Origin of the sequence: Bradyrhizobium sp. CIAT3101 (assembly GCF_029714945.1) — a bacterium.
Classification (GTDB): domain Bacteria; phylum Pseudomonadota; class Alphaproteobacteria; order Rhizobiales; family Xanthobacteraceae; genus Bradyrhizobium.
This window is the reverse complement of sequence record NZ_CP121634.1, coordinates 573247-630917: the sequence shown is the minus strand read 5'-3', so window position 1 is coordinate 630917 and position 57671 is coordinate 573247. Positions and strand designations below refer to the sequence as shown.

General features: G+C 63.6%; 53 protein-coding genes (1 of these 53 running past the window's edge). 28 read left to right on the top strand and 25 right to left on the bottom strand.

The window, feature by feature from the left end; genetic code table 11:
* Positions 1-130 precede the first annotated feature (130 nt).
* The 3 genes from QA645_RS02850 to QA645_RS02840 are packed head-to-tail and all read right to left on the bottom strand — an operon-like array spanning position 131 to position 1811.
* Positions 131-994 carry a hypothetical protein gene (locus QA645_RS02850; RefSeq protein ID WP_283048061.1) on the bottom strand — a complete coding sequence of 288 codons (864 nt, stop codon included), beginning with the start codon at positions 992-994 and terminating at the stop codon, positions 131-133.
* The gene (locus QA645_RS02845; protein WP_283048059.1) at positions 958-1470 is read right to left on the bottom strand and encodes a hypothetical protein; all 513 of its coding nucleotides are present in this window, start codon (positions 1468-1470) and stop codon (positions 958-960) included. Before QA645_RS02845 ends, QA645_RS02850 begins: the two co-directional genes overlap by 37 nt.
* Positions 1467-1811, bottom strand: a complete 345-nt coding sequence (locus QA645_RS02840) for a hypothetical protein (protein ID WP_283048057.1) — start codon at positions 1809-1811, stop codon at positions 1467-1469. The genes QA645_RS02845 and QA645_RS02840 overlap by 4 nt, the downstream gene beginning before the upstream one ends.
* A 1056-nt stretch (positions 1812-2867) precedes the next feature.
* On the opposite strand from QA645_RS02840, the gene QA645_RS02835 reads away from it, so the two are divergent.
* The 5 genes from QA645_RS02835 (at position 2868) to QA645_RS02815 (ending at position 10704) form a co-directional block, all read left to right on the top strand.
* A complete protein-coding gene (locus QA645_RS02835; protein ID WP_283048055.1) occupies positions 2868-4010 on the top strand; it encodes a hypothetical protein in 1143 nt (380 codons plus the stop codon).
* Between the two features lie 74 nt (positions 4011-4084).
* Positions 4085-4444: a hypothetical protein gene (locus QA645_RS02830; RefSeq protein WP_283048053.1), complete on the top strand. Its 360-nt coding sequence runs from the start codon at positions 4085-4087 to the stop codon at positions 4442-4444.
* 77 nt (positions 4445-4521) lie between these two features.
* The gene (locus tag QA645_RS02825) at positions 4522-6555 is read left to right on the top strand and encodes a hypothetical protein (RefSeq protein WP_283048051.1); all 2034 of its coding nucleotides are present in this window, start codon (positions 4522-4524) and stop codon (positions 6553-6555) included.
* A 254-nt stretch (positions 6556-6809) separates the two neighbouring features.
* Entirely contained in the window at positions 6810-7637 is an 828-nt protein-coding gene (locus tag QA645_RS02820) for a hypothetical protein (RefSeq protein ID WP_283048050.1), read from the top strand.
* Positions 7638-7887: 250 nt separating this feature from the next.
* On the top strand, positions 7888-10704 hold the full coding sequence (locus tag QA645_RS02815; RefSeq protein ID WP_283048048.1) for a hypothetical protein: 2817 nt from the start codon (positions 7888-7890) through the stop codon (positions 10702-10704).
* Between the two features lie 313 nt (positions 10705-11017).
* Here QA645_RS02815 and QA645_RS02810 read toward each other — a convergent pair whose 3' ends face one another.
* Positions 11018-12160, bottom strand: a complete 1143-nt coding sequence (locus QA645_RS02810; protein ID WP_283048046.1) for a beta-propeller fold lactonase family protein — start codon at positions 12158-12160, stop codon at positions 11018-11020.
* Between the two features lie 123 nt (positions 12161-12283).
* Positions 12284-12421 carry a hypothetical protein gene (locus QA645_RS02805; protein ID WP_254191353.1) on the bottom strand — a complete coding sequence of 46 codons (138 nt, stop codon included), beginning with the start codon at positions 12419-12421 and terminating at the stop codon, positions 12284-12286.
* A 131-nt stretch (positions 12422-12552) separates the two neighbouring features.
* Here QA645_RS02805 and QA645_RS02800 point away from each other — a divergent pair, with 131 nt between their 5' ends.
* The 3 genes from QA645_RS02800 to QA645_RS02790 all read left to right on the top strand — a co-directional run bounded on the left by QA645_RS02800 (position 12553) and on the right by QA645_RS02790 (position 15252).
* Positions 12553-12744, top strand: a complete 192-nt coding sequence (locus tag QA645_RS02800) for a hypothetical protein (RefSeq protein ID WP_254127749.1) — start codon at positions 12553-12555, stop codon at positions 12742-12744.
* Between the two features lie 131 nt (positions 12745-12875).
* Entirely contained in the window at positions 12876-12998 is a 123-nt protein-coding gene (locus QA645_RS02795; RefSeq protein WP_283048043.1) for a hypothetical protein, read from the top strand.
* Between the two features lie 154 nt (positions 12999-13152).
* A complete protein-coding gene (locus QA645_RS02790; RefSeq protein WP_283048041.1) occupies positions 13153-15252 on the top strand; it encodes a methyl-accepting chemotaxis protein in 2100 nt (699 codons plus the stop codon).
* Between the two features lie 119 nt (positions 15253-15371).
* Here QA645_RS02790 and QA645_RS02785 read toward each other — a convergent pair whose 3' ends face one another.
* The 3 genes from QA645_RS02785 to QA645_RS02775 all read right to left on the bottom strand — a co-directional run bounded on the left by QA645_RS02785 (position 15372) and on the right by QA645_RS02775 (position 17806).
* Positions 15372-17069, bottom strand: coding sequence for a GMC oxidoreductase (locus QA645_RS02785; protein ID WP_283048038.1), 1698 nt, complete (start codon positions 17067-17069; stop codon positions 15372-15374).
* A gap of 98 nt (positions 17070-17167) precedes the next feature.
* Positions 17168-17428, bottom strand: coding sequence for a hypothetical protein (locus QA645_RS02780; RefSeq protein ID WP_254127746.1), 261 nt, complete (start codon positions 17426-17428; stop codon positions 17168-17170).
* A gap of 132 nt (positions 17429-17560) precedes the next feature.
* The gene (locus QA645_RS02775) at positions 17561-17806 is read right to left on the bottom strand and encodes a hypothetical protein (protein ID WP_254127745.1); all 246 of its coding nucleotides are present in this window, start codon (positions 17804-17806) and stop codon (positions 17561-17563) included.
* Between the two features lie 327 nt (positions 17807-18133).
* Here QA645_RS02775 and QA645_RS02770 point away from each other — a divergent pair, with 327 nt between their 5' ends.
* The 3 genes from QA645_RS02770 to QA645_RS02760 all read left to right on the top strand — a co-directional run bounded on the left by QA645_RS02770 (position 18134) and on the right by QA645_RS02760 (position 19681).
* Positions 18134-18319, top strand: a complete 186-nt coding sequence (locus tag QA645_RS02770; RefSeq protein ID WP_254127744.1) for a hypothetical protein — start codon at positions 18134-18136, stop codon at positions 18317-18319.
* A gap of 109 nt (positions 18320-18428) precedes the next feature.
* Positions 18429-18980, top strand: a complete 552-nt coding sequence (locus tag QA645_RS02765) for a hypothetical protein (RefSeq protein WP_283048034.1) — start codon at positions 18429-18431, stop codon at positions 18978-18980.
* Positions 18981-18994: 14 nt separating this feature from the next.
* The gene (locus tag QA645_RS02760; protein ID WP_283048032.1) at positions 18995-19681 is read left to right on the top strand and encodes an ATP-dependent Clp protease proteolytic subunit; all 687 of its coding nucleotides are present in this window, start codon (positions 18995-18997) and stop codon (positions 19679-19681) included.
* Positions 19682-19694: 13 nt separating this feature from the next.
* On the opposite strand, the gene QA645_RS02755 is transcribed toward QA645_RS02760, so the two are convergent.
* The gene (locus tag QA645_RS02755) at positions 19695-22358 is read right to left on the bottom strand and encodes an EAL domain-containing protein (protein WP_283048030.1); all 2664 of its coding nucleotides are present in this window, start codon (positions 22356-22358) and stop codon (positions 19695-19697) included.
* Between the two features lie 138 nt (positions 22359-22496).
* The gene (locus QA645_RS02750) at positions 22497-23189 is read right to left on the bottom strand and encodes a hypothetical protein (RefSeq protein WP_283048028.1); all 693 of its coding nucleotides are present in this window, start codon (positions 23187-23189) and stop codon (positions 22497-22499) included.
* A gap of 149 nt (positions 23190-23338) precedes the next feature.
* On the opposite strand from QA645_RS02750, the gene QA645_RS02745 reads away from it, so the two are divergent.
* The 3 genes from QA645_RS02745 to QA645_RS02735 all read left to right on the top strand — a co-directional run bounded on the left by QA645_RS02745 (position 23339) and on the right by QA645_RS02735 (position 27086).
* Positions 23339-24397 (top strand): LysM peptidoglycan-binding domain-containing protein, encoded by a 1059-nt coding sequence (locus tag QA645_RS02745; RefSeq protein WP_283048027.1) that lies wholly within the window; start codon positions 23339-23341, stop codon positions 24395-24397.
* A gap of 330 nt (positions 24398-24727) precedes the next feature.
* Complete coding sequence (locus tag QA645_RS02740; protein WP_283053641.1) at positions 24728-25999, top strand: Spy/CpxP family protein refolding chaperone; 1272 nt, start codon at positions 24728-24730, stop codon at positions 25997-25999.
* Between the two features lie 199 nt (positions 26000-26198).
* Positions 26199-27086, top strand: a complete 888-nt coding sequence (locus QA645_RS02735; RefSeq protein ID WP_254127738.1) for an HlyD family efflux transporter periplasmic adaptor subunit — start codon at positions 26199-26201, stop codon at positions 27084-27086.
* A gap of 170 nt (positions 27087-27256) precedes the next feature.
* On the opposite strand, the gene QA645_RS02730 is transcribed toward QA645_RS02735, so the two are convergent.
* Positions 27257-28105: a caspase family protein gene (locus QA645_RS02730; protein ID WP_283048025.1), complete on the bottom strand. Its 849-nt coding sequence runs from the start codon at positions 28103-28105 to the stop codon at positions 27257-27259.
* Between the two features lie 412 nt (positions 28106-28517).
* Between QA645_RS02730 and QA645_RS02725 the strand changes: the two genes are divergently transcribed.
* The 4 genes from QA645_RS02725 (at position 28518) to QA645_RS02710 (ending at position 35034) form a co-directional block, all read left to right on the top strand.
* Positions 28518-30245 carry a hypothetical protein gene (locus QA645_RS02725; protein ID WP_283048023.1) on the top strand — a complete coding sequence of 576 codons (1728 nt, stop codon included), beginning with the start codon at positions 28518-28520 and terminating at the stop codon, positions 30243-30245.
* A gap of 327 nt (positions 30246-30572) precedes the next feature.
* A complete protein-coding gene (locus tag QA645_RS02720) occupies positions 30573-31298 on the top strand; it encodes a thermonuclease family protein (RefSeq protein WP_283048022.1) in 726 nt (241 codons plus the stop codon).
* Positions 31299-31459: 161 nt separating this feature from the next.
* Complete coding sequence (locus QA645_RS02715; RefSeq protein ID WP_254127734.1) at positions 31460-32647, top strand: aminotransferase class V-fold PLP-dependent enzyme; 1188 nt, start codon at positions 31460-31462, stop codon at positions 32645-32647.
* 278 nt (positions 32648-32925) lie between these two features.
* A complete protein-coding gene (locus QA645_RS02710; RefSeq protein WP_283048020.1) occupies positions 32926-35034 on the top strand; it encodes a S9 family peptidase in 2109 nt (702 codons plus the stop codon).
* 80 nt (positions 35035-35114) lie between these two features.
* Here QA645_RS02710 and QA645_RS02705 read toward each other — a convergent pair whose 3' ends face one another.
* The 6 genes from QA645_RS02705 to QA645_RS02680 all read right to left on the bottom strand — a co-directional run bounded on the left by QA645_RS02705 (position 35115) and on the right by QA645_RS02680 (position 41404).
* The gene (locus tag QA645_RS02705) at positions 35115-36206 is read right to left on the bottom strand and encodes an SMP-30/gluconolactonase/LRE family protein (RefSeq protein ID WP_283048018.1); all 1092 of its coding nucleotides are present in this window, start codon (positions 36204-36206) and stop codon (positions 35115-35117) included.
* A 78-nt stretch (positions 36207-36284) separates the two neighbouring features.
* On the bottom strand, positions 36285-37004 hold the full coding sequence (locus QA645_RS02700; RefSeq protein WP_283048016.1) for a ribonuclease activity regulator RraA: 720 nt from the start codon (positions 37002-37004) through the stop codon (positions 36285-36287).
* Positions 37005-37014: 10 nt separating this feature from the next.
* The gene (gene araD, locus QA645_RS02695) at positions 37015-38751 is read right to left on the bottom strand and encodes an L-arabinonate dehydratase (RefSeq protein WP_283048014.1); all 1737 of its coding nucleotides are present in this window, start codon (positions 38749-38751) and stop codon (positions 37015-37017) included.
* Complete coding sequence (locus tag QA645_RS02690) at positions 38748-39611, bottom strand: ABC transporter permease (protein ID WP_283048012.1); 864 nt, start codon at positions 39609-39611, stop codon at positions 38748-38750. The genes araD and QA645_RS02690 overlap by 4 nt, the downstream gene beginning before the upstream one ends.
* 12 nt (positions 39612-39623) lie before the next feature.
* On the bottom strand, positions 39624-40385 hold the full coding sequence (locus QA645_RS02685) for an ABC transporter ATP-binding protein (protein ID WP_283048009.1): 762 nt from the start codon (positions 40383-40385) through the stop codon (positions 39624-39626).
* Entirely contained in the window at positions 40385-41404 is a 1020-nt protein-coding gene (locus QA645_RS02680) for an ABC transporter substrate-binding protein (protein WP_283048007.1), read from the bottom strand. The genes QA645_RS02685 and QA645_RS02680 overlap by 1 nt, the downstream gene beginning before the upstream one ends.
* Before the next feature lie 96 nt (positions 41405-41500).
* Between QA645_RS02680 and QA645_RS02675 the strand changes: the two genes are divergently transcribed.
* From QA645_RS02675 to QA645_RS02665, 3 genes are all read left to right on the top strand, one after another.
* Positions 41501-42205: a GntR family transcriptional regulator gene (locus QA645_RS02675; RefSeq protein WP_283048005.1), complete on the top strand. Its 705-nt coding sequence runs from the start codon at positions 41501-41503 to the stop codon at positions 42203-42205.
* Between the two features lie 188 nt (positions 42206-42393).
* On the top strand, positions 42394-42819 hold the full coding sequence (locus tag QA645_RS02670) for a response regulator (RefSeq protein WP_283048004.1): 426 nt from the start codon (positions 42394-42396) through the stop codon (positions 42817-42819).
* Between the two features lie 61 nt (positions 42820-42880).
* Positions 42881-46381, top strand: a complete 3501-nt coding sequence (locus QA645_RS02665) for a PAS domain S-box protein (RefSeq protein WP_283048003.1) — start codon at positions 42881-42883, stop codon at positions 46379-46381.
* A 160-nt stretch (positions 46382-46541) separates the two neighbouring features.
* Here the strand turns inward: QA645_RS02665 and QA645_RS02660 are convergent, their stop codons facing one another.
* The gene (locus tag QA645_RS02660; RefSeq protein ID WP_254127723.1) at positions 46542-47177 is read right to left on the bottom strand and encodes a response regulator; all 636 of its coding nucleotides are present in this window, start codon (positions 47175-47177) and stop codon (positions 46542-46544) included.
* A 163-nt stretch (positions 47178-47340) separates the two neighbouring features.
* Between QA645_RS02660 and QA645_RS02655 the strand changes: the two genes are divergently transcribed.
* Complete coding sequence (locus QA645_RS02655) at positions 47341-47631, top strand: hypothetical protein (protein WP_283048002.1); 291 nt, start codon at positions 47341-47343, stop codon at positions 47629-47631.
* Between the two features lie 55 nt (positions 47632-47686).
* Here the strand turns inward: QA645_RS02655 and QA645_RS02650 are convergent, their stop codons facing one another.
* From QA645_RS02650 to QA645_RS02625, 6 genes are all read right to left on the bottom strand, one after another.
* On the bottom strand, positions 47687-48190 hold the full coding sequence (locus tag QA645_RS02650; RefSeq protein WP_254127721.1) for a response regulator: 504 nt from the start codon (positions 48188-48190) through the stop codon (positions 47687-47689).
* 142 nt (positions 48191-48332) lie between these two features.
* The gene (locus QA645_RS02645) at positions 48333-48647 is read right to left on the bottom strand and encodes a PilZ domain-containing protein (RefSeq protein ID WP_254127720.1); all 315 of its coding nucleotides are present in this window, start codon (positions 48645-48647) and stop codon (positions 48333-48335) included.
* Positions 48648-48649: 2 nt separating this feature from the next.
* Positions 48650-49522, bottom strand: coding sequence for a protein-glutamate O-methyltransferase CheR (locus QA645_RS02640; protein ID WP_254127719.1), 873 nt, complete (start codon positions 49520-49522; stop codon positions 48650-48652).
* Positions 49523-49556: 34 nt separating this feature from the next.
* Positions 49557-49946: a response regulator gene (locus QA645_RS02635; protein ID WP_188106496.1), complete on the bottom strand. Its 390-nt coding sequence runs from the start codon at positions 49944-49946 to the stop codon at positions 49557-49559.
* Between the two features lie 35 nt (positions 49947-49981).
* Positions 49982-50455 (bottom strand): chemotaxis protein CheW, encoded by a 474-nt coding sequence (locus QA645_RS02630; RefSeq protein WP_254191337.1) that lies wholly within the window; start codon positions 50453-50455, stop codon positions 49982-49984.
* A gap of 24 nt (positions 50456-50479) precedes the next feature.
* A complete protein-coding gene (locus tag QA645_RS02625) occupies positions 50480-53263 on the bottom strand; it encodes a hybrid sensor histidine kinase/response regulator (protein WP_283047997.1) in 2784 nt (927 codons plus the stop codon).
* 395 nt (positions 53264-53658) lie between these two features.
* Between QA645_RS02625 and QA645_RS02620 the strand changes: the two genes are divergently transcribed.
* The 5 genes from QA645_RS02620 to QA645_RS02600 all read left to right on the top strand — a co-directional run bounded on the left by QA645_RS02620 (position 53659) and on the right by QA645_RS02600 (position 56666).
* The gene (locus tag QA645_RS02620; protein WP_283047995.1) at positions 53659-53997 is read left to right on the top strand and encodes a hypothetical protein; all 339 of its coding nucleotides are present in this window, start codon (positions 53659-53661) and stop codon (positions 53995-53997) included.
* A gap of 190 nt (positions 53998-54187) precedes the next feature.
* Positions 54188-54898, top strand: a complete 711-nt coding sequence (locus QA645_RS02615; RefSeq protein WP_283047993.1) for a Crp/Fnr family transcriptional regulator — start codon at positions 54188-54190, stop codon at positions 54896-54898.
* Positions 54899-55095: 197 nt separating this feature from the next.
* The gene (locus tag QA645_RS02610; protein ID WP_254127715.1) at positions 55096-55791 is read left to right on the top strand and encodes a Crp/Fnr family transcriptional regulator; all 696 of its coding nucleotides are present in this window, start codon (positions 55096-55098) and stop codon (positions 55789-55791) included.
* A gap of 137 nt (positions 55792-55928) precedes the next feature.
* Positions 55929-56324, top strand: a complete 396-nt coding sequence (locus QA645_RS02605) for an Hpt domain-containing protein (RefSeq protein ID WP_283047991.1) — start codon at positions 55929-55931, stop codon at positions 56322-56324.
* Positions 56325-56417: 93 nt separating this feature from the next.
* Positions 56418-56666, top strand: a complete 249-nt coding sequence (locus tag QA645_RS02600; RefSeq protein WP_200471243.1) for a hypothetical protein — start codon at positions 56418-56420, stop codon at positions 56664-56666.
* Between the two features lie 42 nt (positions 56667-56708).
* Here QA645_RS02600 and QA645_RS02595 read toward each other — a convergent pair whose 3' ends face one another.
* On the bottom strand, positions 56709-57329 hold the full coding sequence (locus QA645_RS02595) for a helix-turn-helix transcriptional regulator (protein WP_254127713.1): 621 nt from the start codon (positions 57327-57329) through the stop codon (positions 56709-56711).
* 340 nt (positions 57330-57669) lie between these two features.
* Between QA645_RS02595 and QA645_RS02590 the strand changes: the two genes are divergently transcribed.
* A protein-coding gene (locus tag QA645_RS02590; RefSeq protein WP_283047987.1) for a hypothetical protein crosses the window boundary here: on the top strand, positions 57670-57671 show a 2-nt sliver of it. It continues 1162 nt past the right edge of the window; just 2 of its 1164 coding nucleotides fall inside the window; its start codon straddles the right edge of the window (only 2 of its three bases are visible, at positions 57670-57671); the stop codon falls past the right edge of the window.

Here is a 57671-nt window from a genome sequence, read left to right as displayed (position 1 = left end):
CGATCCGGCGGCGACAATGTTGTTGCGATCTAAATTTTGAGCAGACAAATGGTTCCTATCGAAACCCGTATCTGTAAGATATCTACTTGCCTACCACATACCGGCGACGACAGATCAATGCGATCCTTAACTATCCCAAGCCCACTGTCATTCTAATGATACGGCTAAGCAGAAGGACTGACGGATAAGCGGCAAAAAATGCCCATACAAAGGTGTTCAACCCCATAAAGTAGGCATTGCTGACGTGGAATAGAGCGAAGCCGAAAAGCACGACGAGCAAAAGGGACGTCGGTAGAAGAAGGGAAAAGGGGAACAGCGTCTCACCTAAAATTACCGACCAGCAGAACGTCCTCGCAAAGGAAGAGCTGCTCTTTGACACTCGAGCGGCCAGATCATGGCCATAGTTATGAGTGTCCATGACTCCCGGTAGAGCGAAGCCACTTCTCCACGTAGAGGATAGTGCCTTCGAAAATCCAGCGATGAAGTATGATAATGTCAACTGGCTTGCAATGAGTAGTACGCCGGCCAACGTCACTGCGTGATTTTGAAGAAGCATGCCGGCGCCCATGAGTAGCGCACCGACCGAAGCGATATATCCCATTTGATCTGAACCGTCGCCTCCCAAGCCTGTCCGTACACTCAGAAACCACGAGGATAGGGCCACAACGACCAAGCAAGACGTCGCAACGAGGGTGTTCGGAAACAGAAGACCGAATCCGGCTAAGAGTCGGATCATCAGCATGCCAGCGGTGGCGCGATCGGAAAAAAGAAGAGCCGACCAACGGCTTTGGTACAGCATTCCTGGTCGAAGGCTCATAACTCGCCAGGAGAGTATATGTTCGCTCTTCAACAGCTCAAAATTGAATATCCATTCGAGCGTGGAAATGACGGTCCAAACTGCCAGCAATCCGCACGTTACATAAAACGCGCTGCCGCCCTGAGTGTCGATTGTTGCCGCTAGACTGTATGAAGATCCGAGAGATAGCTGAGCCATAGCTTGCGATCCGATCTGCTCGAAGTCTCGACAAAACCGAACTGGCGGGCGACTGTCGAGGGGGGCAACGGGTGATGTTTCATGCAGTAGTGCAGTATTATCAAGTAAGGCAGAGAGTGTTGGACCGCTTGGGTGTTTACGTTTCGATTGAGCAGCTTTATCGATTGAGCAGCATCACTCAGAATTTTTCTTCGACGTTTTGCCGGATGCCAAATGACGTCAAGCTGTCGACGTCGCTCGACAATTGCGACCTCCGCCCAATCCGTCAGATTTCCGTCCGATAGCTTGTCTCGAACGACCAGATGATAGTCTCTCGTTGCTGGATTCGGTGCAAAGAAGGTCCAGCTGGGCAAGAGGCGAAGATAATCGAACCGCCCCATTTTGCTGCCCAACGGCTTGTATTGGTAAGCCAACGTGAGAACTAGCCAAATTCCGACCAACCCTATGGCCGTCGTCCCCAGAATATCCGTGGTCATTTGCGATGTCGGGCAAGAAGCGCTTCCCGCCTTTGCAAGAGCTCCTTTAAGGACCGCATATATTTTTCAGACGGTTGCGTCTCCTCACCTAAAGTTTCGGATCTCAGTTCACCGCCGTCGCCGCCGCCGTCACCGCCTCCATCCCCCGCATCACCGGCTCCGCCGGCATCTTGCTGGGCTTGAGCAAAATTTTGCGCTTGCTGCATCAGATTATCATTCTTCTGCATGGCCTCCAGCATCTGATCAGTAGCGTCGGCCAAGGGCAGCACTAGCCGAAGCTCGTGTCCGTCAGGACCAAACATTTCTCGTAGCTGAGCGAGCTCTGAATCTGTTAGGCGCATTTCATCCTCCCAATAAAGTAAGCGGTTACGTCAACAATCGCCCATCCCAACGGCTGTCGGGCAAAGGGCAGCTAGTTGCCCCGAAAAACTTGTAGCGTCGCTTTGCGAAAGCTGAGTAGAGGAGGTCTCTAAGTTTCTTCGGGAGGAAAGCAAACAGCGTTAGCGCTGGCCAAGGGCCGTCCAAATGACCTAAAATTTCGAGTACTGCGTCAGATTTTACGTAGTGCTTAGACCCGTCAAAAAGAACAATCGTCTCAAGGTTGGCTGGGGAAAGCGACAGTTTCGATAAAGGCGTAGATCCAGTCTCTGATTGGGCAGCTGCGAACAAAAATCTGCGCTCTAGGTCATGCCGCAGAACAAATCGGACCCAGCCGTTACAGAAATTGCAAACGCCATCGAATACGATGATCATACTTGCACCGCGCTAGACGCAAATTGACGTGATTATCTTGCACATCTTTTGGTAGTCTTCAACCGCGTTTCCTTTGGACACCTCTCGGTAGAAAGGCTCTTGCGCATCGGGTGCAACTCAAGGTATAACGTCAGTATTCGGAAATACCACACCCCGCCGGCAGCTAGACGTGCCTGGAAATTAGAGACGCCCGTCGGGTATTGATTGAATGATCAGCGTTTACTTCAAGCAGACCACCCCAAGCACGCGCTGTCAGAGCAGCGATGACTCGGGGCAGGCATTTGCTGATGTCCTGGTGTGGCTCTAGTGGCGTCTTGAGCGCATAAGAGACTAACAGCGGATTAGCTTCGGCTATTTTTGGGGCGGACATGCTGGCGCAATTTTCCCGAAGGCTTTGGGTGTGTTGTCGCAATGGTGCCCTGCCTACCTTGCTGGGCTGGCTGACTGCTGCAATGTGCGGGGTTGGCTCCGCCGATGCGCAGAACTGCTCCGATCCACCTGTTGTGACAATAGCGTCCTCGCAAGTCCCGGGGGACGTCTGTATTTCGGAAGGCGGGGACCCGAACCCTATCCGATTTTTCGACGACTATTCGTGGCGAACCTTCATCGCCATGGTTTGGCCGGCTCAGCAGGGAAAGCGGGGCGTGGCCGACGCGACCCAAAAGGTCGGCGCAACCACTGGGCCTTTAGTGTTTGAGACTTACAAGGTCGATTGGGAGTTATTTCAGCCAAGCGGTCATGCTCCCTCCTCTTGGAGCACATTCGGAGGCGTACCGACGTTTCCGTGCCAGCGACAGATTCCAAGCCCCACCTTCAACGACCTCGTTTTGGCAGCAGTTTCGAAGTTCGAGGATCTGGGTCAGGCAGGCTTCGGTAATCTCGTTGGCCCTATCGTGGCGCAAAACGGTACGTACGTGCGGTATCTCACGAGTTTCAACCAGGCCGAATTCGATCAGATTGTTGGAAACGAATGGTATCTCAGAGGCAAATTGCCCGTTGCTGGGTTGAACTTCGGCAATGGTGCACTTGACCTGAAGACGTCATGGATCCTCATGGACGGCGTTCCCCAGCCGCAGCGGTTCTATACACGCCAAGCGTGGGTAATGGATCTTGCTACGGGAGACTGTTCTCAGAAAATTGTGGGCTTAGTTGGCATGCACATTGTGCAAAAGACTTCTTCGCGCCCGCAATGGATCTGGTCGACGTTCGAGCACGTCGACAATGTTTCGCCTGCAGATCCAGGACATACCGGGCAATTCACATTCAATGATGGCACCGGGGGAGCGATGCCAAAACCGCCCAACCCGATTCCGTTCCCACCTCCGGTGCAGCCGCCTCGGCCCTTCAATATCGAGCGCGTGAAGCCAATCGATCCCTCGACTCAGAGCACGAATGCCGCATACCAGGGGGCACTCAAGGGTACGATCTGGGCGAATTACGAACTCGTGATGACGCAGTGGCCGCTGCAGCCGAACAGCCCGAACCAGCCGGGATCTCCACCCAATACTTTCCCAGGCAGTTCAATCCCGTTCAAGGGCGGGTTCGCGAATACAACCATGGAGACCTTCGACCAGGAGAGGATCGGAACCGGATGCATGGCGTGCCACAATCTCGCGATGCGCAAGACCGACTTTCTGTGGTCGCTTGAGATTAACGCCTTTCCGCAGCAGCCCAGTGTGCTCATTCCAACAGGTCCTTCGCTTGGGCCAAAGACGTTGGCGACAACGCCATCTTCGGCACCGCTGCAGCAACTCAAGACGCTAATGGAGGGTGCGGTCGGTCAATAGTTCTGGGCGCACGGCCGTTTGATACGTGCATCTGGACGAAACAGGCAAGCCGGACAAGATAAGAGGAGGAAAACGTGTCCAAGAAGAACCCGGTCTTTCCGGATATCATTGATCTCCTGAATGTCTTGGTTCCGGTCAATGACAAGAACATTGATGCTGCACCACATCAGGCGTTTTGGCGAGGACCTCCTCCTCTTACCCGAGACCAATTCGTTTCGATGACGACCGATGACTGGGGCGTGCCGGGAATGCTCGTTGCACCGGGCCATCCAGACACGTCGAATCTCTACCTAGCTCTTTCCGGAACGGCTCCTTTCGACGGATCCCAATTGCCCCAAATGCCAGACACGAATGCGGATCCGAACGCACGCAACGCGACGGAGGATGAATTGAATTTGGTGAAGCAGTGGATCCTGAATAACGCACCGGCCTGACTAAACGCTCGACCGTCGCGGCCTCAAATACAATGAGTTCGCGTTCATTTTGCACGCGACATTCGGAAGGGGTCAATATGATTGGAAGGTTGCGATTTCATCTGCAGGCAAAACGGCTTGGGATTGGTTCGTGGGCCGGACCGCTCTGCGCCGTCATGATCATGGTAAGTGGAGCCACAACAGCCGCCGCCGAAGACCTTCCTGATGTCACCACCTATCATCACGACAACTGGCGCACGGGATGGAACGCACAAGAGACGGCTCTTTCACCCAACAGCATCCGGAATGGTTCGTTTGGCCAACTTCATTCCGTCTTGCTGGACGAACAGGTGGATGCTCAGCCGCTCGTCGTAACCAATCTTGAGTTCGATGGCCGGCGAAGGACCGTCGTCTACGTAGCCACGGAGAATAACACAATCTATGCTATAGACGCTTCAACTGGTGCCGTCCTAGCGACCCGCTCCCTGGGGACGCCCGTTCCCAAGAATGTTATACGCTGCGGCAACAACTCCGACGTAGTCGGGATCAACTCGACGCCCGTAATCGATCGAAGCGGTGACCTGCTGTACGTAGTTGCATTCACGCTCGAGAACGAGCAGCCCACCTATCGAATTCGTGCGTTGGACCTGGTCACCCTCGCAGATCGCATCGATCCCCCGCTCGGGCGCCTTATCTCGGCATCGACTACTCTGAGCGATAACTCCACATTCAGTTTCATTCCGCGCGTCAGCCGTCAGCGGTCGGCGTTGCTCTTGGCCAAGGGTAATGTCTATGCGGCATTCGCGAGCTTCTGCGATCATGATCATGACATCGCGCGCGGATGGTTATTGGGGTGGCACGCGGCGGACCTGAAGCCATTGGCCGCGAATGAGGTCGTCGATCGCCGCGCGCACACACCGCAAAGCTACTTTCTGTCTTCGGTTTGGATGTCTGGCTACGGGCCGGCGGCAGACGAGGATGGAAACATATATTTCACGACCGGGAATTCGGACGATAAGGCTCCGCCTACGGTCGACAAGAGGCTGAACCTTCAGGAAAGCGTCGTTAAGCTGACGGGCGATCTGTCGGACGTTTCGGATTATTTCACGCCGGGAGAATTGCAGAGTCTTGATCATCACGATCTGGACTTCTCCGCCGGGAGCGCAATGCTCATACCGAACAGCCAACCAGGCCCGGTGCCCCACTTGGCAATTGCAGCCGGCAAGAATGGGAAGATGTACCTCCTGAATCGAGACGACCTTGGAAAATTCACTTCCTCGGGCCCCGATAAGGTGCTCGATACGGTCATCATTTACGACCCCCACAGCGATATCAATCCGCTCATAGGAGCCTGCTGGTGCGGACAATCATACTTCGTCGGTGCAGATGGCGTCGGACGCGTTGTTAGTAGCGGCGGGTACAGCTTGATGGCTTGGAAGGTCCAAACCTCGGGACCCGACCGATTGATTAAGGACTGGGAGGGCCAGAACACCCTGGTTAACAAGGTCTTTCAGAAGGGCTTCTTCACATTCGTATCGTCAAGCGGGCAGACCGCCGACACGGCAGTGGTCTGGGCAGTCCAGCGCCCAACAACAAAGCCGTACGAGTTGACGCTTTGGGCGTTCGATGGGAAGGACGGCACAAAGCTCACCAGCTTGCCGGCCGGGGCTTGGCCGCAGACTGGCGGCGCAGCGAATACGGTTCCGGTCGTATCGAACGGTCAAGTCTACGTGGCCAGCTACAAAGAGCTCAAAATCTATGGGTTGAACGCTCCGTCGGCGCAACCGGCGGAGGTTGCGCGTGCTGATAACATCGCCCCATCTGTTGCTAATGTTGCTCCCAACGTCGGCGTACTGACACCGGGCTCACAAACAATACTATACGGCGCTCCCAAAGGCTCGCTCGAAGGCACCGGATCCGTGATCACGTTCGCAACATGCGCGGGTGGCGAAGTAAAGGACGTGCAGGTCGATGTCGCAAAAGCCAAGCAAACTCGACAAGCGCCAGTACTGGTGCCAGGCAGGAGCCTGGTTGTGTATGGGTCTGTGGGGCAGAACCAAGTAGTGGCCGCCGACAGGATCGACTATGGCGGTGATTTGCCAGGGCAAGGGCCAGGATGCCCATCACTCTGACCATCAATCCGTTGTTCGCATGCGGACGCGTGGCGCGATTGAAGTGGGAAAGCCGCGACCGTTGTTAGATGGGACCGAGTGATTTGTCGTATCCATCTCCCATCAGGGACTGCGAACTCTTCCACCTAAATGAGCCCCCTACGAACCACATCCCTCCTCCCCGCGACTAACCCTGGCCTCAACGACGAGGCGGGATTTCGGATGGGAGACGGCCCGTGGCCTTTGCCTTGCCTTCGCGCGCGTATGATTTGCAGATGCTGGATCGTCCCACCGAGCGGGCGCGCGACCATGGCTGGGTCTTTGGCCTGCCGCCGGGCATCAGCAGCGCGCAATGGCCGCTCGATTCCGTCACCGGCTATCCGCTGATGCACGGCTTCACGCTTCTGCTGCCGGAGGATTACCGCGTACATGGCGAGGACATCGTCGCGGTGTCGTTCTTTGCGACCGCGCCCGACCACAATGACGGCGGCGCGCCGGATGATCCCGAGATCCGCGAGGCGGTGGCGGCGCGCCCCGCGCATCCGCGCCTCTCGCGCATGACCGACATTCTCGATTACGAATATGCCGCGATCCTATTGACCAGCGCCGAATATGGCGGCGCATTCGCAACCCCGCCGGCGCCGCTTGCGCTTGCGACCGCAGAGCGGCCGCGCTGGCTCGATGTCGGCGGCGCTAGCGCGTTTCACGAATCCGCGCCCGCTTACGCGAAGAAGCTCCTGCCGAGCACGCCGCGCAACGATCTCGCCGAAAACCGCGCCATCGGGCTGACGGCCCGCGCCGATGATCCCAACGCGGGCAAGGGCCCGCAGGATAAGCATGTGAAGGAAGGGCCGCCGACCGGGTATCAGCCCTATTACTACTATGTCGATGGTGTCGTGAGCCGCGACAATTTCCGCCTGCACGATTGGGGCAAGGACCACGCCCAAAACCATCTCGGCGGAACGATGCGGCCCTGCCAGGCGGTGCCGGAGATGAGTCCGTTCTACATCGAGTTCGAGGAATATTTCGGCGGCTACAATTTTGGTGGCGGCAATGCACAGCTCGACTTCAAGGATATGAAATTCGACTGGGCGTGCGGGTAGTCCGCCCTTCTCTCCAACGCATGTAGCCCGCATGGAGTGGAACGAGATGCGCGGTTGAGGTCCCGGATTGCGCTTCCGCCTTCGCTCTTCGAGCTTCGGCGGACAAGTCGTTCCATCCGGGCTACGATCTTTGTACGTGATCTAACAGCGCGTCATCCCACCGTCATGTCCCGCCGATACCGCTCAGGCCCCACAAACATTTTGCGGTGCCGACCGGCGCCGAATTTCCAGGGCACGTCAGGGAGGGATCATGGCTTCTTTCACCGTGGCAAGCGGTTCCACAGTCACGTCCGCGAAGACCGTCAGCGGCACCGACACCGGCATCATCCAGGCCGGCGGCACGCTGTCAGATACCACCGACATCACCTGGACCGGCGGCACGGCCGGGCAGACCGTCGTGATCGACAACGCCGGCACCATCACGGCGACGACGCGCGGCATCGACACCAAGGGCTCGTTCACATCGGGCAATCTCTCCTTCACCAACGAGGCCGGCGCCAAGCTGATCACAGGCGACGATTCGTTCCGCATCAACACCGCGCTCTCGGGCGGCACCATCACGGTCGACAATTCCGGCAGCATCGTCTCCGGCACGGTAGATGCGTCCGGCAACATCGTCGCGGGCACGAGCGGCCAGGCGCTCGACTTCGCCGCGATCGTTTCGCCAACCGAGACGATCAACATCACCAATCACACCGGCGCCGTGATCGGCGCCTCCGGCAATGACGCGATCCGTCCCGGTGCAGGCATCATCACCATCGACAATGACGGGCTGATCGACGCCACCGCCTCGGCGAGCCGCGCGATCAACCTCAACACCTCGAATCTCACCAACATCACCTCGTTCACGCTCGACAACGACCAGCACGGCGTGATCCAGTCGCAGGGCGATGCGGTCCGCATCACCGCCGCGACGCTGACCACGACCGCCACCTACTCTGTCACCGTGGACAATGCCGGCACCATCCAGTCGACAGGATCGGGCTCCAGCAACGGCCAGGCGATCGATTTCACCGACCTGGTCTCGATCAACGGTACCATTCACCTCACCAACGAGGCGACCGGGCTGATCAAGGCGGCCGATGCTGACGCGATCCGCGGCGGCGTCAACATGGTGATCGACAATTACGGCAAGGTCTTCGGCGGCAATGCCGGCGGCGACGACAATGACGGCATCGACTTCCAGGGCAATGCCGGCGGCACCGTCAACAACCATACCGGCGGCAATATCGAGGGCACCCGTCACGGCATCACCGGCGACCAGCCCGTCACCGTCAACAATGACGGCACCATCACCGGCGATCTCGGCAGCGGTATCAATCTGGACACGCCCAGCCTGTCGATGACCACAGTGACCAATCACGGCATCATCATCGGCACCGGCGGCTATAACGCCGGCGTGGCGGTGGACGGCGACGGCATCGACGTGGACGGCCTTTTGACGCTCGACAATTTCGGCACCATCCAGGCCACCGGCGTGCATGTCGTCGAGGCCGACGGGACGGTCGACCTGCAGGAGGCCGTCACTATCGGCGGCGGCACCATCATCAACGAGATCGGCGGCGTCATCACCAGCTTCGAGCGCGCGATCACCGTCAACGACAGTGACGGCACCGGCGGCCCGAATGGCAGCAACGGCAGCAATGGCGGCAACGGCTGGGCGCCGACGACGATCGTGAACTGGGGTCTCATCCACGGCGGCAATGGCGAGGCGATCTCCATCACCGACACCTTTGCCGACACCATCACCAATCACGGCACGATCGAGGGCAGCGTCGCACTCGGCGGCGGCGACGATATCGTCAACGACTACACCGGCGCTGTCTTCACCAGCACGATCGACGGCGGCGACGGCACCGACACCTTCAACCTGCTCGGCACCGGCTCCGGCACGCTGGCGCACATTGTGAATTTCGAGGTGCTCGACGTGCAGGGCGGCAGCTGGTCCGTGACCGATGCCGAAAGCTTCACCTCCGGCATCAGCATCGAGACCGGCGCCAGGCTGACTGTTGCCGACGGCGGCTCGCTCGCCGGCAACGTCATCGACAACGGCGTGCTCGCCTCGACGCATTCCGACGTCTTCGTGTTCAACAGCACGATCTCGGGCAACGGCTCGCTCGATCAGGCCGGCACCGGCACCACCGTTCTGAGCCAGACCAGCTTCTATACCGGCGGCACCACGCTGCATGCCGGCACGCTGGAACTCGCGGCGCTGGATGCGGCCGGCACCGGGGCGATCACCTTCGAGAGCGGCGCGCAGACGCTGAAGATCGACAAGGCGGCGCTGGACCATGGCCATCTCGACAACACGATCGAGGGCTTTGGCGTCGGTGACACCATCGACCTCGCCGGCATCGGCAAGGCGACGAAAGCGACGTTGTCGGCCGACAATGTGCTCACCATCACCGGCGGCAATTCCGGCACCATCACGCTCCAACTCGACTCGCATGCCTATGCGTCGGGGCTGAACTACCAGCTTGCGTCCGACGGCCATGGCGGCACCACGATCACCGTCGTCTCCGACAATCTGGTCGAGGGCAACAGCGGCAACAATCTCTTGATCGCCAATCTGTTCAGCCCGGTCGGCAGCTTCCTCGACGGCAAGGGTGGCAACGACATCCTGATCGGCGGGCTGCATTCCGACGTGCTCAACGGCGGTGGCGGCAACGATCTGCTCTATGGCGGCGCCGGCGCCGATCAATTCCGTTTCAACGGCACCGATCAGGCGGCCGGCCAGCGCGCCACCGACACCGTGTTCGACCTCAACTTCAACAAGGGTGATGCACTGGTGCTCTACGACTACGAGGCCGGCACCTTCGCCTCGTCAGGCGCGCATCCCGCGACCGTGCTCAACACCGGCGAAGGCGCCGGCTCCGGCGTGGTCGTGAACTCGATGGCAGCGCTGGCCGATCTCGTCAAGGCGTCGGCCGACGTCACCGCCCAGCGCGGCGGCGCCAACGACCTCGTGATCGACATCAGCCAGAGCAACGGCAGCCACGAGACGATCGTGCTCGATCATCAATGGCAGGCCTATGCGCAGGCCTCGGGCGGGCATTTCTTCAGCTAGGGCACGACCGGTCGAGGTCGTACCGCGTTCGGCCGGCAACAACGTTCTCTTCGTACCCTCCCCCTCTTTGTGGGGGAAGGCTATCGCCTTTGGGCTTGGCGAGGCCTGAGCGAGCGCCTCGTCCTTCGAGACGACCGCTCCGCGGTCTCCTCAGGATGAGGCTCCGCAGCATCGTCGCCCCCTTGCAATTGCCGCCACACACTCCGTCCTCATCCTGAGGGCCCGCCGGAGGCGGGCGTCTCGAAGGATGGCCACAGGCGAGCTTCCCGCAACGGCGACAGCCCTGCCTTGGACGAGGGTACGAGGACGAGCCTCAGTTCAGCGTCAAGAACTCCACCCAGTTCGGCTTCTTGCCGGTGGGGTAGGATTTCAGCTTGCTGAGTGCGCCGCTGCTCTGGTCGATGGCGTAGACCGTCATGCCGTCGGACAGCTCGCCGACCGCGGCGAGGTAGCGGCCGGTCGGATCGATGTTGAAGCCGCGCGGCTGCTTCTCGGTCGGCACGCTGCCGATCGTGGTCAGCTTGCCGGTTGATGCATCGACCTTGTAGGCGGTGAGCGTGTTGGTGGTGCGCTCGGACGCGTAGAGGAAGCGGCCGTCCGGGGTGATGTGGATGTCGGCCGCCCAAGGCTTTTGACTAGAGTCCTTTCCGTTGAAGCCTTCAGGCAATGCAGTGGTGCGCTGAACCTCGTCCCAGGCTCCGCTCTTGGCTTCATAGCTGTAGGCTGCGACGTCGCCGTTCAGCTCGTGGATGAGATAGACGAACTTGCCGTTGGGATGGAACACGAAGTGCCGCGGCCCGGATTTCTCCGGCGTCTTGATCGACGGAGGATCGCTCGGCGTCAGCGTGCCCGCAGCGGCATCGAACGCAAAGCTCAACACCTGGTCCGAACCGAGATTGGTCGCGAACACGAAACGGTTGTCGGGCGAGGGCAGGAAGGCATGTGCATTCAGCCCGGTCGGGATCACCTGCTTCGGCTCGGCGACGACGCCGTTGGCCTGAAGCGGATTCAGCGCGACCTTGTTGCCGCCATAGGAGGCGCTGAACAGCACCTTGCCGCCGCGGTCGGTGGCGATGTTGGCCATGCTGTCGGCGAGCGGCCCGTTGCCGATATGGCTGAGGAGACCCGTCTTGGGATCGATCGCAAAGCTCACCGCGAGGAACGGCTGCGAGCGGACGCCGGCGATCAGCACGCGATGGTCCGGCGTGATCGCAAGCGGCGTGGAGGAGCCAGGCTTTTCGACGCCGGTGAAGGCGGCCGTCTGCACCGGCGTCATCTCACCGCTGTCGGCGATCTTGAACACGCTGATGTCGTTGGAGTCGGCATTGCCGACATAGGCGAAGGTTTCGGCCATGCCGGCACGGACTCCGGAAACGAGGGCAAGAGAGGCGACAAGAGCGGTGAAGAGTGTGGTGGTCGTCGCAGCGCGGGATGCGGTGCGCGTCGGTCTGATCATGAGCGTCCTCCGGCCGGTGTGGGGTCGTTGTTTTGCGGCAGAAGATAGCGGCTCGTGTTCCGCTGTACCAAAATCCAATTGGGATCGATCGATGCCGAAATTGTATCGGTGCGGTTGCGGGCGTTAACGCACCGCAGCCGTCAGGTCGCGCGAGGGCAGATGCGGGCCGGCGGGACGGTCGGGCGGGCCGAGCACGGTCCAGACCGCGACCGCGACCAGGGCCGAGGTCAGAATAGTCCAGGCGACGAGTTGCTTCCGCATCAGGCCAAATCCGTCCGTCCAGGGTTCGGCCATCCTGCACTGCAAAAGGCGGCGAGCGTATGAACTCGTTCACAGCCGAACACCGTGCGGGTTAATTAAGAACCATTGCCGGCCGCGCGCATTGACCCGGCATGCCCCGCGAAAACGACCTCGAAGGCAAACCCGATATGGGCGGCAAGCACGGCGGCCAGTCCGGCCAGCCCAAGCCGCCGCCGCGCCCGCGTGAAGGCCCGCGGGATGAAGACGTCGTGGCAAAGCGCCACACCGGTCAGGCCGATCAAACCGATCGCAAGGTATCGCCGACCAACACCAGAAAGCGCTAAGCTTCGTCGGCTCCTGCTCGAGCCGAGGCCCGGCCACGGGATCTCCAGGGAACGGCAGCCTTGTCGCGCCGTTACTCCGGTCCCGCGGGCGGAGGACGCCAAACGGAGGCTGGCAAAACGGAGGCTGGAAAGTGTTTTGGATTTATTGGGACACCGCCTGGTCGCTCATCATCAGCGGCATCATGTTCACGACCATCGTTACGCATCCGGACGCCGAGTTCGTCGAGATCCAGGCCGCCAGACGGGCGAAATGAACCGCGCGACCTGAGCTAGCCAGCCCTCCCCGGCTACCGATCGGGCCTCGCTCGCGCGCGGCCTGCGGACCCGGGTAGATGTGGTGAACCAAATCTTAGGGGCACGCCGGTATTTTTCTGCATCTTTTTCAGATTCAGAGATCCGGCGCTCCCCATGGCATTGTTCGGCAATCCCTCCATTCGTTCGGTTCTCGGCGCCATCATCGGCGTCCTCGGCCTGTTCCTGGTCGGGCAGCTCTCGACCGGGCTGTTCGGCGCCATCGAGCGCAACAACGCGGCGCAGAAGGTCGAGCGCTTCGCCAGCACCGACCAGCAGCTGTTTGCGACCCTGCTCGGCTTCCGGCTCGAGCGCGGCACCTTCCTGTCGGCGCTGGTGGCGGACGCCCCGGCCAATTCCAATGCCGACGACCGCATCGCCACCAACCGGGCCGTGTCGGAGGCCGCCTACAAGAACGTGCTCGAGCGTCTCGCGGGCGTGAGCGATTCCCGTCTGGCCGCCGGCACCAGCAAGCTGGTCGCGATCCACGACGCCCTCGTGCCGTTGCGGACCAAGGCGGAAGGCGCCATCCATCAGCCGAAGGCCACGCGTGACGCCAAGGTCGGCGACGAATTCCGCAAGGGCGCGCAGGATTATCTCGATGCCATTCTGGCGCTGACCGGCGAGATCGAGAACGCGCTCAAGCTCACCGATCCCGTGGTCGATCATCTCCTCGGCATCAAGCAGTCGGCCTGGGCGGCGCGTGCGAACGGTGGCTCCGTCGCCATCCGTCTCGAAGCCGCAGCCGCAGCCGGCAAGCCGTGGAGCGCCGCCGACATGGTCGGCGCCGCCGAGGACACCGGCCGCGCCAAGCAGGCCTGGAGCCAGGTGCTGGACGTCGCGGCGCGCCCTGATGCGCCCGCCAGCCTCACCGACGTGATCGCGCGCTCGAAGCAGGGCGAGGCCGCCGCCATGACCGAGCGCCAGCAGGGCTTCATCAAGGCGCTGAGCAACAACCAGACCATCGACATCAAGGTCGAGGATCTCTCCAAGCTCAACACCGCAATCCTCAATTACAGCGTCGAGGCCGGTCAGGTCGCGCTGGCCGAGATGGTCGCCCGCGCCGGTCGGCAGATGACATCGGCGAAATGGAGCCTGGCGCTCAATGGCGGGATGATGCTGGTCGCGCTCGCCATCACAGTGTTCGGCTTCATCCTGGTGAATCGCCGCGTCAGCGCGCCGATCCGCAAGCTGACGCAGGCGATGCGCTCCCTTGCCGAGCGTGACTATGCGATCGAGCTCGCCGGCATCGAGCGCGGCGACGAGATCGGGGAAATGTCCCGTGCTGTGTCGGTGTTCAGGGAGAACATGATCACCGGCGATCGCCTCGCCGAGGAACAGGCCGCGGAGCAGGGCCGCAAGGAGCGGCGCCAGCATGCCGTCGACGGCTTGATCGAGCAGTTCGAGAAGACCGTCACGGAATCGCTGCACACGCTGGCCTCGGCCTCCGGCGAGCTCAACGCCACTGCGCAGTCGATGTCGTCGACCGCCGAGCAGGGCTCGTCCAAGGCGGCCTCGGTCGCGAGCCTGTCGGGCGATGCCTCCTCCAACGTTCAGACCGTTGCGGCGGCCACCGAAGAGCTCTCGGCCTCGATCACCGAGATCAGCCGTCAGGTCGCGGAATCCTCCAGCATTGCGGGCGCTGCCGCCAGCGAGGCCGATCGCACCAATACCGAGGTGCAGGCGCTCGCCGATGCCGCCCAGCGCATCGGCGATGTCGTCGCGCTGATCACCGGCATTGCCGAGCAGACCAATCTGCTCGCGCTCAACGCCACCATCGAGGCGGCGCGCGCGGGCGAAGCCGGCCGTGGTTTTGCGGTGGTCGCATCCGAAGTGAAGAACCTCGCGACCCAAACGGCGAAAGCGACCGAGGAGATCACAGGTCAAGTCGCCGCGATCCAGGGCGCGACCAAGTCGTCGGTGACCGCGATCCAGTCGATCGGCACCACCATCCAGCGCGTCAACGAGATCGCGGCTGCGATCGCCGCCGCCGTCGAGGAACAGGGCGCCGCAACGCGCGAGATCGCACGCAACGTGCAGCAGGCTTCCCAAGGCACCAACGAAGTCTCGCGGCACATCTCCGGCGTCTCGCAGGCCGCAGGCCAGACGGGGGCCGCCGCCGGCGAAGTGCTGGATTCCGCCAAGATGCTGGCGCGCCTGTCGGACGATCTCAAGCGCGACGTCGACCGCTTCGTCGGCGATCTCCGGGCGGCGTGAGGCAATCGCCGGATCCGTAAATCGGTAGATCCGTAGGGTGGGCAAAGCGCAAGCGTGCCCACCACCTCTGGATCGTGGGCACGGCGCGCGAAGGGCGCGCCTTTGCCCACCCTACGAGATCACCCCATCATCGCGGCCGCAATCTTCTCCGCCGACATCAGCACCGGAAAATTGGTGTTGGCGCACGGCACCACCGGGAAGATCGAGGCGTCGACGACGCGCAGGCCCTGGATGCCTTTGACGCGGCCCTGGGCATCGACCACCGCCATCGGATCGTCGGCCCGGCCCATGCGGCATGAGCACGAGGCGTGCCATACGCCGATGGTCGCCTTGCGCACGAAGGCTTCCAGCGCCTCGTCGTCGTTGATCACCTGGTCGAAGGTGAAGCCTTCGACGACGAAATTGTCGATCATGTAGTGGCGCAGCGCCGCCGGCCCGTCCATCAGCGTCGCGGCGATCCTGGTCAAGATCCTGTTCCGGATGTTGACCACGCCGATCTTGCGGACCTTGTCGGTATAGGCGGCCGGAAACGGCTTGTCCGTCACCGTCTTCACGATGTCGCTCATCTGGATGGCCGCCATCTTGCGGAAGCCGCTCATCAGGCGCTCGAGATCGCGCCGGTCGGACAGGAGATTGAACTCGACGATCGGTTCGGCCGCCGGATCGCGCGAGGCAAGCTTGACCTGCCCGGTCTCCGAATAGGTCTTGTTGACGAAGGTCAGCAGCGAGCCGATCTGCTCCCCGACCGCATGCCAGGCGGACTTGCTGAGCAGCACGACGAACATGTCGCCCTTCGGCACGCCCGCGAGGCCCGACGAATAACGCAGGCCAAGCTGCATGTGGCGCCGCGTGTGCTCGTTCATGCGCGCGCCGCGGCGGACGAAGGACGACAGCGAGATCGAAGGATGATCCATCAGGCGCTGGCCGACGCCGGCGAGCCCCATCCGCACCGGGATGCCCATATCCTTGAGGTGGCCGACCGGGCCGATGCCGGCGCGCAACAGATGCGCCGGCGAATGGATGGCACCAGAGGAGAGAATGATCTCGCGTCCGCGGAATTCCTGCGCGCGACCGTCGACGACGGCCTTCACGCCGACGCATTGCGTGCGGTCGAAGATCAGCTCTCTCACCTGCGTGTGGGTGGAGACCGTCAGGTTCGAACGCTTGCGCGTGTCGCGATCGAGATAGCCCATCGCGGCCGAGACGCGCTGCTCGGCCTGGTTGGAATGCGTCACCGGGAAATAACCGTCGACAAATTCGCCGTTCTGATCCGGCAGATATCGATGGCCGGCCTGATCGAAGGCATCGGCGAAGGCCTGCGAATGCCGGGTCCAGTGCTCGCGCGGAATGCGGCGCACGGGAATGCGGCCGTCCTTGCCGTGATACGGGCCGTCGAAATCGAGGTCGCGCTCGACCTTCTTGAAGAACGGCAGCACGTCGTTCCAGGTCCAGCCGGAGGCCCCGCGCGCGTCCCATTCGTCGTAGTCGGTCGGTGCGCCGCGATTGGCCATCTGGCCGTTGATCGAGGAGCCGCCGCCGAGCACGCGCGCCTGCTCGTATTTGCGGAGGGGCGGACGCGCTTCGTTCGGATTGTTGTGGCTGACGACCTGCGTCGTGACCTTCAATTCCGTCCAGTGGAAGCGCGGATCGAAATAGGCGGTGCCGGGATAGCTGTCGCGGATTTCGGCGGGTTCATTGCCGGGTGGTGTGTCCTGTCCGGCTTCGCACAGCAGGACCTTGTTGGCGCTCTTCGCGGAGAGCCGGTGGGCCAGCACGGACCCCGCCGAGCCGCCGCCCACGATAATGTAGTCGTACACGATTGGCGTTTCCTCTTGTTCTTGTCCCAAGAGGGTAGCGTGGTTTGAGGCGGAGGTCACGCCTGCGCCAGTCGGTCTGCGTGCGCTGTCGGGGTTATCTACTGCAGGACCTTCGGCATCACGACGACGACATCGACCTGGCGCTTCAGCACACGCGATGCGACAGCGGCAATGTAGATCGAATAACCGTCCTCGATGTCGGATGCGATCTCCTCGTCCTTGGCGAAGGCATAGAGCATCGTACCGTCGAGCCTGTCGAAACGGATGCCTGCAAAGAGGCGATCGAATGTGTCGGCGCCGACGGCGCCTGCCATCAACGCCTGTATCGCCTGGTCCTGAACGAGAGTGAGCTGCATCATGCCAGTGAGATATGGAAACGCCGCGCGAATACAAGGTGCGGAAGATCGAGACTGATGTAACCGCACCTGTCTGAGCGAACGCTGAACGCGCGTGCCGGCATGAGCGCGCGTGACTGGACTAATCTGGCTGGACTAGCCCGGCTCCTGGTTGCCCTCGCCGCTCGGCTTGTGTCCATCCGGTCCGCGGTCGAACAGACCGTAATGGCTGGAGCGGCTGCCATCGGCCTGCACCGGCTTGGCGGCGAGCCCCAGCTTGAGCAGCTCCCGAATCGCCGCCGCCCGGGTCGGCATGCGGTGGGCAAACCTGAAATCATCAATGAGCGAAAGCTCTTCCGGGGTGAGCATGATTTGAAGACGTTCTCCGCGGAGATCCTGCATGGCCTTTCTCGCTGCAGTGGGCTGGATGCTGCTGGGTTAGTAAACTACTCAATTCACTCATTTGGCTAAAGTTCCCCAATCTCCCTGAAAATCGGCTTATGAGTAGAATACTCTTTTGAAAACAATGGGTTGCGAGATTGACGTCACCGGGTATAGTTCGAGCCGGGCAGGGAGTTTGGGAAGCTCCCGATGCAGACGCGACGACGGTTCGGACAAGGCCGATCCTTGCAAGAGTGCCTGGCCGCAGCAGCCGGGCCGCTCGGTCTCGACCGTTCGCCCATGAGCGAACGGCCGGCCTCGCCTGGCCTGCGGATGCCGGAGTAGCGCTTGCCCTTCCTCGTCAAAGTTGGATCGCTGACGGTCGTCGCGCGCAGTGCCTCGGACGTGGTGAGCACGGTCGACAGGCTGCTCGGCGACGATCAATCGCTGGAGCCGGTGGTTTCGACCTTCGAAGGTTCGATCATTGACATCGAGCAGCTGCGTGGACTGGTCGGCGATCCCGACGAGCCCTGATCGCGCGCCATCGACGTCCGTATCCTGAGAATTTGCCGATACGTTTTAGGCCAATCTTATGGGTTGCATCCCTAGATTGCAGCCGATCTGCATGTCGGGAGTTACCGCAATGGCGTTCGGCAAGCGTCAATCCGGAGTTGGTGCGGCTGCACAGGCAGTCAATGCCGGCGCGACCGTCACTTCAAGCCCGGTGGCCAATGAGATGGCCGGCGGTGGCAGCCCGCTTCGCTGGTTCATCATCCTGGTGGCTTGCAGCGCAGGGCTTTACTTCCACCTGGTCAGCTATGGTCCGGACCTCTGGCGCGACCATCGGTTGGCCGGGACCTGGCAGCCGGCGTACGATCTGCAGGTCACGGATGGGAAGTGCGAACGATTGAACTTCGTGATCACCACCTGCAACGCCAAGATCAAATCGGTCGCCAGGCCTGATCAGGCGCCGATCCCTCACAGCTTCATGATGCTTTTTTCGAGCGGTGGCGGCGAAGCCCTGGTGCCGGTGCGCTCGACGACCGACCGCTCGGCGGTCTCGATCTTCTACGCCGCGGAGACCAAGCTCTGGAATCGTACGCTGTCGTTTGTTGTCCTGGCGGGCATGCTGGCCCTGTTTGATTTCACTGCGCTGCTCCTATTCTGGCGCGCACTCAATTCATTCAATCCATAAAGGCGTCTTGCGCCGTGACACTGCTCAAGACCCTGGTCTGGATCGGCGGCATCCTGCTCGTCTGGGGCTACTTCCAATTGCCCTCGGGCTCCGGCGACGTGGCATCTCGGCAAACCCTGTCCGTGCGCGAGGAGCCGGACCGCATCGTGCTGGGCTGGAGCGGGCCGGTGCAGGAGCCGATGAGCGAACGTGTCGCTGCGGCGCTCGATCGTTACAAGGCGGATCGACGCAACCTCGTCCTCATTCTCAATTCGCCGGGCGGCTCGGTCGAGCACGGGCGCAAGGTCGTCGCCGCGATCCGCACACGCGACCGGGCGATCGACACCCTGGTCGAGAAGGCCGGCGTCTGCGCCTCCATGTGCGTTCCGATCTTTCTCACAGGCCGCGAGCGCAACGCCGATCCCGAAGCCTATTTCATGTTTCACCAGGTCAGCCTGGATCGGAGCGCCAAGGAAAATCTGAAGCGGAAAGAGTTCAGTGACTCCGAGCGAGCTGCCGTCTCGCAAATGGTCAAGACCCTCGAGACCGCGATCACTGACGATTTCTTCCACACCGATTTCGACATCCGCGGCGTCAACCCGGCCTGGCTTGCCATGATGCGGCGGAAGATCGCGAGCGGCGATGTCTGGATGAGCGGCCAGGATCTGGTCGCCGAGGGCTCGGGCGTCGTCGACAGCCTGGTCCGCACGCCAGCCCGCTAGCGGTACGCGCGCCTTAAGCCGCGGCCGCCTGCTTCGACAGCAATAGCTTCAGCTTCGCCGCCGGCACCGCCGGGCTGAACAGCCAGCCCTGCATCTGGCTGCAGCCGAGCTGCCGCAGCACTTCGCGCTGCGCCTCGGTCTCGACGCCTTCCGCCGTCGTCGCCATGTGGCGGGCGGCGGCCATGTGCACCACGGCCTGGACGATCGGCGAGGAATCCTCGGATTGGCCGATGTCGCTGATGAAGCTGCGGTCGATCTTGATCTTGTCGAAGGGGAAACGGTGCAGATAGCTCAGCGACGAATAGCCGGTGCCGAAATCGTCGAGCGCGATGCGCACGCCGAGCTCGCGCAGCTGCTGCAGGATGGTCAGCGCCTCCTCGTCGTCGCGGATCAGCACGGTCTCGGTGATCTCCAGCTCGAGCCGTCCCGGCGCGAGGCCTGACTCGGCGAGTGCGGCGGCGACCTTCAGCGCCAGCGTCTTGGATCGGAACTGCACCGGCGAAACGTTGACCGCGATGTGGATGTCGCCGGGCCACGAGGCGGCCTCGGTGCAGGCCTGCCTCAAGACCCATTCGCCGATCTCGCCGATCAGGCCGGTGTCTTCAGCGACCGGAATGAAATCCGCGGGCGAGACCATGCCGCGCTCCGGATGGCGCCAGCGCAGCAGCGCCTCGCAGCCGTTGACGACATTGGCGGAGAGATCGACCAGCGGCTGGTAGTGCACCTCGAACTCGCCGCGCGCGAGCGCCTGGCGCAGATCGAGCTCGAGCTGGCGGCGCTGCCGCGCCTTGGCGTCGTATTCGCTCACGAAGATGCGGAAGGTGCCGCGTCCTTCCGACTTCGCGGCGTACATCGCGAGATCGGCGCGCTTGAGCAGGTCTTCGAGATTGTCGCCGTGGTCGGGCGCGATCGCGATGCCGATGCTGGCATCGGTCGTGATCTCCTGGCCCTTGCAGTCCACCGGCATGCGCAGCGACGTCAGGATCTGTTCGGCGAGCGCACTCAGTGCGGCCTGGTCGCAGGTGCCGGCCTTGACGATGGCGAACTCGTCGCCGCCGAGACGCGCCACCAGATCGTTGCCGCTGACGCAGGCGCGCAGGCGGCCGGCGACCTGGCGCAGCAATTCGTCGCCGACCTCGTGGCCGAGCGAATCGTTGACGCCCTTGAACTCGTCGACGTCGATGTAGAGGATCGCAAACGGATTGCCTTGGGCAAGCTCCGCCACGCGCCGTTCCAGATGCCCGCGCATCAGCACGCGGTTGGGCAGGTCGGTCAGCGCGTCGTAATGCGCCATATGCGCGATGCGCTCGTCGGCACGGATGCGCTCGGTGACGTCGTCATGGGTGGCAAGCCAGCCGCCCGCTGCGCCGGGCTGGTTCTTGATCTCGATCAGGCGGCCGTCGGAGGTCTCGACGATGTTGCTCTGGATCCGTCCGACGCTGTTCAGGATGTCGTCGCAATAGGAATCGACGTCGCCGTCGAACGAGCCGGTGTCGGCGCGATGCTGGATCACGTCGCGGAAATAGGCGCCGGGTTTCACCACCGCGGTCGAGAGCCCGTACATGTCGATGTAGCGGCGGTTGCAGACGATCAGCCGCTCGTCCTGGTCGAACATCAATAGGCCCTGCGTCATCGTGTTCATGGCGGTGTCGAGCCGCTGCTTCTCCAGCGAGACGCGACGCGTCACCTGGCGGAAGATCAGGAACAGCGTGAGCACGAGCAGGCCGATCGACAGCACGGCGACGGCAACGAAGAATTTGGTCTGGGTACGCCAGGTGGTGAGCGTCGCGTCGAGCGATTTGGTGGCGACCACGACCAGCGGTTCGCCGGTCAGCATACGCGAGGCGACGATGCGGTCCTTGCCGTCGATCGGGCTCGTGAGCTGCGTCGTGACGAAGGTGCGCTCGAACACGGCCATCTGCTCCGGCGAGCCGGTGCGGTAGTTCTGCCCGATCATGGCGTCGACGTGCGGAACGCGCGCCAGCAGCTGGCCGTTCTGGTGGTGCATCGCGATCGAGGATTCCTCGCCGAGACCGGTCGAGGCAAAGAAGGATTCGAGCTGCTCCGGCGTAATCGCCCGCGACACCAGGCCGAGGAATTCGCCATGCGGGCCCGACACGCGTCGCGCGATCACGATCGCCGGACCATTGCCGAACCGGCCGGGCACGACCTCGATCTCTTCCTGCGAAGCCGGATCGTTCGCGAGACGTTGAAAGAAGCCGCGATCGGCGATCGAGATATCGGCGACCGGCCACCGCTTCGACGAGTTGATCAGTATGCCCCGGGAATCGAACACGTTGGCGCCGGCGACGTCGGACCAGCCGCTGGCCTTGGTGCGCAACACCTCATGCATCGCGAGCGTCGCCATCTCGCTGCGGAACACGTCGGCGGAATCGATGCCATGGCCTTCGAGTTCGGCGATGATGCTCTTCTGGAGTACCGCAAAGTCCTCGAACTCGCGGTCGAAATGGCGGGCGAGCAGACGGACGGAGCTTTCCAGGCTGTCGCGGCCGCTCTCGATGGCGTTCTGGCGGAAGCGGTCGACAGTGAGTCCGGTGCCGATGGCCATCGCCGCCATCAGCACGAAGCCGCCGACGATCAGCCACGTCAGCGGCGCGCCCCGCCATTGGCGAAGCAGCACGCGCAAGCGCGCGGTCCATCGGATTGATGCGCCCATCCCGTCCTCCCGTGGGATGCAAGATGCAGCAAAACCGACAAGACCCCGTTACCAGTCACGGTTAGGAAAATGTGAATCGGAACAAAATCAGGGAGTTGATACCCCCGCGCGGCAAGCGATGAGGCAGGCGATGAAACGTCACCGCTTGATCTCCCAGTTCAGCGCGTCCGCGTTGCCCTTGGCGAACATCGCCGGCACGTCGAACTTGCCGGTCTTGAGATCATAGCGACACTTCCAGTCGGCCAGTCCCTTCACGGCGACGTTCTTCGGATGCTTGTCCATCTCGCCCGACAGCGAGATCAGGAGGTAGCGGTTGTTGGGCCAGTCGACGCCGAGCCAGCGATAGGCATCCTCGGTGCCTTTCATGAGATTGGCCGAGATGTGGTAGTCGAGCTTCATGGTCTTCGTATCGGGCCGGCTGTGAAAATAGTCCCAGGCGAGATCGCTGAGCGACTTCCTGGTGGCGCTGACGAAGGCGCCGTTCTCGACATGGTAAAGAAATAGATCCTGCTCGCCCGAGCCGGTCTTCTGCATCCGCACCAGCCATTGCGAGTCGCTGGTGAAGCGGAAGCCGGCGCCGTAGCCCTGCTCCGGCTTCAGCTCGGTCATCCGGTCGCCGTGCCGCGCCCAGACCTGCCATTTGACGTCCCAATTACCGCCGTCCTTCATATACTGCTCGAGCTTGGTGGCGCCGTCGGGCGAGGTGAAGGCGAGATCGGCATCGTCGGTGAGGACGAAACCGGACGGCGGGCCGGAGGCCGCGCGCGCGGGGGCGGCGGCGAGCATCAGCGCAAGCACCAGCCATGGCGCGGCGCGATAAAATGCGGTCACGAGAAAAATCCTTAAAAAATGCCGCAGTGCGGCCTCGCCCATTTGACGCGACAGGGGGTAGCTCGGTTCATCCCATTGAACGTCTTGCTGCCGTAGCCAAAACGGCGCACTTTGCCGGAGTTGATTTGCGACCTGAGGTTTGACGACTGATGATCACCGCATCCAAGGCCTTCATTGCATTCTGTCTGCTCGCGGTGGGCGGCACCGTCCTGGTGATCGGCCCGACCGAGCTGCGCCGTCTGCTGCCGGGCGGGACGGGCACCGAAGTCGCGGTCGTCGCCAAACCTGATGGCAAGCCTGAGGTGAAGGCGGAGGCCAGCGCACAAGCCAAGGCCGAGCCCAAGACCGACTCCAAGGCCGAGCCCAAGACAGAGCAGAACACCGAAGAACCGAAGCTCGCCGGGGCTGCACCATCCGCCTCGCCGGCACCGGTCGACGCGCCGAAAGCGGGCGCGCTGGCCGAGACCCAGAAGCAGGTCGCAGCGCTGGCCGACATCGCGCCGGCCAAGCCGCAGCCGGCCGTCAAGGACACCGGCCCCCGTTTCGACGTCGCCCGCGTCGACGATCATGGCGAGGCCGCGGTGATCGCGGGCCAGGCCGCGCCGGGTTCGAAGGTCGAGCTGCTGCGTGATGGCCAGCCGCTCGACAGCGTGGTGGCCGATGCGTCGGGCCAGTTCGTGATGACCCCGCCAAAGCTTCCCGCCGGCAGCTATGAGCTGACGCTGCGCGCCAAGGCGCCCGATGGCACCGTCACGCAATCCAGCCGCACCATGCCGGTGGTTGTTGCCGAAGCCGCACCGCCACCCGCGCGCGTCACACCGGTTGCGAAGCAGGACGCCAAGCCGCAAGAAGACAAATCGGACGTGGTCGCGTCGCTGCCGGCGCCGCGCCTGGCCGCGATACCCGACCGGTCCGCGGCTCGGCCGCGCATGATGGGCACGCCCAAGCCCAGGTCCATGGCACGGGTGCCTGCAGCGGGTGCGACGGTCGCGTCCGCCTCGCCCGCGGACGCCCTCAGCACCGCACCGGCGGAAGCCGGCGGCAGCCGCGTGGTGTCCCGCGGCGACAGCCTCTGGGCGCTCAGCCGTCTCGCTTATGGCGACGGCAACCGCTACGCGCTGATCGTCAACGCCAACCGTGACAAGATCCACAATCCCAATCTGATCTATCCCGGCCAGACCTTTGTGATGCCGCAAAGGGCACCGTGAGGCGCGGTTTGTCCTTCTCCCTCGCCCCGTTCTTACGGGGCCGCGACGAGCTGCGCTCGCGCTGAGCGCGGGGTGAGAGGGCTCTCTCCGCGAGCGTCGTCCCTCGATAGATCTTTACCCCCTCACCGGGAACGCATCTGACGATGCGTTCCGACCTCTCCCCGCAAGCGGGGCGAGGTAAGGGCACCGCATCGTCACACTCCGCGACGCTTTGACCGTCTCGGCGCGGAACCTTTGGTTCCCCGGCGCGTCTTCTTGATGAGACGTGGTGCGCGCTTGGCGCTGGAGGAGGGCCAAGAAGTGATCATCTCGGTGGTCAACTCAACGGTCATGTCGCGATCGCGCTTGGGACTGCCGTTCGTGGGTGCGGTCTTCGCGATTCTGGCAATGCTGTTGCCGAATCGCGCGGAAGCGCAGTTCGGATTGCGCGGCGGGCCGCTCGGCGTTGCGCGCTTCGCCGTCGGTCACGTCATCGGCCTGTCGCGATTGCGCCACGCGCGCATGGGCGTGCGAAGCGGCCGCACCCGTGACGCCGCGTTGAGATCGCAGGACCCACGTGGTGCCGAGCGCGGTCAGCCCGCCAACCCCTACGTTTTGCGTGCCGCCCTCACAGCGGGTGCCGCACTGTCAGGCTGGCACGGCGGCCGCCGTCCGCAGGGCTGGTGGCGTCACCCCGACGGCAGCTATGGCTGGATCGGTCCCGTGTTCTGGCCGTTCGCGCATGACGATCTCACCACCGCGGTGGTCTTCGGCGACACGACCAGCCTCTCGCTTTATGGCTATGGCGATATCTATGCGGCGATCTTCGCGCCATATGCGGCCCCGGAGCTCGCCGCCTACACCGCGCCGCAGGGACGTCGTGCGCGAAGAGTCCCGTCGGTGGAGGCGGTCTGTGATGGCAGCGACACCGGCGGCTTGCCCGTCGACCGCATCGCCGCCGCGGTGCAGCCGAACGAGATGCAGCGCACCGCGCTCGACGATCTCAGCGCCGCCTGGGCCTCGGCGCGCGATACCATCCGCGCCTCGTGCCCGGCGCAGGCGCCAATGATCGCGGCGGAACGCCTTGGCGTGATGCAGACAAGGCTTGATGCCATGATCAAGGCAACGGATGCACTGGCGGCACCGCTGGCCAAATTCGTCGACCTTCTCGATGACAGCCAGAAAGCAAAGCTCGAGTCGCTGGCCAACGAACGCCGCGCTGCGCTTGCCTCCGCCCAGCACAAGGACGCGCAGACAGCCTCAGCCTGCGATCCGAACTACGACCCCCGCTACGATGTGCAGGCCCAGCGCCAATACGAGCAGCTCGTGCAACAGCAATGGCCCGCGGCCGATATCGCCGGCGCGCTCAAGCTCGACGACACCGCGCGCGCCCGGCTCGACGTGCTCCAGGACACCACGCTGCGCACGATGGAGACGCTCAGTCCTTGCACGATCAAAGCGGCCGCGACACCACAGGCCCGCCTCGCCGCCGTGAAGGCACGGCTCGAGAAGATGCGGCAGGCGATCGGCGGCGTCGTCGATGCGCTCGATGATTTCGAAGCCGACCTGAGCGACGGGCAGAAGGCCGGCTTCGAGGCGATCGGACCGAAGCGCGCGATGTGAGCGGTCGGCACTCTCCCCGTTCCCTCCCATGCGGGGCCGGATAAGGGCGGCGAACCTCTTGGCTTGTGCAGTGACTAATTCAACGGGCGGCACCACGCCGCCTGCGCTGCTGCGGCATTTCTCATCCGGTCAGCCCATGGCCCAGTGCTGCCGCTTCTGCTATCGATTGAAGCCTTCTTGCCGCCAACCGGACTGACCGATGCGTTCATTGCCTGCGCGTTCCTTTCCCCAGACCTTCGTTGCCCTTGCCGGACTGGTGCTGGTCTCCACCCAGCCGGTGCGCGCGGCCGATGACGACGCGCCCAAGGGGCCGGCGGTCACGGTGCTGAAGGCGGCAAAATCCTGTTTCTCCGACATCGTCGAGGCCACCGGCACGATCATCGCGCGCGAGGAGACCTCGGTGCGGCCCGAGCGCCCGGGGCTGAAGGTGACGGAAGTCCTGGCCGAAGCCGGCGATACCACGACGGCGGGGCAAGTGCTGGCGCGGCTGGCGCTGCCCGAAGGCGGCACGCTGCAGGTCACCGCCCCCGTCGCCGGCGTCATCGCCACCTCGACCGCGCAGATCGGCAACCTCGCCTCGGCCAAGGGCGAGGCGCTGTTCACCATCGTGGCGCGCAGCGAATATGATCTCGTCGCCCTGGTCGCGACCAACGATGTCAGGAAGCTCGCGGTCAATCAGCCCGTCACCGTGCGCATCGCCGGCGCCGGCGATATCGACGGCAAGGTGCGCCGCATCGGCCCGACGGTCGAGCCGAACATCCAGCAAGGCATGGTCTATATCGGTATCTCCTCGCAGAAGCGGCTGCTGCTGAATGCGAGCGGGCGTGCACTGATCAAGACCGGGCAGAGCTGCAACGTCGCGGTGCCGCTGACAGCGGTGCAATATTCATCCGCCGGCACCGTGGTGCAGGTGATCCGCCGCAATCGCGTCGAGACCAAGCGCGTCGAGACCGGATTGATGTCGGGCGGCAATATCGAAGTCCGCGACGGCCTCAACGAAGGCGATATCGTCGTCGCCCGTGCCGGCGCGCTGCTGCGCGAAGGCGATCCCGTGCGCCCGGTGATGGCCGCGGAGGCGGCGAAGTAGCTCGCGCCGCACGATGGAGAGGCAGTCGTGCGGCACACACGCATGCCGTAGGGTGGGCAAAGCGTAGCGTGCCCACGTCCTCTATCGAATTGAACCTTTGGGAGATCGTGGGCACGGCGCGTTGCGCCTTTGCCCACCCTACGAGAGCTCGCAAGCTCTACGAGAAAGAACTAGCCGCCGGCCTGATCGAAATGCACGTCCTCGAGCAGCGAGGACGAAACCGCCGGGACCTGGTCGCCTTCGGAGGCGCGGGAGATGGCGACGCGGGTCTTGTTGAAGACGCTTTCGGCGCTGCCCTGCGCATTGAGATTGGCGAGGAGCTCGCTGACCAGCGTCGAGTGTTCGCCCTTGCCGTCGTCGACGACCTTGCCGGGCGAGGCCGAGGAGAGGATCAGCGCATTGTCGGGCGTGCCGATCGGCGCGAGGCCATGCGAATAAGAGCGGAAGCGGCGCTCATAGGGATTGCGGCGGGACGCATCGACGACGACGAGCTTGGCCTTGGCGCCCTGCTCCTTCATCATGTTGAGCACGCCCTCGATGGAGACGCCCTGGCGGCGGACGTCGCTTTCCTTCCAGATCACGGCGTCGACCGGCAGCATGTAGCTCTCGCGGCCGGCCTGCACGCCGTAGCCGCCGAAGAACAGCATGACGGTGGTGTCGTGCTTGATGCGGGACTTGAGGCGATTGACGGCGCGGACCATGTCGTCCTTGCTCGCGTCTTCCACCATGTCGACGTCAAAACCGCTCTTGCGCAGCGACGAGGACAGCGCCCGCGCGTCGTTGATCGACTGCGTCAGCGGCGCGGTGGCGTCGGGATAATGGCCATTGCCGATGACCAGCGCGAGACGCGAACTCTGGCCCACCGAACCCGTGACCTGATCGGTCGAGACGGCCTTGGCGGCGTCGAGCGAGCGCATGTTGAGGGCAGCATGGGCGCCGATCGCCAGCGACACCGTGCCGATGAGGGCGGCGGCCAGGGCAATCGAACGTCGGGAAATGTCGAGCTGCCTTACATTCATCTCGCTTCATTCCTGTCAGTGCCAAAGACCGGCCTAGCGCGCGCACACTGTTTGAGTAGCGCGATGGCGTCTTCAGGTTTGAGGGATTGGCCGGGGATGTGTCCCCGAATTGCGCGCAATTTGCGGCGCCGCACCAAACAAACCCTTAACCGGATATAGCCAGCACGGCAATAGATCGCCCAAAATTTGATCTAAGCCGCTGAATATGTTGGTTAATTACACGATCCGAATTTCTCCATTCTGGGTCTCCCCGTAACCTTCCGGAGGTTGATCATGCAGCTCCCGTGCCGGGTTTTTCTGTGACGTTAGTCACATTTGAATTTCCTGCGAATCCGGGTAGCTTTTTCAAAGACTTGCAGGGGGTGGGTCATCGACCCGCTCCCCGGACAAGTCCCCCGCGACCAGGTATTTCATGAGCTTTCATTATTTCGCAGGAGCCGCGTGCCGGGCGCTGACGGCGCGCAAAGACGGCCCCTCCCTTTATGACGTCTGCGATCCTGTATTGTCTGCTACAAGCAACGGCGATCCGCACCTGGCAAAATTCTACAAGACCGCGCTCGGCAATCCCGCGCTGCGGGTGTTGCTGCGCCGCGCCGGCCTGAGCGAGCTGCGTGACGAGGCCAGGCTGACCCGGCTGCGCGCGGCTTTGGTCCGCGCCCGCGACGAGACCGAGCCCGACTGGGCTGCGGTCGGCCAGCCCATTGCCGACCTCGTCGACACCATCGCGCTCGACCATCCAAAACCGCCGCCGGTCAATTTCGTCGGCGCGATGCCGGCGCAATCGCACATCGATGGCGTGATCCGCGATTGCGCGCAGCATCTGCTCGGCTCGTACCGCAAGAACGGTTTCCTGCCGACCTATGCCGCGTTCAACCTGATCGGCGATCCCGACTTCCGCGGGCGCGAGCTGATCATGGCGCTCACCGGGCTGAACGCGCGCGGCTACAAGAATTCGTCGCTGCTGTTCAACCTCGCCCGCGTCTTCATCGCGCGCTCGAAGGCCGCCGCCGTGGTCAACCCGCCCTGGCGCGGCATTGCCGAACCGATGTGGGAGCCGGTGCAGATCCGCCACCGCTCGGCCTATTACGACGCGTTCTTCATTGAAGCATTGCTCAGCTACGTCGAGACCGGGCTCGCCACCCCCGCCGACAAGACCGCGGCCGAGCGCGCGATCGCCGACATGGTCGATTTCTGCGTCAACATCAGCCGCGAAGAAGTCGAAGGTATCGACGGCCAGCGCTTCAACGTCATCACCGCGCTCGCGCCGGCGCCGCATCCGCGCTTTTCGCGCTATTTTGCGCAGATCAAGCAGGACCTCGGCTTCGGCGTCTATGTGCCGGATTGCGACACCACGGCGTGCTCGATCTCCGCGGCGACGCAGGCCGGCTGCACCGATGCGATCATCGACCAGCCGCTGCTGGATTTCTATTCGGGCTACCAGGTGCATGCGGGTGTCAACGAGCCGCGCGTGACGGTGCCGCTCAACGACAATATCGATTACGAGGGCGGCGTTGCGACCTGGATCGACAACCTCAAGGGCGAGCGCCCCTACGGCAACGATCTCGATCCGACGCTCAATCTCGACATTCTCGAAGTGAGCTTTCGCAACCTGGCGCGCTGGAAGATTCTGGAGACGCCGGCGCGGCTCGCGACCGTGCATCGCATCATCGGCTTCCAGAAGCGGCTGGCGGCGAGCGGCGCCTTCGCCAATCCGCGCTCGCACATCTATTATCTGCCGGAGCTCTACAGCGCCTATTTCGGCCGCTGCTATGCCGCCTTCCTGGCGCTGCCGCTGGGCGCGCAGGCCGCGATCGATCCCGATGGCGATTTCGATTTCATCCGCCATCGCGTGCTGTCCTACGTCAAGGGCGAGCTGATGGCGGCGGAAATGAACGTGTTCGACGCGGCACTGGCGCTGATCGCGCTCGGCCATCTCGGCGCCGACCCGCGCGCCTTTGCCCCCGCTCTGAACGTGATCGTCGATGCCCTCGGTGAAGGCGGCCGCCGCGGCCCGTTCCGCGCCTATGAATGGAACAAGATGAAGACCCCGACGCGGATCCTGGTCGGCGGGCCCGAGGTGACGTCGGCGTTCGTGTTGATGGGACTGGCGGTGGCGAAGCGGGCGATGGCGGGACGGTGAGGTCGTGCTCTTACCCTCCCCTGGAGGGGTCCGAGACGAGCGTAGCTCGCTCGAGGGTCGGCACGTGATCGAGCGAAGCGAGATTGCGTGACGGGGTGGGGTGATCTCTCCACTCGGGCACTGTTGATCGCGGAGAGACTGTCACCCCACCCCGCTCGCGCTTCGCGCGATCGACCCTCCCCCTCCAGGGGAGGGTAAGCAAGTCCGCAATGACGGGAAGTTGAAAGCCTCTCCGTTAGGCATATGCTGGTCGCGTGGCCCAAAGCCGACCACAATTGCGCGGCTTATCAAGTTCCCAAGACGATGCGGACGACAATGCGGACCGGCATGTTGCGAAAATTCCTGATTGCGCTGTCTCTGCTCAGCCTGCCTTCGCTGGCGCAGGCGGCCGACATCACCGGCACCGCCAAGGTCCGTGATGGCGATTCCGTCCTGATCGGCAACACGCGGATCCGGCTTGGCGGCATCGACGCGCCATCGGCCGACCAGCTCTGCCTCAACAACAAATCCGAGCGCTGGACCTGCGGCGTCGCCGCACGCGACGAACTCGCCAAATACACCGAGGGCAAGAACTGGGTCTGCCATGCCCGCTCGATCGACCGGCGCGGCCGCACGGTGGCGCGCTGCGAGGTCGGCGGCGAAGACATCCAGAAATGGCTGGTGCGCAGTGGCTGGGCGCTGGCCTATGTCCGCATCTCCAAGGACTACGAGGCCGACGAAGCTGCCGCGCGTGAGGCGAAAGCCGGGATGTGGCAGGGCGCCTTCATCGCCCCCTGGGACTGGCGCGTGCGCAACAAGAAGACGACGATTCTGGGCGCCACCAAGCCGCCCGAAGGCGCCCATTCGGTGCTGCTCGCCTCGGCCTCGGGGCCGGTTGCGCCCTCGCCGGACTGCACCATCAAGGGCAACGTCAACACCGCCGGCGAGTGCATCTACCATACCCCGACCAGCCGCTGGTACACCCAGATCAAGATGAAGATCAGCAAGGGCACCCGCTGGTTCTGTTCGGTCGAGGAGGCCGAGGCCGCCGGCTGCCGGGAAACCAAGAGATAGAGCATGGTCCGGAAAAGTGTGACGCGGTTTTCCGACCAGACCATGCTCAAAACAAAGAGCCCCAGACCTGCGTTTTGCGCGCTTTTCTTGCAGGCCGCCGGCGCGTAAAAGCGTAACGAAGCAACCCTCCAGACAGTCTTCACGACACAAGGAAGATAGCAATGACCGTTCGCGCGGGCCGGGAATTTCTGGCCATCCCCGGGCCCACCACGATGCCCGACGCGGTGCTGCAGGCGATGCATCGTCCGGCGATCGACATCTATTCCAGGGAGATGCTCGACCTGACCGAGAGCCTGCTGCGCGACATCTCTGGTTTGTTCGCGACCAAGGGCAAGTCCTACATCTACATCGCCAACGGCCACGGCGCCTGGGAAGCCGCGCTGAGCAACGTGCTGTCGCGCGGCGACAAGGTGCTGGTGCTGGAGAGCGGACGGTTTGCGATCGGCTGGGGCAATGCGGCAGCCTTGATGGGCGCCGAGGTCGAGGTGCTCAAGGGCGACTGGCGCCGCGCCGTGCGGCCGCACGAGGTCGAGGAGCGGCTGCGCCGCGACACCGAGCACAAGATCAAGGCCGTGGTCGTCGTTCAGATCGACACCGCCTCGGGCGTGCAGAACGACATCGAGGCGATCGGCAAGGCCATCAAGGCGGCCGGCCATCCCGCGCTGTACATGGTCGACACCGTCGCCTCGCTCGGCTGCATGCCGTTCGAGATGGACAAATGGGGCGTCGACGTCGCGATGTCCGGCTCGCAAAAGGGCCTGATGACACCGCCCGGCCTTGGCTTCGTGGCCGCCAGCGCACGCGCGCAGGAGGTCCACAGACGCGCCAACATGGCGACGCCGTATTGGAGCTGGAGCGAGCGCGAGGGCACGGAGAATTATCGCAAATATGCCGGCACCGCACCGGTGCATCTGCTGTTCGCGCTGCGCCAGGCCATCGATCTCATTCACGAGGAAGGGCTGGAGAACGCGTTCCGCCGCCACGCCCTGCTTGGAGAGGCCACGCGACGCGCCGTCGGTGCGTGGACGGAGGGCCAGGTGCTCGGCTTCAACGTCGCCGAACCTCACGAGCGCTCCAACACCGTGACCACGGTGACCATGACCACCGGCCATGATCCCGCGGTGCTGCAGCGCTATTGCAAGGAGAAATGCGGCGTCGTGCTCGGCACCGGCATCGGCGATCTCTCCGGACAAGCGTTCCGCATCGCCCATATGGGCCATGTCAACGCACCGATGCTGCTCGGCACGTTGGGCGTGATCGAGGTCGGCCTCAACGCGCTGAAGATCCCGCACGGCAAGGGCGGGCTCGAGGCGGCGGTGGCGTATCTGGGCGAGCAGGTGGCGGTGTAGGCGCAGGCGCACGCCACACACTCGGTGTCGTCCCGGCGAAAGCCGGGACCCATACCGCGTGATCTATCGGTTGCCCGCGGTGGGTGTACCGCGGGAAGACCTCTTAACTGCCAGTCTTCGCCAAACTCCTCGCTGGGGTTATGGGTCCCGGCGTTCGCCGGGACGACGGCGGAATGTGTGGCGAGGGCCTGAGCCTCACAGCCACATTCGCCTTCTTTAAATCCCCCACATTCGATCTGATATAGAGGCCAGACACTCCGGCTGTATCGAGGATCGATTTGCCCAAATCCGCCAGCACGACCCCGACCGCTCCCGTCGCCCCGCGCCGGCCGCATTCCTTCACCCACCACGGCATCACCGTCACCGACGACTATGCCTGGCTGAAGGACGCGAAATGGCAGGAGGTGCTGCGCGATCCCAAGGTGCTCGATCCCGACATCCGCAAATATCTGGATGAGGAGAACGGCTACACCGAGAGCCTGCTCGGCCACACGGCAGGCCTGCAGAAGACGCTGGTGCGCGAGATGCGCGGGCGTATCAAGGAAGATGATTCCAGCGTGCCGTCGCCGGATGGACCGTTCGCCTATTTCCGCAAGTTTCGCGAGGGCGGCCAGCATGAATTGTTCGGCCGCATGCCGCGTGACGGCGGCGAAAGCCATATCGTGCTCGACGGCGATGCGCTTGCCAAGGACCACAAATACTTCAAGTTCGGCGGCAGCCGCCACTCGGACGATCACAAGCTACAGGCCTGGAGCGCCGACACCAAGGGTTCGGAATATTTCACGATCCGCGTGCGCGACTGGGCGGATGGCAACGACCTCGACGACGTCGTCGAGGAGACCGACGGCGGCGTGGTCTGGAGCAAGGATGCGAAATCCTTCTTCTATGTGAAGCTCGACGACAATCACCGTCCGATGCAGGTGTGGCGGCACAGGCTCGGCACCAGGCAGGCCGACGATACGCTGGTCTATGAGGAACAGGATTCCGGCTGGTTCACCCATCTGCATGAGAGCACCAGCGGCCGCTTCTGCGTGATCGCCGGTGGCGACCACGAGACCAGCGAGCAGCGGCTGATCGATCTCACCCATCCGGACGCGCCGCCGCGTCTCGTCGCGGCGCGCGAAGAGGGCGTGCAATATTCGCTCGCCGATCGCGGCGACGAGCTCTTCATCCTCACCAATGCCGACGACGCCATCGACTTCAAGATCGTCACCGCGCCGCTCAGCCAACCCGAGCGGAAGAACTGGCGCGACCTGATCCCCTATCGTCCCGGCATCTACATCATCGACCTCGATCTCTATGCCGGCCATCTGGTGCGGCTGGAGCGCGCCAACGCGCTGCCGGCGATCGTGATCCGCGAACTCGCCGGCGGAGAAGAGCACGCCATCGCCTTCGACGAGGCCGCCTACTCGCTGGACACGATGGGCTCCTACGAATTCGACACGACGACTTTGCGCTTTGCCTATTCGTCGATGACGACGCCGTCGGAGGTCTACGACTACGACATGGCCAGGCGCACGCGCACCTTGCGCAAGCGCCAGGAGATTCCGTCCGGCCACGATGCGGCCGACTACGTCACCACGCGCATCATGGCGAAGGCGCAGGACGGCGCCGAGGTGCCGGTCTCGATCCTCTATCGTCGCGGGCTCGAGCTCGACGGCGCGGCGCCGCTGCTGCTCTATGGCTACGGCTCCTACGGCATGGCGATGCCGGCCTCGTTCAACGCCAACCGTTTGTCGCTGGTCGACCGCGGCTTCGTCTACGCCATCGCCCATATCCGCGGCGGCGCCGACAAGGGCTGGGGCTGGTATCTCGACGGCAAGCGCGAGAAGAAGACCAATTCGTTCGACGATTTCGCCGCCAGTGCCCGCGCGCTGATCGATGCGAAATACACGAGCGCCAAGCGTATCGTCGGCCATGGCGGATCGGCCGGCGGCATGCTGATGGGCGCGGTCGCGAACCGCGCCGGTGAATTGTTCGCCGGCATCGTCGCCGAAGTGCCGTTCGTCGATGTGCTCAATACCATGCTCGACGACACGCTGCCGCTGACGCCGCCGGAATGGCCGGAATGGGGCAACCCGATCGAGAGCAAGAAGGATTTCCGCACCATCCTGTCCTACTCGCCCTACGACAATGTCGCGGCCAAGGACTATCCGGCCATCCTGGCGATGGGCGGCTTGACCGATCCCCGCGTCACCTATTGGGAGCCGGCCAAATGGATCGCGCGTCTTCGCGCGACCATGAGCGGCGGCGGCCCTGTCCTGCTCCGCACCAACATGGGCGCCGGCCACGGCGGCGCCTCGGGACGCTTTGACCGGCTCGACGAGGTCGCGATCGTCTATGCGTTCGCGCTGTGGGCGACGGGGATGGCGGAGGCCGGGGTGTAGCGACATCCACAGACGTCGTCCCGGCGAACGCCGGGACGACGGCGGAGTTTGTGGGGCGAGTTACCGCCCCACAGCCGTCCTCACACCGCGCCCTGCGTCTCGACATAGAGCGCGTAGATCGAGTGGCAGCTCGCCATATAGAGGCGGTTGTTCTTCGGACCGCCGAAGCAGAGATTTTCGCAGCGTTCGGGCAGCTTGATGAAGGCGAGCGGCTTACCTTCGGGGTTGAACACCATGACGCCGTCGAGGTCTTCCGACTTGCCCTTGAGCTGATAGACCTTGCGGCCGCCGACGTCGCTCGGCTCGGACTGCAAGGCGCCGTTCGAGCCCCAGCCGCACCAGAGATTGCCGTCGCGGTCGACGCGGAAGCCGTCGAGCGAGCCTTGATCCGCGGCATCGATCAGCTTGGTCTTGCCGCTCAGCGAGCCGTCGTCGCCGACATTGTAGCTCCAGATGCTGCGATTGGGCGTGCCCTTCCACTCGACGACATAGAGCTTCTTCTCGTCCGGCGAGAAGGCGATGCCGTTGGGATTGACGAGATCGGTGAGCACGGCGGTGAGCTTGCCGTCCTTGGCGATGCGGTAGACGTTGGTGGTGGCCTGCTCCGGCTTCTCCTTCTTGCCCTCCCACTCGCCGCCGATGCCGAAGGTGGGATCGGTGAACCAGATGCTGTCGTCCGACTTCACCACGATGTCGTTCGGCGCGTTCAGCCGCTTGCCCTCGAACTTGTCGGCAAGCACGGTGATCTTGCCGTCCTTCTCGGTACGGGTGATGCGGCGCGTGACGGAGTGCTCGCAGGTGACGAGCCGACCCTGACGGTCGCGCGCATTGCCGTTGGCGTAATTGGCGTTGGCGCGGAACACGCTGGTCTGCCCGGTCTTCTCGTCGAACTTCATGATCCGGTTGTTGGGAATGTCGGAGAACAGCAGATAGCCGCCTTCCGGGAAGTAGACCGGGCCTTCGGCCCAACGGAGGCCGGTCGCAACCTGCTCCAGCGTCGAGGAATAGAGTCGGTATTTTGTAAAACTCGGATCGAGGATCTGGACGGCCGGGTCCGGATAGCGCTGGGCCGGCGTGAACGGAAACGACTGGGCGCCGGCCGCGCGGGCCAGCAGCATCGAAGCCGCCGCGCTCCCTGCGCCGGTCAAGAGATTGCGTCGCGTGAAATTCATAAAAGTCCTCCCTGCTTGTAAAAGGCCGGCACCTTGATGTGGCCGGCCTGTTTCTTGACGTGGTCGTGATGCGTGGCTTTACCGGCCGTTCTTCTTCCGCCATTCCGCGAAGTCGGTGAGCGTCTGCGGATCGGTCGCGGGATAGAGACCGAAAATGCCGCGGCCTTTGCCGACCTCCTCGGTGACGAAGTCCTCGAACGCGGTCATCTCGAACGTTTCGTTGGCGATCTCATCGGCAAGGTGCGCGGGGATCACGATGACGCCGTCGGCATCACCGAGGACGACGTCACCGGGAAACACCGGCGCATCGCCGCAACCGATCGGGACGTTGATCTCGATCGCCTGGTGCAGCGTGAGGTTCGTCGGCGCCGAGGGGCGGTGATGATAGGCGGGGATGCCGAGCTTGGCGATCTCGGCGGAGTCGCGAAAGCCACCGTCGGTGACGACGCCGGCGACGCCGCGCTTCATCAACCGCGTCACCAGGATCGCGCCGGCCGAGGCCGCGCGCGCGTCCTTGCGGCTGTCCATCACCAGCACCGCGCCCGGCGGGCAATCCTCGACCGCCTTGCGCTGCGGATGCGAGTGATCCCTAAAGACGTCGATGGTGTTGAGATCCTCGCGCGCCGGCATGTAACGCAGCGTGAAGGCCTCGCCGACCATGGTCGGCTGGTCGGCCCCGAGCGGATGCACATCCTGGATCATCTGGATGCGCAGGCCGCGCTTGAACAGCGCGGTGGCGACGGTCGCGGTGGAGACGGATTTGAGCTTGTTGCGGGTGGCTTCGCTGAGTTTGGACATATTGTTCTCTCTAGTAAATCGACGGCTCGCCGATCGGCGCGCCGAAATCGGTCTCGAGGAAGTCGAAGTCGCAGCCGTCATTGGCCTGCTTGATGTGTTTTGTGAACATCCAGCCGTAGCCGCGCTCGAAGCGGCGCTCCGGCTGCTTCCAGGCGGCGCGGCGCTTGTCGAGTTCGGCCTCTGATACATCGAGATTGATGGTGCGCGCGGCAACGTCGAGCGTGATGCGATCGCCGTTCTGCACCAGCGCCAGCGGGCCGCCGATGTAGGACTCCGGCGAGACGTGCAGGATGCAGGCGCCGTAGCTGGTGCCGCTCATGCGCGCATCCGAGATGCGCACCATGTCGCGCACGCCCTGCTTCACGAGTTTTGTCGGAATCGGCAGCATGCCCCATTCCGGCATGCCCGGACCGCCCTGCGGGCCCGCATTGCGCAGAATGAGAATGTGATCCTCGGTGACGTCCAGATCGGGATCGTCGACCGCCTTCTTCATCGACGGATAATCGTCGAACACTAGCGCGGGACCGGTGTGCTTGAGGAAACGCGGCGCGCAGGCGGACGGCTTGATGACGCAGCCATCGGGGGCCAGATTGCCCTTGAGCACGGCGAGCGCGCCTTCCTTGTAGATGGGATTGTCGATGCCGCGGATGACATCGGCATTGTGCACCTCGGCGCCGTCGATGTTCTCACCGAGAGTCTTGCCGCTCACCGTGATGCAGTCGAGATGCAGATGGTCCTTGATCTGGCCCATCAAGGCCGGCAGGCCACCGGCATAGAAGAAGTCTTCCATCAGATAGGCATCGCCGCTCGGACGGACGTTGGCGATAACAGGGACCTTGCGGCTCGCGATCTCGAAATCGTCCAGCCCGATGTCCTGGCCGGCACGGCGGGCCTGCGCGATCAGATGGATGATGGCATTGGTCGAGCAACCCATCGCCATCGCGACCGCAATCGCATTCTCGAAGGCTTTTCGGGTCTGGATCGTCTTCGGCGTCAGGTCCTCCCACACCATCTCGACGATGCGCCGGCCGCATTCGGAGGCCATGCGGATGTGGTTGGCGTCCGCCGCGGGGATCGAGGAGGCACCCGGCAGCGTCATGCCGATCGCTTCGGCGATCGCGGTCATGGTGGAGGCCGTGCCCATGGTCATGCAGGTGCCGTAGCTGCGGGCGATGCCGGCTTCGATGTCGAGCCAGTCCTTGTCGGAGATCTTTCCGGCGCGCCGCTCGTCCCAGTATTTCCAGCCGTCGGAGCCGGAGCCGAGCGTCTTGCCCTTCCAGTTGCCGCGCAGCATCGGACCTGCCGGCAGATAGATCGCCGGAATGTTCATCGAGGTCGCACCCAACAGCAGCGCCGGCGTGGTCTTGTCGCAGCCGCCCATCAGCACCACGCCGTCAACCGGGTGGCTGCGCAGCAGCTCCTCGGCTTCCATCGCAAGCAGATTGCGATAGAGCATGGTGGTCGGTTTCAGCAGCGATTCCGAGAGTGACAGCGCCGGCAATTCCACCGGCAGGCCGCCGGCCATCAGGATGCCGCGCTTGACGTCGTCGACGCGCGACTTGAAGTGCATGTGGCAGGGCTGCGCTTCGGACCAGGTGTTGATGATCGCGATGCACGGCCGGTCCTTCCACTCCTCGGGGGCGTAGCCCATCTGCATGGCGCGGGAGCGGTGGCCGAACGAGCGGAGATCATCGGGTGCGAACCAGCGGGCGCTGCGGAGCTGGTCGGGTGTTTTCTTCTTGGTCATGATTGGGTGCCCCATTTTTGCACGGTGTTCCGCTCGATGGCGCGGAAGATCAGGTTCTCGACAAAGAGCCCGATGATAATCACCGTCAAGAGGCCTGCGAAGACCGCAGGTATGTCGAGGAGGTTACGGTTCTCAAAGATGAACCAGCCGAGCCCGCCTTGCCCGGAGGACACACCGAACACCAGCTCGGCCGCGATCAGCGTGCGCCAGGCGAAGGCCCAGCCGATCTTGAGGCCGGTCAGGATCGAGCCGAAGGCCGCCGGGATCAGGATTCTGGCCACATAGGGCAGCCCGCGCAGACCGTAATTGCGGCCGACCATGCGCAGCGTGTTGGACACGCTCTTGAAGCCCGAATGGGTGTTGAGTGCGACCGGCCACAGCACCGAATGGATCAGCACGAAAACGAGACTGCCATTGCCGAGCCCGAACCAGATCAGCGCCAGCGGCAGCAGCGCGATCGCCGGCAACGGGTTGAACATCGCCGTCACCGTTTCCAGGAAGTCGGTGCCGATGCGCGTGGAGATCGCGAGCACGGTGAAAACAGCGGCCAGCACGATGCCGGCCGAATAGCCCATGAACAGGACCTTCAGCGAGGTCCAGGCCCGCATCGGGATGGTGCCGTCCTTCACGCGATCGAACAGCGTCATGATCGTGTCGTGCAGCGTCGGAAACAGCAGGGGATTGTCGAGATAAACGCCGTAGGCCTCCCAGACCGCGCCGAGGAACAGGATGATGACGGTCTTGCGGACAAAGCCGTCGTTCCACAGCAGCTCGGCTACGCTCAGCTTGCGCTCGACCTCACCCGCGCCGCTGGCAGCAGCGATCGGCGCATCACGCAGCAAGATTCTCGCTTCGCCCATGAGCGGCTCCCCCTAATGCGCCGTGGCTTCGCCGGCGAACAGGAGATCGTGGATCTCCTTCTCCAGCCGGCCGGAGCTGCCGTCGTCATTGCCGACCTTGTCGACGTCCACCACCTCGGCCTTGACGCGGCCGGGATGCGGCGACAGCAGCAGGATGCGGTTGCCGATGCGGATGGCTTCCGCGATCGAATGCGTCACGAACAGCACGGTGAATTTGGTTTCGCTCCAGAGCTGGAGCAGCTCGTCCTGGCAGGTCCGGCGCGTCAGCGCGTCGAGTGCTGCGAACGGCTCGTCCATCAGCAGGATGTCCGGCTCCATCGCCATGCCGCGCGCGATCGCGACGCGCTGCTTCATGCCGCCGGAGAGCGTGTGCGGATAGGCATCGACGACGCGGGTGAGGCCGACCTTCTCGATATAGGCCCGCGCCCGCATCTCGGCGTCCTTGCGTGACAGCTTTCGCGCGGTCAGCAGCGGAAACATGACGTTGGCGAGCACGCTCTTCCAGGGCAGCAGCTGGTCGAATTCCTGGAAGATCATCATGCGGTCGGCACCGGGACCGCGGATCTCGCGATCGCCGATCGTCATGCGGCCTTCGCTCGGTGACATGTAGCCGCCGACCGCCTTGAGCAGGGTCGACTTGCCGCAGCCGGACGGTCCGAGCAGCACGAAGCGGTCGGACTTGTCGACGGTGAAGCTCACCCTCTCCGTGGCGGTGACGACGGCGCTCGAGGTCTTGTAGCGCAGCGTCACCCCACTGACGTCGAGCAGTGCCATCAGCTGCCCTTCAGGTCGTGCGCGACGGGGAGATAATAGTCGGTCCAGGCCTTGGGCTGGGTCTTCAGCGTGCCGGTCTTGTAGAGATGGGCGGCGAACTTCATCGTGCCCTGCGGCTCGAGATTCCATTCCATCATGCCGGGCTCTTTCAGAAGATCGAGCAGCTCCTCGACCGAGGTCTTGTCCCCGGTGATCTCCTTGTAGATCTCGACCGCCTGCCTGGTGTCGCTGCGGATCAGGTCCTGCGCTTCCTTGGTCGCATCGCGCACGGCCTGGATGATTTTTGGATTGGCGTCGGCGAATTTAGTCGTGGTGAAGAATTGCGCCTGGCTGAGCGGACCGCCCATCACGTCCGGCGAATTCAGCACGACATGCGCGCCCGGCACGTTCTTCAGCTCCAGAAACGTGAAGGGCGGGATCGAGAAGTGCGTATGCACCTCGTGCTTGGGGTTCGACAGCGCAGCATAGGCGTCGGGATGACCGAGCTGCACCGTGTTGGCATCGAGCTTCGACCATTGGTCGGCGCCGAAGGCCTCTGCCGCCGCGATCTGCAGCACGATGGCCTGCGTCGACACCTTGACGGTCGGCACCGCGATCTTGTCGCTCGGGCCGAAATCCTTGATCGACTTGATGTTGGCGTCGCGGCTGATCAGCGTCATCGGCTGCGCCGACGTCGCGACGATGCCCTTGACGCCGCCGCGGGTGCGATCCCACAGCAGCAGGAGATTGCCGGTGCCGGTGTTGAGGATATCGACGCCGCCGGCGAGCAGCGCATCGGTCTGCGCGCCGCCGCCCGAGAAGGTGACCCATTTGGTGGTCACGCCGGGCACGCCAAGCAAGCCTGCGTGCTTCTCGATCAGCTTCTGCTTCTCCATGATGTGGCTCGGCATGTAGAAAATGCCGGGCTGCCGCGACAGGGAGATCTCGGATTTCTGCTGTGCCTGCGCGGACGATGCCGACAGGACTGCCGCGGCGATCAGGGCGAGGGCTGCGCAGCCCATCTGGAATTGCTTGATCATTGTTGTTCGTTTCCTCCGGTCGGCATTGACGCGCGGCCGAGCTGATGCACTAATGCATTAGTGCATCAAAGGCAAGTCCGCCGGAGCAAGCCCGCCATGGAATCAGCCCATCAAGCCCCGCGCGGGGCCGCCCGGCTCGACCGAGCCCGGCAGGCCGCGCCGCAGGTGTTCGAGCGGCTGCGCAATGCCATCATTGCGCTGGAATTGCCGCCGGGCGCGCCGCTGTCGCGGGCTGAACTCGCCGGGCAATTCGGCGTCAGCTCGACGCCGGTGCGCGACGCGCTGATGCGGCTCGAGGAAGAAGGCCTGGTCGACGTGTTTCCCCAGCACGCCACCGTGGTCAGCCGGATCGACGTCGACCGCGCGCAACAGGCACATTTCCTGCGCCAGGCGCTGGAGCTGGAGATCGTCCGGCTCCTCGCGGAGCATCCTGATCCGGCGCTGATCATCCGCCTGGATCACGCCATTATGCTGCAACAGCAATTCACCAAGGCCGGCGACTTCCAGGCCTTCATGGTCGCCGACAATGATTTCCACGCCCAGCTCTATGCCGCCGCCGGCAAGCAGGATCTCTGGACGCTGGTGCGAAGCCGCAGCGGACATATCGACCGGCTGCGCCGGCTGCACCTGCCCTCGCCCGGCAAGGCCCAGAACATCCTGCGCCATCACAAGCTGATCACGCGCGCGATCGAGGCGAAAGATGCCGATGCTGCGCAGCAACATCTGCGGAAACATCTATCAGGCACGCTGAGCGAGTTGGATCGGATCCGCGAGCGCTATCCGGAATATCTCTCCGACTAGGCGCGGTCGCCGTGGTCATCTGCACGTAAACATGCATATGATCCGTACCCAATTAATGGCCCGGCGACCACACTTCGCTACAGCCGCGAAGTGCTTGCAGGCCAGGCACGATCCGCGCAACAATTTCGCATTTGATGCTTTGATTTGGGTCGCAGGGAACCGCCCTGCCCGACCCGGAGGTTATTGACGTGGCCAACATCCTGATCGTGGATGACGACCCGGCCGTTCAATTGACGATCCGGCTGCTCCTGGAGCGGGCCGGTCACCACGTGACGGTCGCCGGCGACGGCCACAAGGGGCTCGCCCTGTTCGAGCGCGGCCAGTTCGACCTGCTGTTCCTCGACATCTTCATGCCGGGCATGGACGGGCTGGAAACGATGCGCCACGTCCGGGCGCTGCAGCCGAAGCTCCCGATCATCGTCATTTCCGGCCGCTCGATCACGCCGGACGCCTACGCCGAGCCGGACTTCCTGAAGATGGCGACCAAGCTCGGCGCCGTCGCCAGCCTGCAGAAGCCGTTCCGGTCAGACGCGCTGCTGGCGGCGGTCGACCGTTGCCTGACATCGGCGCCATCATCCCTGCCGCAATGCGATGCCGGCGCCGGCAGCCGATGACGGGGCCATCGATGTCGCATCAAACATTCGGGTCCATTCTTGACGCGGCGCGACGACCGACATGACGCTCGCAACCCGGCTGGCCATCGCGATGATTCTGCTGGTCGCGGTTGCGGTCTCCGCGGTCGGGTGGCTGAGCCATTACAGCCTGGAGCGGGCGTTCCTGCCGCGCGTGATCGACCGCATCGAGACCCAGTCGGGGCTGCTCGCCTCCCAGCTCGAAGCCCAGACCAACGGCGCGCATGCCGATATCGTGACGTTCCGCGCCAACGCGGCCGTGCGCGGCGTGATCGATGCGCATTTCAACAACGGCATCGATCCGGTTGATCATCTGACCGAAAAGACCTGGCGCGATCGGCTGCTGACGCGCGTTGTCGCCGACGTCGAGGCCAACCCGACCTACGCGAAATTTCGCGTCATCAGCGCCGACGGCACCGAATATCTGCGCGTCGACCGCTCGGGATCGAATGGAACGGTCCGCGTCGTTCCCGACGAAGCCCTGCAAACCAAGGACGATCGCTTCTTCTTCCAGGACGCGATCAAGCTCGCCGAAGACCAGATTTATGTCTCTCCGGTCGATCTGAACGTCGACAACGGCACGATCCAGCTGCCTCACGTCCCGACATTGCGCGTCGCCGCGCCGCTGTACGGATCCGATCACCGGCTGTTCGGCATCGTCGTCATCAATGTCGACATGCGCCAGGTGCTCGACCGCATCAGGATCACCGGCCGGCGGGGTGAACAGGTTTACGTTGTCGGCCGCAACGGCGACTACATCGTGCACCCAGACCGGACCCGCGAATTCGGCTCGCAACTGGGCACACCGACGCGCTGGCAGGACGACTTCCCCTATTTCGCCGGTGTCACCGGATCGACGCAAGGGGTAACCCAAGTCGTGCCCGAAAGTGACGGCAAGCCGAGCGGCACCGCGATTGCGCCGGCGATCCTGGCCGAGGGCCAATGGGTCGGCATCATCCGCGTCGTCCCCTATGCCGTGTTTATGGCGCCCGCCGTCATCATCGAGCAGACGAGCCTGATGATCGGCATCATCGCGGTGCTGGTCGCGGCCGCGCTCGCCCTGCTGCTGGCGCGATCGCTGACCCGGCCGATAGGACGGCTCACCAAGGCAGTCGAGGCGATCGGGCGCGGCAAGCCGGCCACGATTCCGATCGACGCCGGTGGCGAGACCGGCATGCTGGCGCGGGCCTTTGCCCACATGGTCGAGGAGACCAAGGCCAAGACCTCGGCGCTGGAGCACGAGATCGAGGAGCGGCGGCGTACGGAAGCGGCCCGCGACCAGCTCGCCGTGCGCGAGCGCCTGTTCAGCGCCGCGGTCGAATCCTCCGACGATTCGATCGTGATGCAGACGCTCAACGGCACCATCATCGGGTGGAACGCAGCGGCCGAACGCCTCTACGGCTATTCGGCCGAGGAAGCCGTCGGGCAATCGACGTCGATCATCCTTCCATCCGACCGTAACGATGAGCGCAACGATTATCTCGCGCGGATCGCGCGGGGTGAACGGATCGACCATTTCGAAACCGTCCGGATCCGCAGGGACGGCACTCCGGTCGAGATTTCGGTGAGCCTGTCGCCGATCCGGGGCCCTACGGGCGATATCATCGGCGCGTCCGGCGCCGCACGCGTCCTGACCGATGCGCGGCAGACCGAGCGCGCGCTGCGGCAGCAGATCGAGGAACGGCGGCAACTGTTCGACGCCTCCGAGGACCTGATCATGATCATGAACTCGCGCGGCCATCTCGTTCAGATCAGCCCCAGCAGCGAGGCCGTGCTCGGCTACAAGCCCGAGGAGATGATCGGCCGCAGCGGCGCCGATTTCATCCACCCCGCCCATCTCGATCAATCCCGCGAGGAGATGCGCGCGCTCCGGCGCGGCGAACATCCGAAGCTCGCCGACACGCGCTGCATTCACAAGGACGGCCACGAGGTCTGGCTGTCCTGGCTCGGCAACTGGTCCGACCAGGCCAAGCGTTTCTTCTTCGTCGGGCGCGACATGACCGAGGCGAGGCGCGCCGCCGAATCCCTGCGCGATAGCGAGCAGCTTGCGCGCAATATCGTCGAGACCGCACTCGACGCCTTCGTCCAGACCGACGATCGCAGCACCATCCTGAGCTGGAGCTCGCGGGCCGAGGAGCTGTTCGGCTGGCGGCGCGACGAGGTGCTGGGCAAGAACGCGGTCGACCTGATCGTCGCCGAAAGCGAGCGCGAGAGAGTCAGAGACGGCCTCGCGCGCTTCCTCGAGTCAGCCGACGGCCAGACCCTCAATCGCCGCCGCGAGCTCATGGTCCGCCGCCGCGACGGCAAGGAGTTCAAGGCGGAGCTCAGCGTCACGGCGCTGCGGCGCCGCGAGGGCGTCCTGTTCAACGTGTTCTACCGCGATCTCACCGACAAGATCGCCTCCGAGGAACGTATCCGCCACGCCGAGAAGATGGAGGCGGTGGGCCAGCTCACCGGCGGCGTGGCGCATGATTTCAACAACATCCTCACCGTCATCACCGGGACGATCGAGATCCTCGCCGAGGCCGTGGCCAAGGATCCGGGACTTGCCGCGATCACCAAGATGATCGACGAGGCCGCCGGCCGCGGCGCCGAGCTGACCCAGCATCTGCTCGCCTTCGCGCGCAAACAGCCGCTGCAGCCACGCGAGATCGACATCAATTCATTGATCATCGACACCGCGAAGCTGCTGCGGCCGACGCTGGGTGAGCAGATCCAGATCGAATCCGTGTTCGAGGACGAGAGCTGCGTCGCGGTGGTCGATCCGAACCAGCTCACCACGGCGATTCTCAACCTCGCGCTCAACGCCCGCGACGCCATGCCCGGCGGCGGCAAGCTGATCGTGGAGACGGGCGCCGCCTATCTCGACGAGGTCTATGCCAGCGTCAACGACGTCCGGCCGGGGCACTACGTGCTGATCGCGGTGAGCGACACCGGCACCGGCATTCCGGCCAACATGCTGGCGCGCGTGTTCGACCCCTTCTTCACCTCGAAGGGCCCGGGCAAGGGCACCGGGCTCGGGCTCTCGATGGTCTACGGCTTCATCAAGCAGTCCGCGGGACACATCAAGATCTATAGCGAGGAAGGCCACGGCACCACGATCAAAATGTATCTGCCGCCGGGTAAGACGCCGACCGCCGTCGCCGATGGCGTGATGCCGGCCTCGATCGAGGGCGGACACGAGACCATCCTCGTGGTCGAGGACGACCGGCTGGTGCGCGACTACGTGCTGGCCCAGCTGCATTCGCTCGGCTACGTCACCCTGCAGGCCGCCAATGCCGCGGAGGCGCTCACCATCGTCGCGAGCGGCAAGCCGTTCGACCTGCTGTTCACCGACGTGATCATGCCCGGCAAGATGAACGGACGGCAGCTCGCCGACGAGGTGTTGAAGTCGCGCCCCGACCTCAGGGTGGTCTACACCTCGGGCTATACCGAGAACGCGATCATCCACCACGGCCGGCTGGATTCAGGCGTGCTACTGCTGGCAAAACCCTATCGCAAGTCCGACTTGGCGCGGATCATCCGCAAGGCGCTGGGCAGCTGAGACGCGCGCTCGTGTCCCGGACGCACTGCAGCGTGAAACGCTGCTGTGCAGAGCCGGGACCCAGAAGCTTCTGCGATTGTAAGGAGAGATGGGCCCCGGCTCTGCAGCGCATCACTGCGTGACGCGCTGCGTCCGGGGCACGAGAGAAAGAGCCTGCCGCTTACGACGCGCGCTGGGCCGCGGTCATCACGATGCGGATCAGATCGGCAGCATTGCGGGCGCCGAGCTTCTTCATGATGTTGGCGCGGTGATCCTCGATGGTGCGCGGGCTGATGCCGAGGGTCCGACCGGCTTCCTTGTTGGAGGCACCGGCAGCGAACTGCTCGAGCACCTCGCGCTCCCGGCGGGTCAGCGGTTCGCGGCCGGGGAAATGCAGCGAGCCGAATTTCGGCGACACACTCTCTGTCTGCCGACGTGCATAAGCGCCGATCGCTTCGTCCAGCCGGCCGACGATCTCGCTGCCGCGGAACGGCTTCTCGATGAAGTCGAGCGCGCCACTCTTGATCGCTCCCACCGCCATCGCGATGTCGCCCTGGCCGGAGATCATGAAGATCGGCGCGGGATAGTCTTCGCCGTGCAGCTCCTTGAGGATGTCGAGGCCGGACTTTCCGGGAATGTGCACGTCGAGCAGGACCGCAGCCGGCGTGCGGCTTCGCGCGACCGAGAGCAGGGCTGCGCCGTCCGCGAAGCAGATCACCTCATAACCCGCCGCCTTCAACACCATCGACAGGGTGTCGCGAACAGCCGGGTCGTCATCGACCACGAAGATCTCACCACGGGAGGTTTGTTCGACCATGTGCCATGTCCATTCGCCAAGCCACGTCGGCATTCAAGGACTCGCGTCCGCGCCTAACGCTATGGCTTTTGGCGCGGATTCGGCCCACCCGCATTTGTACGGGACATGAACTTAACGCACAAGTAGCGCCGAGGTGCCTTATTGCGGGGGACGGAGAATATCCATGCTAAATTACGCAGGCACACCCCCGCTCGCCGCGATGGCTGAAACCGACAGCCGTCAGTTGATCGCGGCCGAGCTTCGCTCCCTGATCGCGCGCATCGAGATCAGCATGCGTCTGATCGACGCTGCGATGGAGCCTGAAGACGATAGCGCTATCTCGGGTTCCACCGAGATTGTCGTGCTCGACGACGTGACGCCCCGTTACGCAACGGTGGGCGCCGCCCTCAATGCCTGCCGGGTGGAGCTCGGCAACGCCCTGCAGAACCTGTCGGAATCCGGCAATCCAGCGTAGGCCGCAATCAGCGCGGCTGATTTTGCCGCAGCCGATTGCATGGCAGTTCCGCGCCTCAGGCGCGGTGCCGCTCCACGATCGCGTCGGTGGCGACGCCGCCCCAGGTGTGTATGGTCGGCAGCCCCATCGCCGTCTTGCCGAGATTGGCGAGGCTGATGCGCAGCGCGGCGAGGTCCAGCGGCTTCGGCAGGCTCTGAAGCTCGATCCCGACGGAGCGGGCGAAGCTGCGCGCGGCGCTGCGGCGCTTGCCGTCCATGCCGCTGATGACGATCACGGAGCCCGTGAACTTCGCCGCCGCCATCTCGCGCAGCACGTCGATGCCGTCGCCATCCTCCAGCACGAGATCGAGCGTCACGCAGTCGAAGCGCGCGGCGCGCAGCTTCTCGATGGCCTCCGCGACCGACGGCGCAACGGCGACTTCGTGGCCGGCCTGCTTGGCGGCGACCGTGATCAGGCTGCGCTGCGTGGCGTCGTCATCGACCACCAGGAGCTGAAGCGCGCGCCGCTCGGCGACGTCGGGCAGGTTTGAGGGGATGGGGGAAAGAGAGCTTCTTGGCATGGCCGGACCCTGAAATTGCGACCGTCAGTTGATACACGGCACGCGCTTAGGCGACGTAAAGCCGCCTCTGCCAATTCGTTGGGATGTTTTCAGAAAATGTGAAGCAACGCGTCGGCAAAGGGCGTCACGGTGCGCGTGGCGATCACGCCACCGCATCATGGCTGGCCGCGCCGCGCTTCTTGCGGTTCTTGCCGCGCAGGAACTGGATGTCCATCTCGGCGCCGTTGACACGCACCAGCTCACAGCGGCGATAGGCAAGGCCGGTGGATGACAGCAGCAGGAAGAACTCCTTGAGGTTCAACCCCTGGATCGAGCCCTCCACCGTGAGGATGGCATCGGTGTCGGAAATCGCATTGAGGGTGCAGTCGCGCCGCCACGTGCCGTCGATGGCCATGATGCAGACATCATAACCTCGACTGAACGTGACGCGCTCTGCGCCCTTGCCTTCCTCGGCCATTCTTATCGTCCTGCCATCGCCGCCATGCGCGGCGCCCCGGCACCGACCGGCGCCGCCGCCGCACGCGGATCGTTCGGCCTGTAGAGGCCGCGGCGATCGGCAAGCGGCTTGAACGTATCGGTCAGTCCGACCACGGTTTCCGCAGCGCCGAGCACCAGGAAGCCGTCGGGCTCGATCTGGCGGGCCAGGCGGTTGAAGATGTTGATCTTGGTTTCCTGGTCGAAATAGATCAGCACGTTGCGGCAGAAGATGACGTCGAACGTACCGAGGTTGGAGAAATCCTGCAGCAGATTGAGCTGCCGGTGCTGGATCATCGCGCGCAGCTCGGGATTGACCTGCCAGGTTTCGCCGGTCTGCTTGAAATATTTCATCAGCATCTGGATCGGCAGGCCGCGCTGCACTTCGAACTGGCTGTAGACGCCGGCCTTGGCCTTCTCGAGCACTTCCTGCGAGAGGTCGGTCGCAATGATCTCGACACGCCATCCGGTCAGTGCCGCGCTCATCTCCTTCAGGGTCATCGCCAGCGAATAGGGCTCCTGTCCGGTCGAGCCGGCGGCGCACCAGATCCGCACGCTGCGGCGGCCGGCGCGGGCCTTGAGGACCTCAGGCATGATGGTGTCGCGGAAATGGTCGAACGGCACCTTGTCGCGGAAAAAGAAGGTTTCGTTCGTGGTCATGGCTTCGACCACGTTGGTCATCAGGGCGCTCGAGCCACCCTGCAGCTTCTGCACGAGCTCGGGAATGCCGGAGAGCCCGGCCTTGCGCGCCAGCGGCAGCAGGCGGCTTTCGATCAGATATTGCTTGTCGGCGGACAGGTCGAGACCGGAGCGCTCTTTCAGCAACTTACGCAGATACTCGTAATCGGGCGCGTTCACAGGATACCTCTTGACGCTACGAACAGGTGTATTTTCAGGCAGCAGTCTCTTCTTCGCGCGCGACCAACCCGACTTCCTGGAACTTCGCCAGCACGATTTCCTTGTCGAACGGCTTCATGATGTACTCGTTGGCACCGCCACCCATCGCCTTGGTGATATGGTCGATGCCGTTCTCGGTGGTGCAGAACACGACCTTGGGCTCATCGCCGCCGGGCATGCGGCGCAGCGTTCCCAGGAACTGGAAGCCGTCCATGACAGGCATGTTCCAGTCGAGCAGGATGGCTTCCGGCATCGCCTTCTTGCAATGAACCAGCGCCTCGACACCGTCTTCCGCTTCAATGACTTGAAAGCCCAGCGCTTCGACGATGCGACGGGCGACCTTGCGAACGATGCTGGAATCGTCAACCACCAAACAGGTCTTCATCTTGGATCTCCGGCTAAAATGTCTTTTGTGAAAGTTCAGGCAGCCATTTGCACGTCGGTCTTGAGCTCGAGGACGCGATCGACATCGAGGACGACCATGAGCTGACCGTCGAGACGGTGGACACCGCCGGCGAGCTTGGCCATGCGGGGGTCGAGATTGACCGGGTTCTCTTCCATGCCGTTCTCGGACAGGCGCAGCACCTCGCCGATCTGGTCGATCAGGAGGCCATAGGATTCGCCGCGCAGGTCGACGCCGACAGCCATTGGGGTCTTGCCATCCTCCGGCTTGGGCAGGCCGAGGCGGGCGCGCATGTCGACCACGGTGACGATGCGGCCGCGCAGGTTCAAGACGCCCGCGATCTCGCGCGAGGACAAGGGAACGCGGGTGACGCGCTCGGGCATGAACACGTCCTGGACGCGGGAGATCGGCAGGCCGAACAGCTGGCCACCGATCATCGCGGTGACGTACTCGACCATGGCGCCTTCGCCGGACTGGGTCTTCTTGGTCATATCGATATCTCCTGATCCCTGTCGTTACGCCGCTGCCCGGTTCAGCTCGGAGGCGCCGGCGGCACCCGCGGTCTGTTCCTTCAGCGCCGCGATCAGACCGGGACGGTCGAACTTGGCGACATAGTCGTGGAAGCCGGCCTGACGGCCGCGCTCGATCGCGGCCGGCGACACCAGGGCGGAGAGGCCGATGATCGGCATCGCGCCCAGATTGCTGTCGGAGCGGATGGTCTCGGCAAACTCGAACCCGTTCATGTCGGGCATCTCGATGTCGGTCAGCACCACGTCGAAGGTCTGGGCACGGAGCGCGGCGAGGCCCTCCTGCGCGGTCGGCGCGGTGCGGACGCGGTAGCCGGCCGCTTTCAGCACCGGCGCCAGCATGTTGCGGAAGAACGCGGAGTCGTCGACCAGCAGCACCGACTGCGAGTGCATCGACGGCTTCATCTCCTTGCGGGTGAACCAGTCGGAGAACGCCATCGGCAGGAAGTGGCCGACGTCGATCACCTCGGTGGCCTGGCCCTTGATCACGGCCGAGCCGAGGATGCCGCTAGCCGAGCCGCCGACCTCGATGTTGAGGCGCTCCTCGACGATGTCGATGATCTCGTCGACGACGAGCCCCATGGAACGGCCGTCATCGGCGAACACCAGGATCGGCTGCGCGCCCTGGCTCGCGATGGTGACGCCGTCCATGGCCACCAGCGGCATCAGCTGCTCGCGGTACTGCACCATGTAGCGGCCGTTACTGAACTCGATCTTGTCGGCGGGGAGCTCTTCGAGGCGGGTGACGAGCCCGAGCGGGACCGCCTTGGGCTGGGACGAGCCGGCGCGGAACACCAGCAGCGAGGTGGTCTGCTCACCCGAACCGATGTGGTGCGCGCCATTGTCGTCGGCCATGTCATGGGCCGAGGAGCCGGCGGCGCCGAGCGCCTTGGCAATGCCGTTGGGGTCGATGATCATGATCACCGCGCCATCGCCCAGGATGGTATTGCCGGAGAACATGTCGATGTGACGCAGTTTCGTCGACATCGGCTTGACCACGATTTCTTCGGTGTGGAACACGCCGTCGACGACGATGCCAAACGTCTGGCTGCCGACCTGCGTCACCACGATAAAACCGTTCTCGGGATCGGAAGCCGCGCCGTCGTCGATCTTGAGCAGCTTCTTCAGGTGGATCAGCGGCAAGAGCTTGTTGCGCAGGCGCAGGACCGCGGTGTCCTTGATGCGCTCGATGCGGTGCTCCGAGTTGGCGCGGGCACGGACCAGCTCGACCACCGAGAGCTGCGGGATCGCGAAGCGATCACCGGCGGCCTCGACGATCAGCGCGGAGACGATGGCCAAGGTCAGCGGGATCTTGATGGTGACGGAGGAGCCTTCGCCTGCGACCGACTTGATGTCGATGGTGCCGCCGATCTGGTCGATATTGGTGCGGACCACGTCCATGCCGACGCCACGGCCGGAGACCGAGGTGATGGCGGCCGCGGTGGAGAAGCCGGGCGCGAAGATGAACTTGTGGATCTGGGCTTCCGACATCTTCTCCAGCTCGGCCTCGGTGACGAGACCTGAGGAGAGCGCCTTGGCCTTGATCTTCTCGGTGTTGAGGCCGCGGCCGTTGTCGGCGATGCAGATGATGATGTGGCCGCCCTCGTGATAGGCGGACAGACGAATGGTGCCCTGCTCGCCCTTGCCGCTGGCGAGGCGCTCGGCGGGGGTCTCCAGGCCATGATCGGCGGAGTTGCGCACCATGTGGGTGAGCGGGTCCTTGATCAGATCGAGCACCTGGCGGTCGAGCTCGGTGTCGGCGCCGTGCATCTCCAGGTCGATCTGCTTGCCGAGTTCGGACGAGAGATCGCGGACGATGCGGGGCAGCTTCTGCCAGGCATTGCCGATCGGCTGCATGCGCGTCTTCATGACGCCTTCCTGCAGCTCGGCGGTGACGTTGGAGAGGCGCTGCAACGGCACCTTGAACTCGGTGTCCTCGTTGCGGCGGGAGATCTCCAAGAGCTGGTTGCGGGTCAGCACCAGCTCGGAGACCATGGTCATCAGGTGCTCGAGCGTATCCACGTTGACGCGGATCGACTGGTTGGCGACGCGGTCGCCTTCGGCGCCCGTCTCGTCGGCGGCCGACTTCTTGGCCGCTTTTTCCCTGGGCACCTTGGCGTCCTTGTTAGCGTCCTTGGCAACAGGTGCCGGAGCCTCGGCAACGGGTTCGGCCTTTGCAACAGGCGCGGGCGCTTCGATCGCGGTCTCGCGGAAGGCACGCTCGAGATCGTCGAGCGAGACTTCGCCGGGACGCAGCGGACGCTCCAGGGTCTGGTCGATCAGCGTGCCCGTGGTCATCTCCTTTGCGGGAGCGGGCGCAGCCGCAACGGGTGCCTCCGGCACCAGCGGCGGGGCTTCAGCGACGGGCGCAGCGGCGCCGGCGGCCATCGCGGCCATGCCCTGCTCGACCATCGCTTCCAGCTTGTCGATGAGATCGCGGTCGTTGCCCTCGGGCTCGGCTTCGGTTGCCTCGAGGCCTGCGAGGATCTCCTTGATGCGATCGATCGAGGACAGGATCAGCGTCACGGCCTGTCCGGTCACCGGCATGCCGTCGCGGAATTTGCTCATCAGCGTCTCGCCGGCATGTGCCAGCGCTTCGAGCCGCGGCAGTCCGAGGAAGCCGCACGTACCCTTGATGGTATGGACCAGGCGGAAGATGTTATCGAGGATCTTGGCGTTGTTCGGCTCCTGCTCGAACTTCACCAGCTGATTGTCGACGGTGTCCAGGCTCTCGCTGGTCTCCGTCAGAAACTCCCGCAACAGATCATCCATGAGCTACGCCTTGACTGAGCTGGACCTCGACGCCTGCGCCGCGCTTGGAATCGGCGGAAGTCCGCTCTTAAATCGTTAGACAACCCATTTCACGGTCCCGTTAATTTCATCCTCCGTGCTAATACGGATATTGAAGCGAAGTTTGCCGTTCGACCGCGCGAGGCTGCGATTTTCGGCAAATCCCGCACGCGGCATCGGGCCTGAAACGCAACAAGTAAACGCGCCGATAATGGCGTCGCGACATGCGCAAAAAAATCCCGGCGGAATCGGGAGATATGCACGGCTTGCGCGAATTGACTCAAATCACGCGCGATCGGAATCGCGCATGCGACCGTCTCTCGATGCCGTGCTGAAATCCGCAAGGACTGCGCTCGCGGTAAACGGACTCTTACCTCGTGCGCGTCACGGACAATAACGCGCTAACCCGGCCGCGCAGCAGCGGCGCGAGACTCGGCAAGACAGTCCTTGATGGCAGCCAGCAGCGCATCCGGCGTGAACGGCTTGCGCAGGCAGCACGCGGCGCCGGCCTTGTGCAGCACGCGAACGGGATGGACGCGAGATCCGCGGCCAGACCACGCAATGGCGCGAGGCAATTGCCGACGGCTGAAAAGCATCGACGAAGGAGAAAGGTGGCGCAGACCGGCGGACGATCGATGGAGGTGCGGATGCGACGTCTGCCGTCGATGGCCCGTTTCCGGCTCATGAACGCCCCCTTGCCACTCCTTCCCGGCTGATGACGCAAGACGGGCTCGCCGGTGCGTGCACGAATCGCGCGCAGTTCTCATTTCGGCTGCAAATGCGACAAGCTGCCTGCCCCCCAACGGGTATATCGGCAGTGACACAACCAGTAAGATAGTTTATTTTGACACGCAACCAGGTGTCGAATGCGCGACCCAGACGTCTCATCGCGCTGGATGATTCTGCATGATCGCGAGCGGACCACCGCCGAACCGATTGCTGCAAATGCTCGATGCTGGGGACATGGATCTGTTGCGCCCGCATCTCATCACGATTGAATTGGTCAGAGAGACTGTCTTGGGTGAAGCAGGCGCGGTGCTGCGACACGTCTACTTTCCGCACGATGGAACCGTTTCAATCACGGTGGGTCTCTCCGAAGGGCAGACGATCGAGGTGGCGATGCTCGGCCGCGACAGCGTCGTCGGCGGCGGTGCGGCACTCGCCGACGGGATCGCAGCGTCAGATGCCGTCGTGCTCTTCCCCGGGACCGCGTCCATGCTTGAAATTGCGGCTTTTCGAACCATCGCCGCGACCAGCGCGCCGTTCCGCAGCCTGATGATCCGGCATGAGCAGGCGCTGCTCGCGCGGGCACAGCAATCCCTGCTCTGCAATACGCTGCACCCGGTCGAGGCGCGACTGGCGCGCTGGCTGCTGCGAGCCCAGGATCTGTCCGACAGCGAAACCCTGCCGCTGACGCAGGAGACGCTGGCTCAGATGATGGGCGTCCGCCGCAATGCCATTTCACTGGTCGCCCACGCGCTGCAGCGTGCCGGCATCATTCGCTACAGCCGCGGCCAGATCGTGATCACCGATCAGCGGGCGCTGGAGGCGACCTCATGCGATTGCTATGCCGTGATGAAGGCTTACGACGCGCGTCTGCTGGCGAGACCGCGATGATGTGAGCGCTACCATCTCCGGCTGCATGCCGCTGTGCACACCAAGCGGTATCAGGCGATCGAGGGCACGGCTGTGAACAATGCACCAATTGCCAATATATCCCGCCGTGAACATGATGGAACTTACCGTGCAGGGGACGGCGGTTTCGGTGGCGGGCGTTTCACCGGCGGATGAGACAGGAGGCAGATTTGGAGACGATGGTACGCCCATCCAACGGTTTCCTGTCGGCACTGTCGGCAGACGATTATGAACTGATCCGTGCACATCTGCGCACGGTCGATCTGCCGCATGACGCCGTGCTGGTGGAAGCCGGCGAAACGCTCAAGCGCGCCTATTTCCCGCACCGTGGCGTGATCTCGCTGGTCGTGAAACTTGGCAAGGGCGAGCATGTCCAGGTGGCCATGATCGGCCGCGACAGCCTGCTCGGTACACTCTCGACCATGGGCGATGCCTGCGCGCTGAACACAGCGATCGTGCTGGTTCCCGGCGTCGGCTCGGTGATCGACCTCGACCGGCTGCGCATCGCGGCCGAACAGAGTCCCACCCTGCGGACGCTGCTGACGCGCCACGGTCTCGCTGTCTACGCGCAGGTGCAGCAGACTGCGGGCTGCAACGCGGCGCATCCGGTGGAGTCGCGGCTGTCGCGCTGCCTGCTGCACACCCATGATCTGTCCGGCGACTTCCGGTTGCTGCTGACCCAGGAGGCCATGGCGCAGATGATCGGGGCGCGGCGCAACAGCGTATCGCTGGTCGCCAATACCTTGCAGCAGGCCAATTTCATCCACTACAGCCGCGGACACATCCAGATCCTCAATCTGGACGGGCTGCGCCAGACGGCGTGCGAATGCTACGCGACGGTCAAGGCCCAATACGACCGGCTGCTCGGGCCCTGACGGGCGCGGCGCATGGTAAAGCAAGTGCTTAACCGCACCTGCAAACACCGCATATCTGGTGACCAGAACCGAAATCGGAATGGCGTAGATCTCCCGGACGCGTCGCACCCGACGCGCATCACGGGGACCGGGACACCATGTTCGACGCCGCTCTCGCGCCCACGCAGGGCCCGCACGACACCGCCCCCCTGCGCGAGCCTGAACCGCTGCGCGAGCCCGGCGCGTTCGACGTGCTGGTACGCGAGATCGGCGAGGACGGCGCCAGTGAAGTGCGCGCGGTGTTCTGGAGCGAGACGCGTGCGCGGCTCGAGCTGTTTCATGCACTCCCGCTCGGCCAGCATCGCGGCCGGATCGCGCGCGAGGCCCATTCGCTGAAGAGCACGGCCAGGACGTTCGGCTATCTTCGGCTCGCGGCGCTGGCGTTGCGGCTCGAGAGCACCGCCGACACAATCGACGACGCCGAATTCAGCGATCTGCTTGAGCGGATGGATGTGGCCTTCGCCGCCGCGAAGGCGGAGGAGCCGCAGGGCTGACCCGCCTGCACCCCGCCGTACTTATACGGTTTGCAATTTTCACAGATGACTAATCATAGGTGGCGATAGTCGCCGGAAACCAGGAGGGTTTCCATGTTCACCTATGAGACTGCGGACCAGAAAGAGGTCCGTCGCTTCCGCATCGCACAGTTCAACGGCCGGATGGCTACGGTGAAGGCGGGCGAGTCCACGGTGACGGGTTTTGTCCGCTCGGTGCTGGAGCAGGATTCGACGATCCCGCCGCGCTGGACCATCACCATCATCCCGAATGCGCCGAAGGAAGAGCCGAAGGCGCTACGGCCCAATTCGCGCGTGCGCCCCTTCGCCGAAGATTACTTCTAGGCACGGACCGCGCTGCCGCCACGGCGGCGCAAGATCACGGCTTCAATCGATCGAATGCAGCAGCGCGGCGCGGACGAGGTCCGCGGTGTTGCGCGCGCCGAGCTTGCGCATCGCCTCGGCCCGATGGCTCTCGAAGGTGCGCGGGCTGATCTGCATGCGCAGCGCCCCCTGCTTGTTCGAAAAACCCTCGCTGATCAGCCGCAGCACTTCGCGCTCACGCTTGGTCAGCCGCTTGCCCGACAGGCTCGACAGTTCGGAGCCGGTCTCGCGCGGCGCCGGCAGCACGCGCCCGGCCTTCAACTCGGCATCCTCGGTCGTGGACGGCGCGGGCAACGCGCCCTTGTGGGGGCCGGCGAGCTGCTTGACCACGCCGCAGACGCGCTCGGTCTGCGCCAATGCATTCTCCACCACCTGCTGCAAATAGGCGCGATCGGCCGAGACCGGCGCGAGCTGGTCGCTGTGGTGCTTGATCTCGCCCATGTAGAGCAGGAGTGCAGTCAGGGGGCCGTTGAGTTCGCGGGCGATGGCCGCGGCCATCTCATCGGCCGCCTTGGCACGGGCAGCGTTCAGGCGAACGAAATCAGCCTCTTCGGCCGGAGCAGTGCTGCTTTCGAACCATTCCGACGGCCGCGAATCAGCAACCGTATCGTTCTGTGACCCCATGTGACCCGTTTAGCGGAACCCGGGGCGATCTGTGGTTAACTTTCTGCTCCGTAAGACTACGGTGATTTTGTCAGTTCTGTGCTGAAATGACGACGGCGGCACAATTTATGCTTGCATTGACCCATCGTTGACTATGTCAGGGTTGATAAATCTGCCTAAAACATAGGCATATCGCCCGAAGCCGTCTTAACTATCATGGCCCGGCGCGCCCGCGGCGCCCCCGGATTTTACGGATAAATTAACGGCGGCCTGCTTCTCTTTGTCACAATTGAGAGCGCGCAAATGCCTCCATGCATTGGGCCGGTCGGCCTGCTGGAATCGTTGCGAGAGATTGCGTGCCAT

Excerpts from the sequence above, each read along its gene's own strand:
- QA645_RS02850 (WP_283048061.1), bottom strand. The coding sequence starts at position 994 with ATGGCTCAGCTATCTCTCGGATCTTCATACAGTCTAGCGGCAACAATC.
- QA645_RS02845 (WP_283048059.1), bottom strand. The coding sequence starts at position 1,470 with ATGACCACGGATATTCTGGGGACGACGGCCATAGGGTTGGTCGGAATT.
- QA645_RS02840 (WP_283048057.1), bottom strand. The coding sequence starts at position 1,811 with ATGCGCCTAACAGATTCAGAGCTCGCTCAGCTACGAGAAATGTTTGGT.
- QA645_RS02825 (WP_283048051.1), top strand. The coding sequence starts at position 4,522 with ATGATTGGAAGGTTGCGATTTCATCTGCAGGCAAAACGGCTTGGGATT.
- QA645_RS02820 (WP_283048050.1), top strand. The coding sequence starts at position 6,810 with ATGCTGGATCGTCCCACCGAGCGGGCGCGCGACCATGGCTGGGTCTTT.
- QA645_RS02815 (WP_283048048.1), top strand. The coding sequence starts at position 7,888 with ATGGCTTCTTTCACCGTGGCAAGCGGTTCCACAGTCACGTCCGCGAAG.
- QA645_RS02810 (WP_283048046.1), bottom strand. The coding sequence starts at position 12,160 with ATGATCAGACCGACGCGCACCGCATCCCGCGCTGCGACGACCACCACA.
- QA645_RS02805 (WP_254191353.1), bottom strand. The coding sequence starts at position 12,421 with ATGCGGAAGCAACTCGTCGCCTGGACTATTCTGACCTCGGCCCTGGTC.
- QA645_RS02800 (WP_254127749.1), top strand. The coding sequence starts at position 12,553 with ATGCCCCGCGAAAACGACCTCGAAGGCAAACCCGATATGGGCGGCAAG.
- QA645_RS02790 (WP_283048041.1), top strand. The coding sequence starts at position 13,153 with ATGGCATTGTTCGGCAATCCCTCCATTCGTTCGGTTCTCGGCGCCATC.
- QA645_RS02780 (WP_254127746.1), bottom strand. The coding sequence starts at position 17,428 with ATGATGCAGCTCACTCTCGTTCAGGACCAGGCGATACAGGCGTTGATG.
- QA645_RS02775 (WP_254127745.1), bottom strand. The coding sequence starts at position 17,806 with ATGCAGGATCTCCGCGGAGAACGTCTTCAAATCATGCTCACCCCGGAA.
- QA645_RS02765 (WP_283048034.1), top strand. The coding sequence starts at position 18,429 with ATGGCGTTCGGCAAGCGTCAATCCGGAGTTGGTGCGGCTGCACAGGCA.
- QA645_RS02755 (WP_283048030.1), bottom strand. The coding sequence starts at position 22,358 with ATGGGCGCATCAATCCGATGGACCGCGCGCTTGCGCGTGCTGCTTCGC.
- QA645_RS02745 (WP_283048027.1), top strand. The coding sequence starts at position 23,339 with ATGATCACCGCATCCAAGGCCTTCATTGCATTCTGTCTGCTCGCGGTG.
- QA645_RS02740 (WP_283053641.1), top strand. The coding sequence starts at position 24,728 with ATGTCGCGATCGCGCTTGGGACTGCCGTTCGTGGGTGCGGTCTTCGCG.
- QA645_RS02735 (WP_254127738.1), top strand. The coding sequence starts at position 26,199 with ATGCGTTCATTGCCTGCGCGTTCCTTTCCCCAGACCTTCGTTGCCCTT.
- QA645_RS02730 (WP_283048025.1), bottom strand. The coding sequence starts at position 28,105 with ATGAATGTAAGGCAGCTCGACATTTCCCGACGTTCGATTGCCCTGGCC.
- QA645_RS02725 (WP_283048023.1), top strand. The coding sequence starts at position 28,518 with ATGAGCTTTCATTATTTCGCAGGAGCCGCGTGCCGGGCGCTGACGGCG.
- QA645_RS02720 (WP_283048022.1), top strand. The coding sequence starts at position 30,573 with ATGTTGCGAAAATTCCTGATTGCGCTGTCTCTGCTCAGCCTGCCTTCG.
- QA645_RS02715 (WP_254127734.1), top strand. The coding sequence starts at position 31,460 with ATGACCGTTCGCGCGGGCCGGGAATTTCTGGCCATCCCCGGGCCCACC.
- QA645_RS02705 (WP_283048018.1), bottom strand. The coding sequence starts at position 36,206 with ATGAATTTCACGCGACGCAATCTCTTGACCGGCGCAGGGAGCGCGGCG.
- QA645_RS02700 (WP_283048016.1), bottom strand. The coding sequence starts at position 37,004 with ATGTCCAAACTCAGCGAAGCCACCCGCAACAAGCTCAAATCCGTCTCC.
- araD (WP_283048014.1), bottom strand. The coding sequence starts at position 38,751 with ATGACCAAGAAGAAAACACCCGACCAGCTCCGCAGCGCCCGCTGGTTC.
- QA645_RS02690 (WP_283048012.1), bottom strand. The coding sequence starts at position 39,611 with ATGGGCGAAGCGAGAATCTTGCTGCGTGATGCGCCGATCGCTGCTGCC.
- QA645_RS02685 (WP_283048009.1), bottom strand. The coding sequence starts at position 40,385 with ATGGCACTGCTCGACGTCAGTGGGGTGACGCTGCGCTACAAGACCTCG.
- QA645_RS02680 (WP_283048007.1), bottom strand. The coding sequence starts at position 41,404 with ATGATCAAGCAATTCCAGATGGGCTGCGCAGCCCTCGCCCTGATCGCC.
- QA645_RS02675 (WP_283048005.1), top strand. The coding sequence starts at position 41,501 with ATGGAATCAGCCCATCAAGCCCCGCGCGGGGCCGCCCGGCTCGACCGA.
- QA645_RS02665 (WP_283048003.1), top strand. The coding sequence starts at position 42,881 with ATGACGCTCGCAACCCGGCTGGCCATCGCGATGATTCTGCTGGTCGCG.
- QA645_RS02660 (WP_254127723.1), bottom strand. The coding sequence starts at position 47,177 with ATGGTCGAACAAACCTCCCGTGGTGAGATCTTCGTGGTCGATGACGAC.
- QA645_RS02655 (WP_283048002.1), top strand. The coding sequence starts at position 47,341 with ATGCTAAATTACGCAGGCACACCCCCGCTCGCCGCGATGGCTGAAACC.
- QA645_RS02650 (WP_254127721.1), bottom strand. The coding sequence starts at position 48,190 with ATGCCAAGAAGCTCTCTTTCCCCCATCCCCTCAAACCTGCCCGACGTC.
- QA645_RS02645 (WP_254127720.1), bottom strand. The coding sequence starts at position 48,647 with ATGGCCGAGGAAGGCAAGGGCGCAGAGCGCGTCACGTTCAGTCGAGGT.
- QA645_RS02635 (WP_188106496.1), bottom strand. The coding sequence starts at position 49,946 with ATGAAGACCTGTTTGGTGGTTGACGATTCCAGCATCGTTCGCAAGGTC.
- QA645_RS02630 (WP_254191337.1), bottom strand. The coding sequence starts at position 50,455 with ATGACCAAGAAGACCCAGTCCGGCGAAGGCGCCATGGTCGAGTACGTC.
- QA645_RS02625 (WP_283047997.1), bottom strand. The coding sequence starts at position 53,263 with ATGGATGATCTGTTGCGGGAGTTTCTGACGGAGACCAGCGAGAGCCTG.
- QA645_RS02615 (WP_283047993.1), top strand. The coding sequence starts at position 54,188 with ATGATCGCGAGCGGACCACCGCCGAACCGATTGCTGCAAATGCTCGAT.
- QA645_RS02610 (WP_254127715.1), top strand. The coding sequence starts at position 55,096 with ATGGTACGCCCATCCAACGGTTTCCTGTCGGCACTGTCGGCAGACGAT.
- QA645_RS02605 (WP_283047991.1), top strand. The coding sequence starts at position 55,929 with ATGTTCGACGCCGCTCTCGCGCCCACGCAGGGCCCGCACGACACCGCC.
- QA645_RS02600 (WP_200471243.1), top strand. The coding sequence starts at position 56,418 with ATGTTCACCTATGAGACTGCGGACCAGAAAGAGGTCCGTCGCTTCCGC.
- QA645_RS02595 (WP_254127713.1), bottom strand. The coding sequence starts at position 57,329 with ATGGGGTCACAGAACGATACGGTTGCTGATTCGCGGCCGTCGGAATGG.